This window comes from Pelomonas lactea, from assembly GCF_043555885.1.
Lineage (GTDB): Bacteria > Pseudomonadota > Gammaproteobacteria > Burkholderiales > Burkholderiaceae_C > Pelomonas > Pelomonas lactea.
Genome location: NZ_JBIGHX010000009.1, coordinates 224,587 through 279,748, shown reverse-complemented (window position 1 = coordinate 279,748; position 55,162 = coordinate 224,587). Strand labels below are relative to the sequence as shown.

51 protein-coding genes and 1 tRNA gene (2 of these 52 running past the window's edge) are annotated in these 55,162 nt (G+C 70.7%); 19 read left to right on the top strand and 33 right to left on the bottom strand.

The annotated features are described in order from the left end of the window. Both ACG04Q_RS22345 and ACG04Q_RS22340 read right to left on the bottom strand, forming a co-directional pair. On the bottom strand, positions 1-16 hold the 5' end (the start) of the coding sequence (locus tag ACG04Q_RS22345) for a GGDEF domain-containing protein (protein ID WP_394513697.1). It extends 1,142 nt beyond the left edge of the window; the window shows 16 of its 1,158 coding nt (coding positions 1-16); it begins with the start codon at positions 14-16; its stop codon lies beyond the left edge, outside the window. Then, positions 13-1,200, bottom strand: coding sequence for a GGDEF domain-containing protein (locus ACG04Q_RS22340; RefSeq protein ID WP_394513695.1), 1,188 nt, complete (start codon positions 1,198-1,200; stop codon positions 13-15). Before ACG04Q_RS22340 ends, ACG04Q_RS22345 begins: the two co-directional genes overlap by 4 nt. Positions 1,201-1,254: 54 nt before the next feature. Here ACG04Q_RS22340 and ACG04Q_RS22335 point away from each other — a divergent pair, with 54 nt between their 5' ends. Next, positions 1,255-1,995, top strand: a complete 741-nt coding sequence (locus ACG04Q_RS22335; protein ID WP_394513694.1) for an SDR family oxidoreductase — start codon at positions 1,255-1,257, stop codon at positions 1,993-1,995. Between the two features lie 6 nt (positions 1,996-2,001). On the opposite strand, the gene ACG04Q_RS22330 is transcribed toward ACG04Q_RS22335, so the two are convergent. Continuing rightward, positions 2,002-2,904 (bottom strand): septal ring lytic transglycosylase RlpA family protein, encoded by a 903-nt coding sequence (locus tag ACG04Q_RS22330; RefSeq protein WP_394513693.1) that lies wholly within the window; start codon positions 2,902-2,904, stop codon positions 2,002-2,004. On the opposite strand from ACG04Q_RS22330, the gene ACG04Q_RS22325 reads away from it, so the two are divergent. Together ACG04Q_RS22325 and nadC are read left to right on the top strand one after the other, a co-directional pair. After that, positions 2,903-3,601 (top strand): fumarylacetoacetate hydrolase family protein, encoded by a 699-nt coding sequence (locus ACG04Q_RS22325; RefSeq protein WP_394513692.1) that lies wholly within the window; start codon positions 2,903-2,905, stop codon positions 3,599-3,601. The genes ACG04Q_RS22330 and ACG04Q_RS22325 overlap by 2 nt on opposite strands. Then, the gene (gene nadC, locus ACG04Q_RS22320) at positions 3,601-4,464 is read left to right on the top strand and encodes a carboxylating nicotinate-nucleotide diphosphorylase (RefSeq protein ID WP_394513691.1); all 864 of its coding nucleotides are present in this window, start codon (positions 3,601-3,603) and stop codon (positions 4,462-4,464) included. The genes ACG04Q_RS22325 and nadC overlap by 1 nt, the downstream gene beginning before the upstream one ends. Before the next feature lie 146 nt (positions 4,465-4,610). On the opposite strand, the gene ACG04Q_RS22315 is transcribed toward nadC, so the two are convergent. Beyond that, on the bottom strand, positions 4,611-5,354 hold the full coding sequence (locus tag ACG04Q_RS22315) for a proteasome-type protease (RefSeq protein WP_394513690.1): 744 nt from the start codon (positions 5,352-5,354) through the stop codon (positions 4,611-4,613). A gap of 138 nt (positions 5,355-5,492) precedes the next feature. On the opposite strand from ACG04Q_RS22315, the gene ACG04Q_RS22310 reads away from it, so the two are divergent. Continuing rightward, positions 5,493-6,041, top strand: coding sequence for a pyridoxamine 5'-phosphate oxidase family protein (locus tag ACG04Q_RS22310; RefSeq protein WP_394513689.1), 549 nt, complete (start codon positions 5,493-5,495; stop codon positions 6,039-6,041). Positions 6,042-6,083: 42 nt separating this feature from the next. On the opposite strand, the gene ACG04Q_RS22305 is transcribed toward ACG04Q_RS22310, so the two are convergent. Continuing rightward, positions 6,084-7,817 (bottom strand): IlvD/Edd family dehydratase, encoded by a 1,734-nt coding sequence (locus ACG04Q_RS22305; protein ID WP_394513736.1) that lies wholly within the window; start codon positions 7,815-7,817, stop codon positions 6,084-6,086. 43 nt (positions 7,818-7,860) lie between these two features. After that, positions 7,861-8,868, bottom strand: a complete 1,008-nt coding sequence (locus ACG04Q_RS22300) for an NAD-dependent epimerase/dehydratase family protein (RefSeq protein ID WP_394513688.1) — start codon at positions 8,866-8,868, stop codon at positions 7,861-7,863. 90 nt (positions 8,869-8,958) lie between these two features. Between ACG04Q_RS22300 and ACG04Q_RS22295 the strand changes: the two genes are divergently transcribed. Continuing rightward, entirely contained in the window at positions 8,959-9,846 is an 888-nt protein-coding gene (locus ACG04Q_RS22295; RefSeq protein WP_394513687.1) for a LysR family transcriptional regulator, read from the top strand. A 10-nt stretch (positions 9,847-9,856) separates the two neighbouring features. Here the strand turns inward: ACG04Q_RS22295 and ACG04Q_RS22290 are convergent, their stop codons facing one another. The 5 genes from ACG04Q_RS22290 to ACG04Q_RS22270 are packed head-to-tail and all read right to left on the bottom strand — an operon-like array spanning position 9,857 to position 15,036. Further along, the gene (locus tag ACG04Q_RS22290; protein WP_394513686.1) at positions 9,857-10,663 is read right to left on the bottom strand and encodes a DeoR/GlpR family DNA-binding transcription regulator; all 807 of its coding nucleotides are present in this window, start codon (positions 10,661-10,663) and stop codon (positions 9,857-9,859) included. Positions 10,664-10,716: 53 nt separating this feature from the next. Next, positions 10,717-11,673: an N-acetylglucosamine kinase gene (locus ACG04Q_RS22285; protein WP_394513684.1), complete on the bottom strand. Its 957-nt coding sequence runs from the start codon at positions 11,671-11,673 to the stop codon at positions 10,717-10,719. A gap of 2 nt (positions 11,674-11,675) precedes the next feature. Continuing rightward, complete coding sequence (locus ACG04Q_RS22280; RefSeq protein WP_394513682.1) at positions 11,676-12,842, bottom strand: SIS domain-containing protein; 1,167 nt, start codon at positions 12,840-12,842, stop codon at positions 11,676-11,678. Between the two features lie 2 nt (positions 12,843-12,844). Next, entirely contained in the window at positions 12,845-14,128 is a 1,284-nt protein-coding gene (locus ACG04Q_RS22275) for a D-tagatose-bisphosphate aldolase, class II, non-catalytic subunit (protein WP_394513681.1), read from the bottom strand. Continuing rightward, complete coding sequence (locus ACG04Q_RS22270) at positions 14,125-15,036, bottom strand: EamA family transporter (protein WP_394513680.1); 912 nt, start codon at positions 15,034-15,036, stop codon at positions 14,125-14,127. Before ACG04Q_RS22270 ends, ACG04Q_RS22275 begins: the two co-directional genes overlap by 4 nt. 388 nt (positions 15,037-15,424) lie before the next feature. Between ACG04Q_RS22270 and ACG04Q_RS22265 the strand changes: the two genes are divergently transcribed. From ACG04Q_RS22265 to ACG04Q_RS22240, 6 genes are all read left to right on the top strand, one after another. Then, positions 15,425-18,289: a TonB-dependent receptor gene (locus ACG04Q_RS22265; RefSeq protein ID WP_394513679.1), complete on the top strand. Its 2,865-nt coding sequence runs from the start codon at positions 15,425-15,427 to the stop codon at positions 18,287-18,289. A gap of 259 nt (positions 18,290-18,548) precedes the next feature. After that, positions 18,549-19,559, top strand: a complete 1,011-nt coding sequence (locus ACG04Q_RS22260; RefSeq protein ID WP_394513678.1) for an amidohydrolase family protein — start codon at positions 18,549-18,551, stop codon at positions 19,557-19,559. Next, positions 19,556-22,240, top strand: a complete 2,685-nt coding sequence (locus ACG04Q_RS22255; RefSeq protein WP_394513677.1) for an alpha-galactosidase — start codon at positions 19,556-19,558, stop codon at positions 22,238-22,240. The genes ACG04Q_RS22260 and ACG04Q_RS22255 overlap by 4 nt, the downstream gene beginning before the upstream one ends. After that, a complete protein-coding gene (locus ACG04Q_RS22250) occupies positions 22,237-24,123 on the top strand; it encodes an NPCBM/NEW2 domain-containing protein (protein WP_394513675.1) in 1,887 nt (628 codons plus the stop codon). Before ACG04Q_RS22255 ends, ACG04Q_RS22250 begins: the two co-directional genes overlap by 4 nt. A 420-nt stretch (positions 24,124-24,543) precedes the next feature. Next, on the top strand, positions 24,544-26,394 hold the full coding sequence (locus ACG04Q_RS22245) for a DUF4832 domain-containing protein (protein WP_394513674.1): 1,851 nt from the start codon (positions 24,544-24,546) through the stop codon (positions 26,392-26,394). Between the two features lie 29 nt (positions 26,395-26,423). Then, on the top strand, positions 26,424-27,290 hold the full coding sequence (locus ACG04Q_RS22240) for a spherulation-specific family 4 protein (protein ID WP_394513673.1): 867 nt from the start codon (positions 26,424-26,426) through the stop codon (positions 27,288-27,290). Positions 27,291-27,355: 65 nt separating this feature from the next. Here ACG04Q_RS22240 and ACG04Q_RS22235 read toward each other — a convergent pair whose 3' ends face one another. The 6 genes from ACG04Q_RS22235 to ACG04Q_RS22210 all read right to left on the bottom strand — a co-directional run bounded on the left by ACG04Q_RS22235 (position 27,356) and on the right by ACG04Q_RS22210 (position 35,443). After that, a complete protein-coding gene (locus tag ACG04Q_RS22235; protein ID WP_394513672.1) occupies positions 27,356-27,679 on the bottom strand; it encodes a hypothetical protein in 324 nt (107 codons plus the stop codon). A gap of 105 nt (positions 27,680-27,784) precedes the next feature. Beyond that, complete coding sequence (locus tag ACG04Q_RS22230; RefSeq protein WP_394513671.1) at positions 27,785-28,591, bottom strand: oxidoreductase; 807 nt, start codon at positions 28,589-28,591, stop codon at positions 27,785-27,787. A 145-nt stretch (positions 28,592-28,736) separates the two neighbouring features. Beyond that, on the bottom strand, positions 28,737-29,630 hold the full coding sequence (locus ACG04Q_RS22225; RefSeq protein WP_394513735.1) for an NAD(P)/FAD-dependent oxidoreductase: 894 nt from the start codon (positions 29,628-29,630) through the stop codon (positions 28,737-28,739). 70 nt (positions 29,631-29,700) lie between these two features. Continuing rightward, complete coding sequence (locus ACG04Q_RS22220) at positions 29,701-32,835, bottom strand: efflux RND transporter permease subunit (RefSeq protein WP_394513670.1); 3,135 nt, start codon at positions 32,833-32,835, stop codon at positions 29,701-29,703. Further along, complete coding sequence (locus tag ACG04Q_RS22215) at positions 32,832-33,965, bottom strand: efflux RND transporter periplasmic adaptor subunit (RefSeq protein WP_394513669.1); 1,134 nt, start codon at positions 33,963-33,965, stop codon at positions 32,832-32,834. Before ACG04Q_RS22215 ends, ACG04Q_RS22220 begins: the two co-directional genes overlap by 4 nt. Then, complete coding sequence (locus tag ACG04Q_RS22210) at positions 33,962-35,443, bottom strand: efflux transporter outer membrane subunit (protein ID WP_394513668.1); 1,482 nt, start codon at positions 35,441-35,443, stop codon at positions 33,962-33,964. The genes ACG04Q_RS22215 and ACG04Q_RS22210 overlap by 4 nt, the downstream gene beginning before the upstream one ends. A 78-nt stretch (positions 35,444-35,521) precedes the next feature. Here ACG04Q_RS22210 and ACG04Q_RS22205 point away from each other — a divergent pair, with 78 nt between their 5' ends. Beyond that, positions 35,522-36,163, top strand: coding sequence for a TetR/AcrR family transcriptional regulator (locus tag ACG04Q_RS22205; protein ID WP_394513667.1), 642 nt, complete (start codon positions 35,522-35,524; stop codon positions 36,161-36,163). Between the two features lie 354 nt (positions 36,164-36,517). Here ACG04Q_RS22205 and ACG04Q_RS22200 read toward each other — a convergent pair. Beyond that, positions 36,518-36,593 (bottom strand) — tRNA-Arg (locus ACG04Q_RS22200). A 136-nt stretch (positions 36,594-36,729) separates the two neighbouring features. Here ACG04Q_RS22200 and ACG04Q_RS22195 point away from each other — a divergent pair. After that, the gene (locus ACG04Q_RS22195; protein WP_394513666.1) at positions 36,730-37,269 is read left to right on the top strand and encodes a c-type cytochrome; all 540 of its coding nucleotides are present in this window, start codon (positions 36,730-36,732) and stop codon (positions 37,267-37,269) included. 49 nt (positions 37,270-37,318) lie between these two features. Here ACG04Q_RS22195 and ACG04Q_RS22190 read toward each other — a convergent pair whose 3' ends face one another. From ACG04Q_RS22190 to ACG04Q_RS22170, 5 genes are all read right to left on the bottom strand, one after another. Then, positions 37,319-37,834: a DUF2946 family protein gene (locus ACG04Q_RS22190; RefSeq protein ID WP_394513665.1), complete on the bottom strand. Its 516-nt coding sequence runs from the start codon at positions 37,832-37,834 to the stop codon at positions 37,319-37,321. Positions 37,835-37,845: 11 nt separating this feature from the next. Beyond that, entirely contained in the window at positions 37,846-38,811 is a 966-nt protein-coding gene (locus ACG04Q_RS22185; protein WP_394513664.1) for a YheT family hydrolase, read from the bottom strand. Beyond that, positions 38,811-39,266 carry a YybH family protein gene (locus ACG04Q_RS22180; RefSeq protein ID WP_394513663.1) on the bottom strand — a complete coding sequence of 152 codons (456 nt, stop codon included), beginning with the start codon at positions 39,264-39,266 and terminating at the stop codon, positions 38,811-38,813. Before ACG04Q_RS22180 ends, ACG04Q_RS22185 begins: the two co-directional genes overlap by 1 nt. An 82-nt stretch (positions 39,267-39,348) precedes the next feature. Continuing rightward, the gene (locus tag ACG04Q_RS22175) at positions 39,349-39,564 is read right to left on the bottom strand and encodes a zinc-finger domain-containing protein (protein WP_394513661.1); all 216 of its coding nucleotides are present in this window, start codon (positions 39,562-39,564) and stop codon (positions 39,349-39,351) included. A 22-nt stretch (positions 39,565-39,586) separates the two neighbouring features. Further along, positions 39,587-40,519, bottom strand: coding sequence for a branched-chain amino acid transaminase (locus ACG04Q_RS22170; RefSeq protein ID WP_394513660.1), 933 nt, complete (start codon positions 40,517-40,519; stop codon positions 39,587-39,589). Positions 40,520-40,833: 314 nt separating this feature from the next. On the opposite strand from ACG04Q_RS22170, the gene ACG04Q_RS22165 reads away from it, so the two are divergent. Beyond that, positions 40,834-41,541 (top strand): PEP-CTERM sorting domain-containing protein, encoded by a 708-nt coding sequence (locus tag ACG04Q_RS22165; protein WP_394513659.1) that lies wholly within the window; start codon positions 40,834-40,836, stop codon positions 41,539-41,541. 21 nt (positions 41,542-41,562) lie between these two features. On the opposite strand, the gene ACG04Q_RS22160 is transcribed toward ACG04Q_RS22165, so the two are convergent. The 5 genes from ACG04Q_RS22160 to ACG04Q_RS22140 form a co-directional block, all read right to left on the bottom strand. Further along, positions 41,563-41,961 carry a hypothetical protein gene (locus ACG04Q_RS22160; protein ID WP_394513658.1) on the bottom strand — a complete coding sequence of 133 codons (399 nt, stop codon included), beginning with the start codon at positions 41,959-41,961 and terminating at the stop codon, positions 41,563-41,565. Continuing rightward, on the bottom strand, positions 41,958-42,329 hold the full coding sequence (locus ACG04Q_RS22155; RefSeq protein WP_394513657.1) for an antibiotic biosynthesis monooxygenase family protein: 372 nt from the start codon (positions 42,327-42,329) through the stop codon (positions 41,958-41,960). The genes ACG04Q_RS22160 and ACG04Q_RS22155 overlap by 4 nt, the downstream gene beginning before the upstream one ends. 25 nt (positions 42,330-42,354) lie before the next feature. Then, positions 42,355-42,786 carry a hypothetical protein gene (locus tag ACG04Q_RS22150; protein WP_394513656.1) on the bottom strand — a complete coding sequence of 144 codons (432 nt, stop codon included), beginning with the start codon at positions 42,784-42,786 and terminating at the stop codon, positions 42,355-42,357. 99 nt (positions 42,787-42,885) lie between these two features. Then, the gene (gene radA, locus ACG04Q_RS22145; RefSeq protein ID WP_394513655.1) at positions 42,886-44,250 is read right to left on the bottom strand and encodes a DNA repair protein RadA; all 1,365 of its coding nucleotides are present in this window, start codon (positions 44,248-44,250) and stop codon (positions 42,886-42,888) included. A gap of 13 nt (positions 44,251-44,263) precedes the next feature. Next, complete coding sequence (locus ACG04Q_RS22140; RefSeq protein WP_394513653.1) at positions 44,264-44,965, bottom strand: hypothetical protein; 702 nt, start codon at positions 44,963-44,965, stop codon at positions 44,264-44,266. 96 nt (positions 44,966-45,061) lie between these two features. Between ACG04Q_RS22140 and ACG04Q_RS22135 the strand changes: the two genes are divergently transcribed. The 3 genes from ACG04Q_RS22135 (at position 45,062) to ACG04Q_RS22125 (ending at position 48,183) form a co-directional block, all read left to right on the top strand. Next, the gene (locus ACG04Q_RS22135; protein WP_394513652.1) at positions 45,062-45,691 is read left to right on the top strand and encodes a LysE family transporter; all 630 of its coding nucleotides are present in this window, start codon (positions 45,062-45,064) and stop codon (positions 45,689-45,691) included. Positions 45,692-45,856: 165 nt separating this feature from the next. After that, positions 45,857-46,744 carry a DMT family transporter gene (locus tag ACG04Q_RS22130; RefSeq protein ID WP_394513651.1) on the top strand — a complete coding sequence of 296 codons (888 nt, stop codon included), beginning with the start codon at positions 45,857-45,859 and terminating at the stop codon, positions 46,742-46,744. A gap of 113 nt (positions 46,745-46,857) precedes the next feature. Further along, positions 46,858-48,183, top strand: coding sequence for a TolB family protein (locus ACG04Q_RS22125; protein WP_394513649.1), 1,326 nt, complete (start codon positions 46,858-46,860; stop codon positions 48,181-48,183). A 1-nt stretch (position 48,184) separates the two neighbouring features. Here the strand turns inward: ACG04Q_RS22125 and arfB are convergent, their stop codons facing one another. Continuing rightward, a complete protein-coding gene (gene arfB, locus ACG04Q_RS22120) occupies positions 48,185-48,592 on the bottom strand; it encodes an alternative ribosome rescue aminoacyl-tRNA hydrolase ArfB (protein ID WP_394513648.1) in 408 nt (135 codons plus the stop codon). Continuing rightward, positions 48,585-49,685 (bottom strand): alanine racemase, encoded by a 1,101-nt coding sequence (alr, locus tag ACG04Q_RS22115; RefSeq protein ID WP_394513647.1) that lies wholly within the window; start codon positions 49,683-49,685, stop codon positions 48,585-48,587. The genes arfB and alr overlap by 8 nt, the downstream gene beginning before the upstream one ends. Positions 49,686-49,894: 209 nt before the next feature. Between alr and lplT the strand changes: the two genes are divergently transcribed. Further along, on the top strand, positions 49,895-51,187 hold the full coding sequence (lplT, locus tag ACG04Q_RS22110) for a lysophospholipid transporter LplT (protein ID WP_394513646.1): 1,293 nt from the start codon (positions 49,895-49,897) through the stop codon (positions 51,185-51,187). A gap of 26 nt (positions 51,188-51,213) precedes the next feature. On the opposite strand, the gene ACG04Q_RS22105 is transcribed toward lplT, so the two are convergent. Beyond that, positions 51,214-52,173: a hypothetical protein gene (locus ACG04Q_RS22105; RefSeq protein ID WP_394513644.1), complete on the bottom strand. Its 960-nt coding sequence runs from the start codon at positions 52,171-52,173 to the stop codon at positions 51,214-51,216. Positions 52,174-52,327: 154 nt separating this feature from the next. Here ACG04Q_RS22105 and ACG04Q_RS22100 point away from each other — a divergent pair, with 154 nt between their 5' ends. Then, complete coding sequence (locus ACG04Q_RS22100) at positions 52,328-52,816, top strand: glutathione peroxidase (protein ID WP_394513643.1); 489 nt, start codon at positions 52,328-52,330, stop codon at positions 52,814-52,816. 69 nt (positions 52,817-52,885) lie between these two features. On the opposite strand, the gene ACG04Q_RS22095 is transcribed toward ACG04Q_RS22100, so the two are convergent. Both ACG04Q_RS22095 and ACG04Q_RS22090 read right to left on the bottom strand, forming a co-directional pair. Beyond that, complete coding sequence (locus ACG04Q_RS22095; RefSeq protein ID WP_394513641.1) at positions 52,886-54,673, bottom strand: carbohydrate-binding protein; 1,788 nt, start codon at positions 54,671-54,673, stop codon at positions 52,886-52,888. Positions 54,674-55,038: 365 nt separating this feature from the next. After that, positions 55,039-55,162 carry the end of a Crp/Fnr family transcriptional regulator gene (locus ACG04Q_RS22090; protein ID WP_394513640.1) on the bottom strand. Its footprint extends 545 nt past the window's final position, so 124 of the gene's 669 nt are visible here — the last part of the coding sequence; its start codon lies off the right edge, out of view; its stop codon occupies positions 55,039-55,041.

The following is a 55,162-nucleotide window of genomic DNA, read 5'->3' as shown; positions in this document are numbered from 1 at the left end:
GGGCCGGCGTGATCATGGCGAGCCCTGCAGGTGCGTCGCGACGCAGACGCGGTTGCGGCCCTCGGCCTTGGCGCGGTAGAGCTCGGCGTCGGCGCGCGCCAGGCCGATCTCACCCGCGGCGTCGCCCGGCACGGGCAATGCCACGCCGAAACTGGCCGACAGCGGCAGCTCGCACCCGCCCCACTGCAGCGGCTGGGCCGCGAGGCTGGCGCGCAGCCGCTCGGCCACGGCCGCCGCGCTGGCGAGGTCGCCGGCGGGTTGCAGCGGCAGCAGCGCGCAGAACTCCTCGCCGCCCAGCCGGCCCAGCCGGTCCACCTCGCGCAGGCCGGCCTGCCAGATGCGCACGCAGTGCTGCAGCGCCGCGTCGCCGGCGGGGTGGCCGTGCTCGTCGTTGATGCGCTTGAAGTGGTCGATGTCGATCATGGCCAGCGCAAAGCCGTGGCCGCGCTGCAGCTGCGCCTGCGCGTCGGCCAGGGCCTGCTCGAAGGCGCGGCGGTTGAGCGCGCCGGTCAGCGGGTCGCGGTAGGTCAGGTGCTGGATGCGCATGACCACGCGCCAGATCATCAGCGCGATGAGGCTGAGCGTGATGGCCACCGTGACGACGAACCACAGCACCGCGCGTGCCGGCGATGGCAGTTCGCCGTGCAGCAGGTGGCCGTGCAGGCCGGGCTCCAGCAGCAGCTCGGCGCCGTGGCCCAGGCTCATCAGCGCCAGCAGCGCGAAGGGCATCGTCGTGGCGACGGCGACGGCGCGTGACAGCTGGTCTCCCACGCCTTGCATCACCTCGCGCACGGACAGCAGCGCCAGCGCCGTGACGGCGGCCGTGCCGGCCAGCTCGGGCAGCAGCGCCGAGCCAGCGGCCAGGCCGGCCGCGATGGCCAGCGCACCGAGCCCGGCGATCCACGCGATGTCCCGCGGCCGCCGGCGGCTGCGCAGCATGCGGCGCAGCGCCAGCAGCAGCAGCACCATGCCGCCCAGCAGGCCGTACTCCGGCACGGCCTGGCGCAGCAGGTCGGGCCAGCCGGCCAGATGGTTGCCGTAGTCCTGCGTCGCCAGCCGCAGCAGGTGCGCGGCCGCCATCAGCCGACCCGCGCGCGGCGCGATGCGGAAGGCCTGGGCCAGCGTCAGCCAGGCGAGTGCCGCCATCAGGTTGAAGAGGGCGCTGACCTTGAGGACCGTCGGGACGTCGAGGAAATCCATGCAGCTCGCGATTCGGGGGGCGGCGCTGTCACCGTCAAGTCCACAATGCCGGCCATGGCGGATTGGGTCTTGATCACCGGGGGATCGCGCGGCATCGGCGCAGCCACGGCCTGGCGCTGCGCCGAGGCCGGCTGGGACGTGGCCATCAACTACGCGCAGGATAGCGCCGCCGCCGAGGCCTTGGCGGCCAGATTGCACGGGCTGGGCCGGCGTGCGGTGACGCTGCAGGCCGACGTCGCCGACGAGGCCCAGGTCGCCCGCATGTTCGAGCGCCTGGACGACGCCGGCGGCCGGCTGGCGGGGCTGGTCAACAACGCCGGCATCGTCGCGCCGCAGGCGCGGCTGCAAGACATGACCCCCGCGCGCTGGCGCCGGCTGTTCGACGTCAACGTGGTGGGCACGCTGCTGTGCTGCCAGCAGGCCGCGCGGCGCATGAGCACGGCGCGCGGCGGCGCGGGCGGCGCCATCGTCAACCTGAGTTCACGCGCGGCGGAGTTCGGCTCGGCCGGCATCTACGTGGATTACGCCGCCACCAAGGGGGCGGTCGACACGCTGACCCGGGGCCTGGCCCGCGAGCTGATCGCCGAGGGCATCCGCGTCAACGGCGTGCGGCCCGGCGTCATCGAGACGGACATCCATGCCAACAGCGGCATGGACGCCTCCGGCGTGGCGCTGACCATCCCCATCCAGCGCCTGGGCCGGCCGGACGAGATCGCCGAGGCGATCGTGTGGCTGCTGTCCGACGCGGCCAGCTACACGGTAGGCGCGCTGCTGGACGTGGCGGGTGGGCGTTGACCCCCCCTAGCGCTTCTCGACCAGCGTGGACTCCACGCCGCCCTCGTCGCGCAGCCGCGCGGCCGACGCGCGGGCCTCGTCGACGCTCGGGAACGGGCCGGCGCGCAGCCGGTGCAGGCCGGCCTCGCGCACGATGGTCAGCAGCGGCAGCAGGCTGAGGTCGGCCTCGGCGACCTTCTGGCGCAGCGCCTCTGCGCCGTCCAGCCGGGAGAAGGCGCCGAACTGCAGCCAGATGCCGCTGCCGGCGGCGGCCAGCGTGGCCGTGGTGTCGCGCTGCGGCGCGCCGGGCGTCGGTTCGGGCACGAAGACGGGGGGCGGCTCGCTGGCGGGCTTGCCCCAGCTGCCGGCGCGGATCTCGGCGTAGGTGATGCGCCGCACCTCCACCGGCGCCACGCCGCGCAGCAGGTCCAGCTTCAGCGCGGCGGTGTAGCTCAGGTCGATGACGCGGCCCTTGTGGAAGGGCCCGCGGTCGTTGACGCGCACGATGACCTCGCGGCCGTTGGCCGGGTTGCGCACGCGGGCATAGCTCGGGATGGGCAGCGTCGGATGCGCCGCCGTCATCGCGTACATGTTGTAGACCTCGCCGCTGGCCGTGGGCCGGCCGTGGAACTTGCGGCCGTACCAGGAGGCCAGGCCGCGGTCCAGGTAGGGGTCGTCGCCGGTCAGCGGCAGGTAGCGCTCGCCTAGCACCTCGTAGGGCTTGTTGGGGCCGCCCACGCGGATGGGCTCCACGCGCGGCACGGCGTCGGGCACCTTGGCCAGCTCGGCCGGCGGGTTGGGCTGGGGGCCGTCGCGGTCGGCGGGCGCGGGCGTGCGGGTGGCGCAGCCGGCCAGCAGCGCGAGCAGCAGCAGCGCCAGGGCCGGCCCAGTATGCTTTGCCCCCTCATTTCCTCGTCGATGCCATGCCATGAGCAACTTCGTCTTCCCTCCGGCCGAGATTCCCAGCGCCGCCGTGCGCGGCAGCGACGCCCGTTACGCGGTCAGCCGCATCTTCTGCGTGGGCCGCAACTATGCCGATCATGCCCGTGAGATGGGCGCCGACCCGACGCGCGAGCCACCGTTCTATTTCACCAAACCCGCCAGTGCGCTGACCCCGTCGGGCGCCACGGTGCCGTATCCGACTGAAACCAAGAACTACCACTACGAGATGGAGCTGGTCATCGCCATCGGCGCGCCGGTGTTCAAGGTCACGCCCGAGGCCGCCAAGGCCGCCATCTGGGGCTATGCCGCGGGCCTGGACATGACGCGCCGCGACCTGCAGGCCACGGCCAAGGCCGGCGGCAAGCCGTGGGACACCGCCAAGGGCTTCGACCAGTCGGCCATCCTGTCCGACATCGCCCGCGTGGCCGACGTGGGCCTGCTGGAGCAGGGCGCCATCACGCTGGCCGTGAACGGCGTTGAGAAGCAGCGCGGCGACCTGGCCGACATGATCTGGAGCCAGGCCGAGATCGTGTCCAACCTGTCGCACCTGTACCACCTGCACCCCGGCGACCTGATCTACACGGGCACGCCGGCCGGCGTCGGCGCCGTGGTGCCGGGCGATGTCATCACGGGGCACATCGAGGGCCTGGGCGACATCACGCTGACCGTGGGGCAGCCCGAGTGATGTTCACCGAAGAGACGCTGGAACTGGCCCGCGCGCGCAACATCCGCGACGCGCTGGCCGAGGACATCGGCCGCTGCGACTGGACGGCCCAGCTGGTGCCCGCGGGCCGGCGCGTGGCCGCGCAGGTGCGCGTGCGCGAGGCGGCCGTGCTGTGCGGGCGCGACTGGTTCGACGGCGTGTTCGCCGCGCTGGACGCCAGCAGCCGCATCGACTGGCTGTACGACGAAGGCGCCGCCATGACGGCGGACAGCATCGTCTGCCGCATCGAGGCCGATGGCCGCCTGCTGCTCAGCGCCGAGCGGCCGGCGCTGAACTTCCTGCAGCTGCTGTCCGGAACGGCGACGATCACGCGCGCCCACGTGGACGCCGTGGCCGGTGCCAGCCCCAACGCCAACGGCTGCGCGATCCTGGACACGCGCAAGACCCTGCCGGGCCTGCGCCTGGCGCAGAAGTACGCGGTGCGCGTGGGCGGCGGGCAGAACCAGCGGCTGGCGCTGTATGCCGGCATCCTCATCAAGGAGAACCACATCGCCGCGGCCGGCGGCGTGGCGCTGGCGCTGCGCGCGGCGCAGGCCTTGAACGCGGGCGTGGACATCCAGATCGAGGTCGAGAACATCGCCCAGCTGCACGAGGCGCTGGACGCCGGCGCCGTCAGCGTGCTGCTGGACAACTTCACCGAGACGCAGATGCGCGAGGCCGTCGCGGTGAACGCGGGCCGTGCCTTGCTGGAGGTGTCGGGCGGCGTCGCGCTGGATCAGCTGCGCTGGATCGCCGCCACCGGCGTGGACCGCATCTCCATCGGCCGGCTGACGAAGGACGTCAGGGCCGTCGACTATTCGATGCGGGTGCTCGGGCCCGTCTGAAGGCTGTCGGCTCGCCGCGACAGGACGCTCTGCGGCCGTCGTGCCTGTTTCGGGCCGAGCGCCGGGCCGCCCCGCGAGCATCGCCGTCCCCTCGGGGGCCCGACCGGGCTGGCCCGCGTCCAGCGGCGCAAGACCGGGCGAGGGGCTCAAGCATCAAACCACGGCTCGTTGGGTAGTTCGTCGAACACCTTGCGCAGGCCGGCGCTCCAGCCCTTGCGCAGCGCCAGGAAGTAGGGGTCGTCGCGCTCGATGCGGTGCGGCGGCTGCATGGCCTGCTCGAACTGGTTGGCGCGCAGCATCACCATGTCGATGGGCAGGCCCACCGACAGGTTGGACTGGATGGTGGAGTCGAAGCTGACCAGCGTGCATTTGGCCGCCTCGTCCAGCGCCGTGGTGTCGTATCGGATGACGCGGTCGATGATGGGCTTGCCGTACTTGCTCTCGCCGATCTGGAAGTAGGGCGTGTCCTCGGTCGCCTCGATGAAGTTGCCCTGCGGGTAGACGTGGAACAGCCGCGGGCCCTCGCCCTGGATCTGGCCGCCCAGCAGGAAGTTGGCGCCGAAGTCCACGCCCTGGCTGCGCTGGCCGTCGCCGGTGTCGCGCCCCACCACTTCCTTCAGCGTGCGGCCCAGCAGCACGGCGGCATCGTAGAGCGTGGGCACGTTGAGCAGGTGCTCGCCGTCGCCGTGCAGGCGCTGGTTCATCAGCGACATGACGGACTGCGTCGTCGCCAGGTTGCCCGCGGCCAGCACGACGATCTCGCGCTGGTGCGGAATCTGGAACTGGTACATCTTGCGGAAGCTGGCGATGTGGTCGACGCCGGCGTTGGTGCGGGTGTCGGACGCGAACAGCAGGCCGGCGCGCAGACGCATCGCGACGCAGTAGGTCATGGAGAAGTCCTGGCGAGTGAGCTGGGCGGGATGTTACGGCCGCGTTGTCCGACAGCTGTCCGTCCTGCCGGCCGACGCGTTGGCGGCGGCGCGCTGCCTACGCTGGCAGCCTTCATTGACGACACCCGGAGCCTTCCTGTGGACGACCAACGCTTGGATGCATCCCGCGACGACGAGCTCGGCACGGAAGAGAACCTCAGCGGCGCCGCCGCCGCGAAGAAGATCGCGGAGATGGTGAACGCCGGCAACAGCTGCTTCTTCTGCACGCTGGGGCTGAACTCGCAGCTGCATGCCCGGCCCATGACGGTCACGGAAGTGGAGGAGGGCAGCGGCGCGCTGTGGTTCTTCACCGAGGTCGACAGCCTGAAGAACGTCGAGCTGGACCGCGATCCGCGCGTGACGCTGTTCTTCAAGGAGGGCGACAACGCCGGCCACCTGAAGCTGGACGGCGAGGCCACGCAGGTCACCGACCCCGCCACCATCCACCGGCTGTGGAGCCCCAAGATGCGGGCCTGGTTCACCGAGGGCGAGAGCGATCCGCGCATCTGCCTGCTGCGGGTGGACCCCGTCAGCGGCGAGTACTGGGACAACCGTCACGGCACGGTGATCGCGGGCATCAAGATGCTGTTCGGCGCCGTCGTCGGCAAGCGCGTGGACGAGGGCGTGCACGGGCAGCTGACGCTCTGATCGTCTGCTGGCGGCGCGCGGGCCCGGCGGGCGCCTGGCGGGTCAGTGGGAATCGCGCTCCACGACCGAGCCTGACGCGCCGACGAGCAGGTCCAGGTCCGCGCCGAGGTGAGCCTGCTGCACGTGGTCCACGTAGAGCTTCACGTAGCCCCGCGTCGCCAGCGGCGCGGGCGGCACCCAGGCGGCGCGGCGGCGCGCCAGTTCCTCGTCGCCGACCAGCAGCTGCAGCCGGCGCGCCGGCACGTCCAGCTCGATGAGGTCGCCGTCGCGCACCAGCGCCAGCGTGCCGCCGGCGGCCGACTCGGGTGCCACGTGCAGCACGACGGTGCCGTAGGCCGTGCCGCTCATGCGGCCGTCTGAGATGCGCACCATGTCCGTCACGCCAGCCTCCACGAGCTTGCGCGGCAGGTCCACGTTGCCGACCTCGGGCATGCCGGGGTAGCCGCGCGGGCCCACGCCCTGCAGCACGATGACGCTGTCGGCGCTGATGGGCAGCGCCGGGTCGTCGATGCGGGCGTGGTAGTCCTCCATGCTCGTGAAGACGACGGCCGGGCCGCGGTGCCGCAGCAGCGCCGGCGTGGCGGCCGAGGGCTTGATGACGGCGCCCTGCTCGCACAGGTTGCCGTGCAGCACGGCGATGCCGGCGGCGGGCTGCAGCGGCTGGTCCAGCGGGCGGATGACGGCGGGGTCCCAGCAGCGGGCCTCGCGGTAGTTGTCGTCCAGCGTGCGGCCGTTGACCGTCAGCGCGCCGCGGTGCAGCAGCGCTCCCAGTTCCTTCATGACGACGGACAGGCCGCCGGCGTAGAAGAAGTCCTCCATCAGCCGTTCACCCGATGGCTTCAGGTTGACCAGCAGCGGCACCTGGCTGCCGTGGCGGTCGAAGTCGTCCAGCGTGAGCGGCACGCCGATGCGCCCGGCGATGGCCAGCAGGTGCAGGATGAGGTTGGTGGAGCCACCCACGGCGGCGTTGACGACGATGGCGTTCTCGAACGCGGCGCGCGTCAGCACCTGGGCCGGCGTCAGGTCTTGCTGGACCATCTCGACGATACGCCGCCCGCTCAGCTGCGCCATCAGCTTCTTGCGCGAGTCGGCGGCGGGGATGGACGCCATGCCGGGCAGCGTCATGCCCAGCGCTTCCGACATGACGGCCATCGTCGACGCCGTGCCCATGGTGTTGCAGTGGCCGGCGCTGCGCGCGCCGCAGACCTCGGCCTCGGTCAGGTCGGCCGCTGTGAACTCGCCGCTGTCGATGCGGGCCTTGACCTGCCAGTTGAACGTGCCCGAGCCGATCTCGCCGCCGCGGAACTTGCCGTTCAGCATCGGCCCGCCGGGCACCACCAGCGTGGGCAGGCCCACGCTGCAGGCGCCCATCAGCAGCGACGGCGTGGTCTTGTCGCAGCCCGTCATCAGCACGACGCCGTCCAGCGGGTTGGCGCGGATGGATTCCTCGACGTCCATGCTCGCGAGGTTGCGGAACAGCATGGTTGTCGGCTTCATGATCGTCTCGCCCAGCGACATGACCGGGAACTCCAGCGGCACGCCGCCGGCCTCCAGCACGCCGCGCTTGACCGACTCGGCCAGCTCGCGCAGGTGACCGTTGCACGGCGTCAGCTCGCTCCAGGTGTTGCAGATGCCGATGACGGGCTTGCCGCCGAAGTAGTCGTCCGGGTAGCCCTGGTTGCGCAGCCAGGCGCGGTGCACGAAGCCCATCTTGTCGCGCCCGCCGAACCAGCCCTGGCTGCGCAGCCGGGAGGCCTTCTTGCCGTCTTCTGCCACCGTCGTCTCCTCGAAAGAAGGCAAATGGTAGCGCTATCCTGAGCTATCCGTTCGCGGCGGCCATGCCGGCGGCGGGGTGCGCGGGCAGGCAGCCCAGGCCGCGCAGCGCGGTCTCGACGGCCTCGTCCAGCGGCGTGTGCGGCTCGTGGCCCAGCGTGGCGACGAGGCGGGCGTTGTCCATGCGCACCGGCTGCCGCCACAGGTAGCGCATCTCGCGCATCTCGCGGAAGGTGGTGACGAACAGCCCGGCCACGTTCAGCAGCCACCAGGGCAGGGCGGCGATGCGCGGCGCGGCGCCGTGGCGGGCGGCCACGCGCTGGATGGCTTCGGCCATCTGGCGGCCGGTGGCGTCCCAGTGGCCGGCCATGTGGAAGCTGGCGAACGCGGGCAGCGTGTCGCGCCGCGCCAGCAGCGCCACCATCGTGCGGGCCACGTCGGGCAGGTAGGCCCACTGGTGGCCCACGCCCGGCGCGGCGGGGTTGCTGATGGTGGTGACGGGCTGGCCCGGCTTGACGAGGCCCTGCGAGAACCAGTTGTTGCCGGCCCGCGGGCCGAAGAAGTCGCCGGCGCGGACGATGACGACGCGCGCGCCGTGCTCGCTGGCCGCGCGCAACTGCGCCTCCATCTGCACGCGGATGGCGCCCTTGCGCGTGACGGGGTGCTGCGGCGCGTCCTCGCGCAGCGGCGCGTGGAAGGCGTCGGGCCCGAAGTTGTAGACCGTGCCGGGCAGCACCAGCGTGGCGCCCTCCGTCTGCGCGGCGGCGATGCTGTTGCCCAGCATCGGCAGCACGAGGCGGTCCCAGTCGCGGTAGCCGGGCGGGTTGACGGCGTGCACGATGACGCCGCAGCCGCATGCCGCCTCGGCCACGTCGGCGGCGTTCAGCGCGTCGCCGCGCAGCCAGAGCAGGCCGTCGCGCCGCTCGTGTGCCGCCGCCAGGCCGCGCTGGAGCGCCTTCACCGTCCAGCCCGCATCGCGCAGCTGGCGCGCCACTTCGCCGCCAATGCCGCCGCTGGCGCCGAGCACCAGCGCGGTCCTGTCCTTGCCGTTCATCACCTGCTCCAAGAGTTGATGCCGGCATTCTGGAAAGCGGCCACCTGTTTGGAAATTGCTGAAGTTGGCGGTGCGGCTATACATTTATGCATGACTTCAACGCTGCCCTGGGAGCTGCTGCACACGCTGCTGGGCGTGTTGCGCGAGGGTTCGCTGTCCGGCGCGGCGCGCCAGCTGGGCCTCACGCAGCCCACGGTTGGCCGGCATATCGCGGCGCTGGAGGCCGCGCTGGGCCAGGTGCTGTTCACACGTTCACCCGCGGGGCTGCTGCCCACCGAGGCGGCGCTGGCGCTGCGGGGCCATGCCGAGCAGATGGAGACGGCCGCGGCCGCGCTGCAGCGCGCCGCCACGCGCGGCGCCGAGCCGGCGGGCACCGTGCGCGTGACGGCCAGCGAGGTCATCGGCGTGGAGGTGCTGCCGCCGCTCATCGCGGCGCTGCGCGAGCGCCACCCCGGGCTGGTGGTGGAGCTGGCCCTGAGCAACCGCCTGCAGGACCTGCTGCGCCGCGAGGCCGACATCGCCGTGCGCATGACGCCGCCGGAGCAGGGCCAGCTCATCGCGCGCCACATCGGCAACATCACGCTGGGCCTGCATGCCCACCCGTCGTATCTGGACCGTTGCGGCCGGCCGGCCTCGCTGGCGGATCTGGGCGGCCACACGCTGATCGGGTTCGACACCGTCACGCCGTTCATCCGCGCCGGCGCGCAGCGGCTGGGCGGCATCCGCCGCGAGAGCTTCTCGCTGCGCAGCGATTCCGACCTGGCCCAGATGGCGCTGGTGCGCGCGGGCGCCGGCATCGGTGTGTGCCAGCTCGCGCTGGCGCGCCGCGAGCCCCGGCTGGAGCGCGTGCTGCCCGAACAGTTCAGCTGGCCGCTGGACACCTGGGTCGCGATGCACGAGGACCTGCGCCAGAACGCCGCCTGCCGCGTCGTGTTCGACGCGCTGGTGGACGGGCTGGCGGGCTACGTGGCGGGCTGACCGGGCGGCTTCAGGCCAGCACCACCTCGATGCCCCGCCCGCGCAGCTGGTCGACGATGGCCGGGTCGGCGTTGTTGTCGGTGATCAGCATGTCCAGCTGCTCCACGGGCCCGATGACGGACAGGTTGCGCTTCATCAGCTTGGAGGCGTCCGCCACGGCGATGACCTGGCGGCTGATCTTCATCATCTGCGCGTTGAGCTGCGCTTCGAGCAGGTGCGGCGTCATCAGGCCGATGTCGGGGTCCAGGCTGTCGACGCCGAGGAACAGGCGGTCGGCATGCAGGCCCTGCAGCGCGGCCACGGCCTGGGGGCCGGACAGCGAGTAGGAGTTGGGCCGCAGCTGGCCGCCGGGCATGATGAGGTTGATGTGCGGCACGGTGGCCAGCAGCGCGGCGATGTTCAGCGCGTTGGTGATGACGTTCAGCGACGTCAGCCGCAGGCCGCGGATCTGCTTGGCGATCTCCTCGGTCGTCGAGCCCGAGTCCAGCAGGATGGTTTCGCCGTCGCGGATCATCCGGGCGGCCTCGACGGCGATGCGCACCTTCTGCTCGTGGCGCAGCTTCTGCTTCACGCCGATGGGCACTTCCTCGGTGTCGCGCTGGGCCAGCGCGCCGCCATGCGTGCGCAGCACGGCGCCGGTGGCGGCCAGCGCGTTGAGGTCGCTGCGGATGGTGACGACCGAGGTGTGGAACCGCTCGGCCAGCTCGTCCACCGTGACGCGGCCCTGCGTCTGCACCAGCTCGCGGATCAGCCGGCGCCGCTCGTCGATGAGCAGCGGGCTTTCGTTTTTTGCCGGCAACGAGGCAGAGGTGGGCATGAGCGGGCGAAAGTCGCGGGTGACTTTCGAATGATATCGACCGGTTTCGCGCGTCACGCCTGCAGCCGGGCCAGCGCGTCGTCGGACAGCACCCGGCCGGCCAGCCGCGTGGCGTACAGCGCCGCGCCCAGCTCGGGGCCGAAGCGCGGGCGCACCAGCGTGGCACCGGGCAGGCGGCGGGCCAGCGCCGCCTGCAGCGGCCCCAGCACCAGCTCGCCGGCCGCGAACACGCCGCCGCTGTAGGACACCGGCACGGCCGTGCCGGCCGGCAGCGCGAGGTTGCGGGCGATGCCGGCGGCCAGCAGCGCCAGTTCGTCGCCGGCGCGCACGAGCAGCTGGCGGGCCTGGGTGTCGCCGGCGCTGGCGGCGGCGGTCGTCAGCCGGGCGATCTGGGCCAGCTCGCTGCGCGCGGCGTTGCCGTTGATGGCGGCGCACAGGTCCAGGTCGACCGCCAGGCCGAAGTGCTGGCGCACCAGGCCCAGCAGCGGGCCGGGTTCGGCGCGGCCGTCGGCCATGCGGGAGAACAGCGCCAGCGTCTCGCGCGCCAGCCAGTGGGCCGAGCCCTCGTCGCTGAAGATCTCGCCCCAGCCGCCGCAGCGCGCGCCGCGGCCCTGCCATTCGCCGTAGGCGATGGAGCCGGTGCCGGCCACGAGGCTGATGCCGTCGGCGCCGGCCAGCGAGCCGGCCCAGCTGCAGACCATGTCGTTGCCGACGCGGCTGCGCGGCAGCACGCCGGCCAGCAGCGCGTCGAACGCCGCCAGCCGCGTGCTGTCCTCGCCATGCGCGGGCAGGCCGGCGAAGGCATAGGCGATGTCGCCCGCGGTCGCGCCGCCGGCGTGCAGCACGGCCTGTACGCCGCGGTGCAGCAGCGCGCGCAGCGCGTCGAAGCCGATCTCCAGGTAGTAGCTGGTCGGCTCGTCGTGCCGGGCCAGGCGGCGGCCGTCGCCGTCGATGACGACGAACGAGGTCTTGGTGCCGCCGCCGTCGATGCCGAGATACAGGGCGCTCATCCTCAGGCCTGGTGGGGGTGCAGGGGGTGGATGGTGACACCGCTGACGACGCGGGTCACGGTGCCCGAGGCGCTGGGCGTGTCGGGCGTGATGCCGCGCTGCAGCGACGCGAGCAGCGCCAGGCATTGCGCGAACACCAGCGCGACGGGTGCCAGCGCCAGGTCGGGCGCCTGTGCGGGCAGCGCGAGGTGCACGTCGTCGGCGTGTAGCGCCTCGGGGCCGAAGGTGCCCACGGCCAGCACGCGGGCCGGGCCCTGGCGGCGCAGTTCGCGCAGCAGGTCCAGGTCGTACTGGCGGGTGTAGGGGTCGTTGGACACGAAGACGATGGCCAGCGTCCGGTGGTTCAGGATGGTCTTGGGGCCGTGGCGGAAGCCCAGCGGCGAGTCCGCCAGCGCCACGAGCCGGCCGTCGGTCAGCTCCAGCAGCTTGAGCGCGGCCTCGCGGGCCAGGCCCAGCAGGGCGTTGCTGCCGAGGTAGACGACGCGCTCGAACGGCTGTTCGGCCAGCGCGTGCAGGCGGTCGGTCTCGGCGGCCGTCAGCGCTGCCGCGGCGGTCGCCAGCGTTGTCACGGGCTGCAGCGGCAGGCCGAAGGCCCAGGCGGCCGCCAGCAGCATGCCGGTGAAGCTGGAGGTCATCGCGAACGCGCGGTCGTGCGTCTCGTCGGGCAGCAGCAGCACGTGCGAGCCCGGCCGGCCGGCGAGGCGGCGGTTCAGCACGCCCTCGGCGGCACAGGTCACGGCGAGGTGGTGGCAGCGGTGGACGAGCCGGTCGGCCAGCTCCACGGCAGCCAGGCTCTCGGGGCTGTTGCCGCTGCGGGCGAAGGAGACGAGCAGCGTCGGCACCTCGGGCTGCAGGCATTGCTCGGGGCTGGAGACGATGTCGGTCGTGGCCACGGCCTCGACGCGGATGCCGGGGCGCTGGCCCAGCAGCTTCAGCAGCGCCGGCGCCAGGCACTGGCCGATGAAGGCGGAGCTGCCGGCGCCGGTCAGCACGATGCGCAGGTCGGGCAGCGCGAGCAGCGGCTGCAGGAAGGCGTCCAGTGACGGGCGCTCCGCCTGCAGTTGGGCGTAGACCGTCTGCCAGACGGCGGGCTGGTGGGCGATCTCGCGGGCGGTGTGCGTCGCGCCGCGTTGCGTGAGGTCGGAGGGGGCGAGATGGAGCAGGGTCATGTTCAGGCGGCGCAGGCGTGCAGGTAGGGGCGCAGGGCTTGGACGGTGCCGTCGCGGAGCAGGGCGTCGGTGCGCGTGTCGATGCGGCCGTCGCGCACGGCCTCGTACTGGCGCGGCAGGTACTGGCTCAGCAGCGTCAGCGGCGGCGGTGCGGCGTCGAGGCGGGCGAGCATGGTCCGGCAGGCCTCGCGCACGGCGGGGTGGGCCCAGTAGTAGCGGATGCGGTCGCTCAAGGAGTAGGCCAGGTCGACATGCAGGCGCGCCGGGTCCTGGTAGTAGCCGCGCCAGTGCTCGGGCTCGGCACGCATGACGCCCAGCACCGTGTCCACCAGGCCGTCGCCGTGGCCCACCCACTCGCGCTCGACGGCGGCCAGCGCCCACAGCGTCTCGCGCAGCGCGAAGGTCACGCCGGGGCCCACCTTCAGGATGGCGAAGTGGTCGCGCGCCAGCTGCGCCAGGCGCTCTGGGGTCTGGTAGTCGGTGGAGTGGGCTTCGAAAACGAGGCCGGGCTGGCGTTCGATGAAGGCGCTCAAGCTGCGCGCCTTCTCGGGGCGGTAGTCGATGACCTTGTGGTGGTCGAACTCGACGCCGGGCTGCACGACCATCGCGATGACGCGGGCCCAGGCGGCCTCCAGGCCGGCGCGCGCGAAGGCGTGGCGGTGCAGTTCCAGCGTGGAGGAGGCCGCTTCCGGCGACGTGACGGCGAGGTCGGTCAGGTCTTCGTGCGCGCCGCCGGGCACGGGCACTTCGGTGCCGATGACGTAGACCGGCGGCTCGCCGCGGTCAGGCGCGTCGCGCCAGGCTTGTTCGGCCGCCAGGCACAGGCGCACCGCGCGGGCGGCGATCTCGGGTTCGGGCAGCGGCACGGGGTCGCCGGCGCAGCTCATGGAGCAGTCGAGGTGGATCTTGCGGAAGCCCGCGGCCACGTACTGCGCCACCATGACCTCGGCCTTGGCCATGGCGGCTGCCGCCGGCAGCTTGCGCCAGGCGTTGGGGCCCAGGTGGTCGCCGCCCAGCACCAGCAGCTCGGGCGCCAGGCCCTCGGCGGCGGCCATGTCCTGCACGTAGCGGCGGAAGTCCAGCGGCGTCATGCCGGTGTAGCCGCCGTCCTGGTTGACCTGGTTGGACGTGGCTTCGATGAGAGCCGGCCGGCCCTGCGCCGCGCATTCGCGCAGCGTGGCGGCGATGACGACGGGGTGGGCGGAACAGACCGACGGGATGCCGATGGCGGCGTGGCCGGGGGCGGCCTGCTTGTGGCGGCGCACGAGGTCGAGCATGAGCTTCATGCGGCGTCTCCTTGAACGGGTTGGGAAGCGGGGGAGGAAGGGGTTTCGGGCTGCAGCGCCAGCAGCAGCGCGGCCAGCAGCGCCAGCGCCACGCCCAGCAACTTGGCTCCGCCGGGGGTGGTGCCGCTGAGCGCCATGGACAGCACGGCCGTCAGCAGCGGCGCGCCGGCATTGACCAGCGGCGACACCACCATGGCCTTGCCGTGGCGGAAGGCGTAGACCAGCGTCAGGGCGCCCACGGCGTTGAGGATCTGCGTGACTGCAGCCAGCCCGGGGCCCTGCCAGCCCCAGGGGATGGGCTGGGAGAAGTCCGTCATCGCCAGTGCCACCGGCACGCAGGCCAGCGCGCCCAGGGCCATGTAGAAGAAGATGCTTTCGGCGCTGGTGCCGGCGGTGGCCAGCTTGATGAAGTAGGCCTGCAGGCCCCAGGCGGCCAGCACGAACAGCGCCAGCACGAACCACACGCCCAGGCCCTGGGCGCCCTGGCCGAGCTGCAGGTCGAACAGCGGCAGCGAGCACAGCGCCAGCGCGATGCCGGCCATGCCCAGCCTGCCGGTGCGTTCGCCCAGCAGGCCGAACGACAGCGCGATGGTCAGCGCCGGCGACAGCGACACGATGGGGAAGATCAGGTAGGCCGGCCCCGACTGCACCGCGCGGAACAGCAGCATCTGGCCGCCGGCGCCCAGCAGGCCGACGGCCAGGCCCAGCACGACGGAGCGGCGGTCGCGGTCAATGCGCCAGCCGGCGCGCGCCAGCACGACGACGGCGGGCGGGATCATGGTCAGCGCCCACACGACGTAGATCAGCGTGTCGGGAAAGCCGTGTTCCGACGGCAGGCCGGTGAAGGCGCCCCACAGGCCCCACAGCAGGGTCGTGATCAGCGCGTAGGTGAGCCAGGTGCTCTGCATGGATTCAATCTTTCGTGAGGTCTGGAAAGCGTCGTTGGCAACTTTCGAGCGAAAGAATAAGCGAACGAAAACGAAAACACAACGACTTGACGGCTTTCGTATGCAAATTTCCGTGGGTGTCAGGCGAATCCCGATATAGCTCGGAGAGTTCCCTCGATGTCAGCGCGCTGGAAGGCTTTCGTGGCATCATTCATCGAAAGCATTCGGCATCGGTGAAAACCATATACGAAATTAAACGAAAGAATTCGTAGACTTGCGTCAAGCCGTTCCGAGGGTCTCCGACGAGCTGGCGCACCGCACCGGGGGAGAGCTGCCCCGGCATCCACAGCAGATGACATCGCGCTGCCCTGACGGCAGCCCCGACACACAAGATCAAAGGAACTGTTCGATGAGTCCTCGCCTGCAACCCCCGGTGCACGCCCGCACCCGCTTCGCGCTGCACCCCCTGACGCTGGCCGGCCTGGTGGCACTGGCCGCTGCCGGTGCCGCCGCCCCGGCCCTGGCTCAGCAGGCCGCCCAGGACGCGCCTGCCAAGACCGACAAGGACGTTGCCGAGCTGGACCGGGTGGAAGTGACAGGCACCCGCGCCAGCCTGCAGAAGTCGCTCTCGCTCAAGCGCAACGCCGCCGGCGTGCAGGACAGCATCAGCGCGACCGAGCTGGGCCGCTTCCCCGACAACAACGTGGCCGATTCGCTGAGCCACATCACCGGCGTGTCCATCAGCCGCACGGCCGGCGGCGAAGGCCAGAAGGTCAGCATCCGCGGCCTGGGGCCCGAGTACACGATCACCACCTTCAACAGCCGCCTGCTGGGCACCGACAGCGCGGGCCGCTACTTCGCCTACGACGTGCTGCCCGCCGACGTCATCAGCGGTGCCGACGTCGTCAAGTCCACGCAGGCCTCGCTGATGGAAGGCGCCATCGGCGGCCTGGTGAACCTGCGCTCCGCCAGCCCGTTCGACCAGAAGGGCCAGCGCGGCTTGCTGCGCCTGGAGGCGGACCGCAACCAGATGAGCGAGCTGAACGGCAAGAAGCTGTCGGCCACGTACAGCAACACCTTCGGCGACCAGCTGGGCGTGCTGCTGGGCCTGGTGTACGCCAAGCGCGACGTGCGCACCGACACGGCCGGCAACGACGGCGGCTGGAGCCGCAACCCCATCCCCAGCGACCCCAGCCAGTTCTGGCAGTGGGGCAACACCTGGGGCGGCGCCATCGACCCCAACGGCAACGGCCAGCTGGACGCCAACGAGGAAGGGCTGATCGGCCCCGGCCAGTTCCGCTTCGGCTCCATCATGGAGAACAAGAAGCGCCTGGCGCTGTCGGGCAAGGTGGAGTGGCGGCCCAGCAGCGACGTGAAGGTCGTCGTGGACGGCTTCAAGACGCGGCTGAACTCGCCGCAGGTGGGTTACCAGCTGTCGTTCTACCCGCTGTACGCGCCGGGCCGCTGGTCCAACATGAAGATCACCAACGGCGTGGTGACCGACCTGACGCTGAGCAGCACCGACCCCGAGATGCGGCTCAACCCCGAACTGCTGAACAAGACGGAGTACCGCGTCGTCGACACCGCGATGTACGGCGCCAACGCCGAGTGGAAGCTGTCGCCGACGCTGAAGCTGGTGGGCGACCTGTACGAGTCCACGTCCAGGCGCCATTCGGGCGGCAACGACAGCTATGTCGTGCTGCGCATGAACCAGCCCAACGTCACGCGCATCCAGCTCACCGGCTCGGCCGTGCCCGACGTGAAGACCACCTTCGCCGACGGCCGCGACCTGCAGACCGGCCTGGCCCAGGGCCTGTTCAAGGCCAGCGACTTCAACACCCACTACTACAGCCGTGCCGGCGACAACATCGACGACCGGATCAACGGCGCCAAGGTGGACGCCGAGTGGACGCTGGACCGCTTCAACATCGACAAGCTGAAGTTCGGCCTGAACCAGACCAACCGCAAGAAGTCGCGCGACCTGATCAACAACTCGCTCAACGGCGGCGCCGATCACTACTCCGGCGCCAGCGCGATCAACGTCGGCGCGCTGGGCGGCAACGTCATCAACCAGACGCTGAACCCGTCGGGCTTCCTCAGTGGCGTCAGCGGCAACTTCCCGCGCAGCTTCCTGGGCTTCGACGTCGCGAACTACGCCGAGGCGCTGAAGTCCTGGGACGGCAAGCCGCGCCCCGGCGGCGGTGTCTACAGCTCCACACTGTCGGCGCCGACGTGGAACCCGCTGGAGAGCTACCGCGTCACCGAGAAGACGACGACCGCCTTCGTGCAGGCCGACCTGTCCGGTGAAAGCTGGAACGCGGACGTCGGCGTGCGCTTCGTGCGCACCAAGACCACCGCCCAGGCCTGGGACGCGAAGATCCTCGACATCGTCGAGAACGGCGCCTTCAACTACACGGCCGTCTACGCCGCGCCGTCCGTCGTACAGCAGCAGGCCACCTACAGCTTCGCGCTGCCGTCGGCCAACTTCACCTGGCTGTTCACGCCCGACCTGCAGCTGCGCCTGGGCGCGGCCAAGACGATGGCGCGCCCGGCGGTGGACAAGCTCGCGCCGACCAACACGACGGCCAGCATCTCCTGGGGCGACTTCACGCAGATCTTCGGCGGCAACGCCGAGCTCAAGCCGTACAGCGCCCGCCAGGTCGACGCGTCGCTGGAGTGGTACTACGCCAAGGACTCGGCGCTGACCTTTGCCGTCTACCAGAAGAACATCAAGAACCAGATCACCAACCTGTGGCTGTCGGGCCAGGACATCGGCGCGCCGGGCGGCCGGCTGTTCAATGTGCAGCGCCCCATCAACGGCGACAAGGCCACCGCGCGCGGCTTCGAGGTCGGCTTCCAGCACCTGTTCGACAACGGCTTCGGCGTGCGTGCGCAGTACACGCGCAACAAGTCGCGCAGCTGGGTGGCCGACGTGGAGCGGCCGCTTGAAGGCATCGCGCCGGCCACCGCGTCGTTCGGTGTGCTGTACGAGAAGGGCCCGTGGAGCATGAGCGCGACGGCCGACCACACCGACGCCTTCGTCACCGCCACCAACGTCATCGGCGCCAACTTCAACGAGACCGCCAACGCCACGACCTGGGTGACCGCGCAAGTGGCCTACGAGGTGAACCAGTGGCTGCGCATCAGCCTGGAAGGCAACAACCTGACCGATGCGGTGCAGGCGCCCAAGCTGGGCAACGGGAATGTCAGCCTGCCCAATGGCTACTACCGGTACGGGCGTGCCTTCACCCTGGGCGCCTCGATCAAGTTCTGATGCAGAACGTGAGCCCCTCGTCTGGACCCGCACCGCTGAACGCGGGCGGGTCCAGCCGGTCCCCCGAGGGGACGGCGATGCTCGCGGCATAGAGCCGCGAGCACATCGCCAGCACGGGCCGGCTTGGGAGCGGCCCGGCGCTCGGCCCGCAAGACATGATTGATTGACTGATATGCGACTTGTTGTCTCCTCCGTTGCCGCCCTGCTTGCCGGGGCGGCTTTTTTCTCCGCACACGCAGCAGATGCGCCCAGCTACACGATGGCTGACTACGCGCGGGTGCCCAAGATCGACGCCCACCTGCACCTGCACAACGCCGCGCCGGCGTTCATGCAGGCGGCCCGGCGCCAGAGCTTCAAGGTGCTGACGATCAACGTCGATTACCCCGACTTCCCGCCGCTGGACGACCAGCAGCGCGTGGCCGTCGAGCTGCGCAAGCAGTTCCCGCGCGACGTCGCCTGGGCTGCCAGCTTCCCGGTGGACGGCTCCGACCAGCCCGCCTGGCTGCCCGCCACGCGCCAGCGCATCGCCGCGGCCCTGCAGGCCGGCGCCGTGGGCGTGAAGGTGTGGAAGAACATCGGCATGAGCCTGCGTGGCGCCGACGAGAAGCTGGTGATGATCGACGACGCCCGCTTCGCGCCGTTGTTCGACGACTTCGCCCGCCAGGGCATCCCGCTGCTGGGCCACCAGGGCGAGCCGCACAACTGCTGGCTGCCACTGGAGAAGATGACGGTCAACAATGACCGCGCCTACTTCAAGGCCCACCCGCAGTACCACATGCACCTGCACCCCGAGATGCCCAGCTGGGAGGCGCAGATGGCCGCGCGTGACCGCATGGTGGCGGCCCACCCCGGGCTGCGCTTCGTCGGCATGCACCTCGCGTCGCTGGAGCGCGACGTGAACGAGCTGGCCACCTTCCTGGACCGCTTCCCCACCGCCGTCGTCGACGTGGCCGCCCGCATCGGCCAGCTGCAGCACCAGAGCCAGCAGGACCGCGAGCGCGTGCGCCGCTTCTTCATCCAGTACCAGGACCGCATCCTCTACGGCAGCGACATGGCGCAGGCGCCCGACCAGGACGGCGCCGCGCTGGCCCGCGAAGCCGAGGGCGTGTGGCGCATGCACTGGCGCTACTTCAACACGACGGATCGCTTCAAGGTGGCCGACCTCGACCAGCCGGTGCAAGGGCTGGGGCTGCCGAAGACCGTGGTCGACAAGCTCTACCGCCGCAACGCCGAGCGGACCTTCCCGGCCGCGTGGGGAGCGAAGCGATGACCGCGCGCCGAGCCTTTCTGCAGTGGCTGGGCGCCGCGCCGCTGGCCACGCAGCTGCCGCTGGCGCAGGCCGCCGAGGGCCGTGGCCATGTGCGCGTGCAGGACAGCGCCGTGTCGCTGCAGTTCGACGACCAGATGCGCTGCCGCCTCGTCAGCCTGGCCGGCCCTCGGCCCGTCACGCTGACCGGCTTCGACGCCAGCGAACACGTCGTCGTCAAGGGCCGCGAGGTCGGGCGCTTCGCGCTGCAGCGTGCCGAGCCGTCGCGCGCCGACACCGTGTTCGGCGCTGGCCAGCGCCTGCAGCTGTCCGGCCGCGCCGCCGAGGGCCTGGAGAAGCGCGTCACCGTGACGCTGTTGGACGAGCACCCCGGCGTGGCGCTGCTGGACGTCAGCTACGCCAACACCGGCGACCAGCCCATCGTCATCGACGCCTGGGCCAGCGCCGCCCACCGCCTGGCCGCCGCGCCGCGCCATGCTGGCGGCTGGTGGACCTACTCCGGTGCCAGCCACGCCGACCGGCGCGACTGGATCCAGCCTGTGAAGCGCGGCTTCGAGCAGCGCAACTTCATGGGCATGAACGCGTCCGACTACGGCGGCGGCACGCCGGTGGTGGATGTGTGGCGGCGTGACGTGGGCGTCGCCGTCGGCCACCTCGCGCTTCAACCGCAGCTCGTCGCGCTGCCCGTGAAGGCCGTGGGGGAGGCCGTCGAGCTCTCGTTGCGCGGCGATGCGCCGCAGACGCTGGCGCCGGGCCAGGTGCTGGCCACCCCGCCCGCCTTCATCGCCGTGCACCGCGGCGACTTCTTCGTGCCGCTGGACCGCTACCGCCGCCTGATGGCCGCGCAGGGCCTGGCCGCGCCCGAGGCGCCCGCCAGCGCCTACGAGCCGCAGTGGTGCGCCTGGGGCTACGAGCGCGACTTCTCGCTGGACTACGTGCGCGCCACGCTGCCCAAGGTGCAGGAGCTGGGCTTCAAGTGGGCGGTGCTGGACGACGGCTGGCAGGTCAGGACCGGTGACTGGACGCCCGACCTGGCCAAGTTCCCGCGCGGCGCCGACGACATGAAGGCGCTGGTGGCCGACATCCACGCCCGCGGCATGAAGGCGCGGCTGTGGATCGCGCCGCTGGCCGTGGCGCCCGGCAGCGACGAGCTGCACGACCACACCGACCTGCTGCTGCTGGACAAGGACGGCGCGGTGCAGAACGTGACGTGGTGGAACAGCTTCTACCTGTGCCCCGCCTACGACAAGACGCAGGCGCGCCTGGCCGCGACGATCCAGATGATCATCGGCGACTGGGGCTTCGACGGCCTCAAGGTCGACGGCCAGCACCTCAACGGCGTGGCGCCCTGCTTCAACCCCAGGCACAAGCACGCGCGGCCCGAGGCATCGGTGGAAGCCGTGTCCACCTTCTACAAGGTCATGCACGACGTGGCCCACGCGGCCAACCCGGAGGCGGTGGTGGAGGTGTGCCCCTGCGGCACCAGCTATGCCTTCCACAACATGCCGTTCATGGACCAGGCGCCCGCGTCGGACCCGCTGTCCAGCTGGCAGGTGCGCCACAAGGGCAAGACGCTGAAGGCGCTGATGGGCCCGTGGTCCGCCTACGCCGGCGACCACGTGGAGCTGAGCACCGGCGGGCAGGACTTCGCCTCCAGCGTCGGCATCGGTGCCGTCGTGGCCACCAAGTTCACGTGGCCGGTGGACCCCAAGCCCAAGGACAGCTTCCTGCTGACGCCCGAGCGCGAGCAGCACTGGCGCCGCTGGGTGGACCTGTACGGCCGGCTGCGCCTGGCCGAGGGCCGCTACCGCGGCGAGCTGTACGACCTGGGGTTCGACAAGCCCGAGACCCACGTCGTCGAGCAGGGCGGCGCGCTGCACTACGCGTTCTATGCCGACACCTGGGACGGCCCGGTCACGCTGCGCGGCCTGGGCGCCGGGCGCTGGCGGCTGCGCGACTCGTTGCAGGGCAAGGCGCTCGGCGTGGTGAGTGCCGACAAGCCCACGCTGCCCGTGCGCTTCACGCACAGCCTGCTGATCGAGGCGCATCCCGAGGCGCCCGACACGCTGCCCGTCGCCTTCGCCGGCCGCGTGGCGCAGGTGGGCGCCGACGGCTTCCCGCTCGCGTCGCAGTGGGCCGATGCGCCCACCAGCTTCTTCCGCCACGACTGGCAGGGCCGGGTGCTCGCCGGCCCGCAGTCCACGCGCGTGCAGCTGCTGCGCGGCGCGGGCACGCTGTTCCTGCGCTTCATCTGCAGGTACGAGGCGTTGAGCGTCCACGAGCAGGCAGCGTCGGCCACCGACATCTGGCCGCTGTGGGAGCGCGATGTCGTCGAGGTCTTCCTGCAGCCTCCGGGCCGTGCGGGGCTGAAGAGCTACCGCGAGGTGCAGGTGGCGCCCAACGGGTTGCTGCTGGAGATCGCCGTCGAGGCGTCGGGCAAGAAGCGCATCGTCGGCGACAGCCGCGCCCGGACGCACGTCGATGCGCCGGGCAAGGTCTGGACCGCCGAGCTGGCCGTGCCCATGACCCGTGCAGCGGGCGCCGACGACGGCTGGCGCCTGAACCTGTTCCGCGTCGAAGGGCAGGGCGCGGGCCGCGTGTACTCCGCGTGGAGCCCGACGCACACCGCCACGCCCGACTTCCACGTCCCGGCCGTTTTCGGCCGACTGCAGACCGCCGCATGAAACTGCTCGCCCTCTCCCTGCTCGTCGCGTTCTCGGCCCAGGCCCACGCCCAGCCGACGCTGGAGGCCACCGGCCGCTGGCAGCACCAGCCCGTCGGCACGGCGCCCACGCCGCCGATGGGCTGGTCCAGCTGGAACGCCTTCCGCGTCGACATCACCGAGCAGAAGGTGCTGGACTCGGCCCGCGTCATCGTCGACTCGGGCCTGGCCGCCGCCGGCTACCGCAGCATCAACGTGGACGACGGCTGGTGGCTCAAGCGCCGCACGGCCGACGGCCGGCTGCAGGTGCGCACGGGGCTGTTCCCCAGCGCGGCCACGGGCGCCGACACCTCGCTGCGGCCCTTCACCGACCGCATCCACGCGATGGGCCTGAAGGCGGGCCTGTACACCGACATCGGCCGCAACGCCTGCTCGCAGGCCTACGACGCCGACAGCCCCAACCTGCCCGAGGGCACGGCCGCCGAGCGCGAGGTGGGGCTGATGGGCTTCATGCGCCAGGACGTGGCGCTGTTCTTTGGCGAGTGGAATTTCGACTACCTGAAGGTGGATGGCTGCGGCCTGTCCTCCTACGGCCGCGACCGGCCGCACGTCGCCTCGGGCCAGTACCGCGAATACAAGCCCACCATCGTCGAAGGCAACATCAACCAGTCCGACGTCGACGGCACCAGGAAGCTCTACGCCGGCCTGCGCGATGCGCTGCGCGAGGTGCGGCCGCGTGGCGACTACGTGCTGTCGGTGTGCCTGTGGGGCACCGTCAACGTCCGCTCCTGGGGGCAGGACCACGGCACGATGTGGCGCACCAGCCGCGACATCGCCAACAGCTTCTCGCAGATGGTGCACAACTTCGACACCGTCGCCACGCGCGAGTTCTACGCCGGCCCGGGACGTTGGAACGACCCCGACATGCTGGAGATCGGCAACGGCGAGTTCGACGGCAGCCACCTTCTGGAGGCGCGCACCCACCTGGGCTTGTGGGCCATCGCCGCGGCGCCGCTGATGATCGGCACCGACCTGTCCAAGGCCTCGCCCGCGCTGATCGACATGCTGAAGGCGCCCGAGGTCATTGCCATCAACCAGGACCCCGCCGGCCACCAGGGCGTCATTGCCTACGCCGACAGCGACCGGCAGATCCTCGTGAAGACGCTGGCCGATGGACGCAAGGCGGTGCTGCTGTTCAACCGCACCGGCGTGACCGCCAAGTTCACGCTGACCGCCGAGCACCTGAAGATGGACGCCGCCGCGCCCATCGCGCTGCGCGACGCCTGGGCGCGCGCCGATGCGGGCACGTTCACCGGCAGCAAGGAGTTCGAGCTGCAGCCGCGCGAGGCGCTGCTGTTCACCGCCACCGGCCGGCACCTGCTGCCGCGCGGCTACTTCGTGTCCGAGCGGCCCGGCAACGTCTACGTGGCGCGCGACGGTATCCGCGCGCTGGAGCAGGACCCGATTGGCTACCGCGCACTGGCGTCGTGGTCCACCACCGACAACGGCGGCACCCGCCCGGCCTACGCCGGCTGGGGCGGCCCGCGCGCCGACTCGACGCCCTACGACCAGGCCCTCAGCGTGCAGCGCCAGGTGTTTCGCCACGGCGTCGGCGTGCTGGCCGACTCGCGGCTGCAGGTGCAGGTGGCGCCCGGTTCGCAGCGCTTCACGGCCCGCGTCGGCGTGGACGACTCGACGCGCGGCAAGACCGCCGCGGTCAGCTTCGAAGTCTGGGGCGACGGCCGCCGGCTCGCGGCCACGCCGCCGATGAAGTTCAACCAGCCGGCGCGCGAACTCGGCGCCGACCTGCGCGGCGTGAGGCTGATCGAGCTGATCGCGCGCCAGCACGGGGCCGAACCCGCCGGGCCCGTCGTCGTGACCTGGGGCGAGGCCCGCATCGAGTAGGGCCTGTGAACACCACGGGAGCAGGCCGCGTTGAGGCCAAAAAGCCCGCGAGCAAGGCGCAAACCGCAGCCGGGTCCGATACCCGGCGAGGATTTGCAACGCCGCGCGCGGGTTTTTTGGCCTCAACCCGAAGGGAAGGCCCGCCGCCAGGGGCCACTCTGCGTTGCACCGCTTGCCCGCATATCAATGCGGGCCGCACGCTGCGCCTTGATTGGCCCCTGGCGGCGGGCCTTCGCGGCCTACTCCCGTGGTGTTCACAGGCCCTAACCGCCCGGCCCCGTCCTCCGTCTCACTGCCCATGGCACCGGTCGCGCCGGTGCCCCGGTCGCGCTCGCGCTGGCGCGGCCCGGTTCACCCTGTCCCAGCGCGCCGTGTGCCATCCCCATCGGGCCTGACGCCCGATTCCTTGAGGAGAACCTGATGCCCTCCATGCGTCCCTGCCCCCTGCCACGCACTCTTGCCGGCGCCGCCGGTTCGGCGTTGCTGGCCGTGCTGCCCACCATCGCGACCGCTGTGCCGGTGGTGTCCAACCCGTCGAACGCCTGCCTGGAGGCCAAGGTGGACACCTGGGACGTCCGCCTGGCGACCTGCGCCGCCGGTGCCGCGCTGCAGGACTTCACCTTCACGCCCGTGGCCACGGGCAGCCCTCTCAACACCCTCCGCAACGCGCAGGCCAACCTGTGCGTCGTCGCGACGGGCACCAGCTCGGGCTCGTTTGTCGAGCTGGGCACCTGCCAGGCCAGCCAGACCCGCCAGCGCTTCGAGACCGTGCCGCTGTCGGGTGGCACCACGTCGCAGCTGAAGCTGGCGTCGACCAACCTCTGCCTGACCGCACCCGCCGCGGTGGGCCAGGTGGGCTTCTCGGTCGCCACCTGCAGTGCCAGCAACGCGAACCAGGCCTGGCGCTTCACGGCGACCACCCCGCCGCCCCCGCCGCCGCCCGCCGGGCCGGCGCCGGTGGAGACCAGCTTCACCGTCAGCACCGCCGAGATCGCCAACCCCGAGCGCGGCATGTACACCTGGGCTGCCGACAACCTGCTGCTGTGGACGCAGGCCCAGGCCGACGCACAGTTCCAGGCCGGCTACCGCGTCGTCTACGCCGCCGTGCGGCTGGACGCCTATGCCAACACCGCGCTGCCCGCCAGCCTGCTCACGCAGATCGCCGACGGCTTCGCCAAGGCGCGCAGCGCCGGCCTCAAGGTCGTGCCGCGCTTCCTCTACAACTACCCGGCCAACGAGACCGAGTACCAGAACGTGAAGGACGCGCCGCTGGCGCGCGTGCTGGGCCACATCGACCAGCTCAAGCCCGTGCTGACGGCCAATGCCGACGTCATCGCTTTCCTGCAGGCCGGCTTCATCGGCGCCTGGGGCGAGTGGCACACCTCGTCCAACAACCTCACCGACGCCAGCCCGCGCACGCAGATCCGCGATGCGCTGCTGAACGCGCTGCCGGCCGAGCGCTTCCTGCAGCTGCGCTACCCGCCCTACCTGATGCAGTGGGCGGCCCAGGTGCCGGGCTGGCGCGACGGTTCGGCCGCCTCCCGCATCGGCGTGCACAACGACTGCTTCCTGGCCTCGGCCACCGACGTCGGCACCTACAGCGAGGACGCGGCCACCCGCCAGGCCCAGCGCGACTACACCGCCTCGCTGTCGCGCGTGGCGCCCTTCGGCGGCGAGACCTGCAACCCCGCCGACGAGGCCGGCGCGGTGCCGCGCACCGCCTGCGCCGACATCCTCAACGAGGGCCGGCAGTTCAACCTGACCTACCTGAACAACGACTACTACCGCGACGTGTTCCACACCCGGTGGGAGACGCAAGGCTGCATGGCCGAAGTCAGGCGCAATCTGGGCTACCGCTTCGAGCTCGCCACGCTGCGGCACAGCGCGGAAGTGGCGGCCGGGCAGTCGGGCGACCTGCTGCTGACGGTGCGCAACAGCGGCTGGGCGCGCGCCTACAACCCGCGGGCCGCGGTGCTGGTGCTGCGCCACAAGACCAGCGGCGCTGTCGTGCGCATCACGCTGTCGGCGGTGGACCCGCGCACCTGGCTGCCCAACGCCACCAGCACCGTGTCGACGGCCTTCACCATCCCCGCCGGCACGCCGACGGGCGCCTACGACGTGCTGCTGGCGCTGCCGGACGGCGCGGCCACGCTGCGCAACGACGTGCGCTACAGCGTGCGCCCCGCCAATGCGGACAACGCCGCCCGGGCGCAGTCCTGGAATGCGACGCTGGGCGCCTTCGCCGCCGGCACCACGCTGACCGTGCGCTGAAGCGCGCCAATCCACCGGAACCTCTGACCATGAAACGCCTCAAGACCACCCTCGCCGCGCTGGCCCTGGCCGCCGCGTCGCCCTTCGCTGCGGCCATCGAGATCATCGTGCCGGCCTACTTCTACCCGTCCTGGATGCCGTCGCAGAACGAGTGGAAGGACATGACCGCCGTGGCCGGGCAGGGCGTGCAGATCACGGCCATCATGAACCCGGGCAACGGCCCCGGCACCGCGTCCAACAGCGACTACGTCAGCGCGGTGAACGCCTTCCGCGCCGCCGGTGGCAAGGTGCTGGGCTACGTCTACACCTGCTACGGCGTCAGCCACTGCACGCCGGAGGTGCCGCCCACGCGGTCGACGGCCGACGTGCTCGCGGACGCGCAGCGCTACGCCGCCTGGTACGGCGTCGACGGCGTGTTCCTCGACGAGATGGCCTCGCAGGCCGGCACGCTGCCGTTCTACAAGACCGTCAGCGACGGCTTGCGCGCCGCGCATCCCGGCTGGCAGATCGTCGGCAACCCGGGCGTGACGCCCGCCGCGGGCTATGCCGCCGTCACCAGCAGGCTGATGAGCTTCGAAGGCTCGTTCAGCGACTTCGTCAACGGCCCGTTCCTCGGCCAGCTCACCGATGCCGCCACGACCGGTGCCATCGTCCACGGTGTGGCCGGCGTCGCCCAGATGCAGCAGGTGATGTCGCTGGCCAGGCAGGCCGGGCTGGGCGCCATCTACATCACGGACGGCACGCTGGCCAGCGGCAACCCGTACCTGCATCTGCCGAGCTACTGGCAGGCCGAGGTGCTGGCCGCCGCCGTGCCCGAGCCCGCGCAGGCGGTGCTGCTGGCGGCCGGGCTGGCGCTGCTGGCCGGCGCGGCCGCCCGGCGACGCGCGCGGGGCTGAACGCGCGGCCGGCTTCAACGCGCCTGAGCGCCCCTGCGCGACCTTTTGCATGCGCGCCGGGGGGGCTACTTGGCGTTCGCCGGGGCCACACCCGGCTTGGGCGCCGGCTCGCACATCGGCCGATAGACAGCAGGCGGCGTCGAGCTGATGTGGTAGTCCATTTCGCCCTCCGCCCGCGCGCGGATCATCTCCGCGATGACGATCTCGCGCGTGAGAGGAGCACCCGAGCGGATCTCGGCACTGATGTTGCGACAGCTGCCCTGCGCGGCCGGTGCGGCCACGGGCTTGTCATCTCGCTTCCTGCTCTCCTGGGCAGGTGGCTGAGCGATGCACAGCGGCGCTGAAAGGGCGAGAACGACAGCCGCGGAGTAGGGAGTCTTGGGATACATGGATGCCTCACATGGATGTTGCTGACGTGGATGCCAGCACGGTTGGCCCCGCGCGGGGCGTAGCTCGGCAATGGCTTGCCGAACGAAATGCGCGGCGGCCCGGGCTCAGCCCAGGCCGAGCTGCTTGCGCAGGCTCTTGTCGACGGGACCGGCGGGCATGAAGCGGCGCAGCTTGCTCAGCAGCGAGGCCTGGCCAGGCGAGGGGCGGCGCATGCGCCAGGTGCCGAGCGCCGCGTCGACGATGGTGTTGGCCACGGTTGCCGGGTCATCGCCGCCATCGACATGGGCAGCGAACGACCGCGAGACCCGTTGGCGCTCCTCGTCGTAGGCCTTGAGCAACGTGGCCGCCTGGGGCGAGTTGGCGTCGAGACGGGTCTTTGTGTAGGAGGGTTGGACCAGGGTCACGCGGATGCCGAACTGGCGCACCTCGTGGTCCAACGATTCGGACAACCCTTCGACGGCGTGCTTGGAGGCGGCATAGACGCCCATGTAGGGGGCCGGCAGGAAACCCAGCACGGAGCTGACGTTGATGATCCTGCCCTGCCGCTGCGCCCGCATGTGCGGCAGCACCGCCTGCGAGACCCTGAGCACGCCCAGTACGTTGGTGTCGAACAGGGCGGCCGCTTCGGCAGGCTGGGTCTCCTCCACCGCGCCCACCATGTTCACGCCGGCGTTGTTGACGAGGACATCGACATGCCCGGCGCGGTTCACCACTGCGCGCACCCCGGCGGCCACGGAGGCGTCGCTGCGCACGTCCATCTCGACCAGCTCGACACCGGCGATCGCGGCGGCATCCGCGAGGTTGCGGACCGTGCCGAACACGCGGCTGCCGCGCGCGACAAACGTCTTGGCCGCCGCGAGCCCGATGCCGGAGGAAACGCCTGTGATCAGGACGACAGCTTGCTTGGTCATGGAGATCTCTCGTTGGGTGAGGTGGATGAGGCAGATAGATGAGGGCATGGCGCTGCCCCACGCGTGCCCCGGCACGCGTGACGCGTCGTCATGTGGGATCGCGCTTCTGCGGCGGACGGCGCCCACCGCTGAAGGGGCGGTGGACTCAGGTCAGCATCGACTGCTGGGCGAAGATGCCCGCCATGGCCCCCTGCCACGTTGCCTGGGTGACGGAGGGCAGGAAGGGTGTGGCGAGGTCGCCGGCGGCGTAGATGCCCGGCATGCTGGTCTGGCGGCGTTCGTCGACCTTGAGGACGATGCCGGTGGGCGTGTCCACCGCCGCGAGGCCAAGGGACTCATGCAGGCCGGCGGACGGCCTGATGCGTGGATGGGCGAACACGACGTCCACCGCAACATGCCGACCGGACTCGAGATTGACGGTGGCGATGCGGCCCTGGCGATGCGCGATCTCGATGATGCGGCCATCGACGACGGCGATCTTGCGGCGCGCCAGGTCCGCCTGGACATCGGGGGCGATGTCGTGACCATCGGCGAAGACCGTCAATTGGTCGGTCCAGTCGAGGAAAAGCCTGGCGGACTGGTGCGACTGCGGGCCCGACCAGATGAGACCCCAATGCCGGCCGGCGAACTCGAATCCGTCGCAGTAGGGGCAGGGCACGATGGACGTGCCCCAGCTTTCGGCGAAGCCCGGCACCTGGGGCAGCTGGTCGGCGACGCCGTAGCTCAGGATCACGCGGCGCGCCGCCAGGCTCTGGCCATCACCAGTGACGACGGTGAAGTTGTCGATGGCGCCGAAGACCCGGTCCGCCCGGGCATTGACCTGTGTGATCGCGGGATAGCGCATCAACTGTCGCCGTGCCTCGGCCAGGATGTCTGCCGGCGGCTTGTGATCGTGGCCGAGCACGCCATGCGAGTGGCCGGCGAAGCGGTTGCGCGGCATGCCGGTGTCGAGGACCGTGACCTTGCGGCCTGTCCGGCCGAGCTGCAGCGCGGCCGCAAGGCCTGCGAAGCTGCCGCCGATGATGATGACGTCATCCATGGTGATGGGCTCCGTGTGGTGGGTGGAGGGGTGGGCGGGAAAGGCTGCGGCGGGCGCGGCGTCGGGGCGGTCAGGCATGGGCCCCTCCGCCTGCCAGTCGTGCGTCCGGTGCCGGCTGTGCCGTGGAGGGCGCCGTCGCCGCGCTGTCGCGCCGGATGCGGAACCAGGCGGCGTACAGCGCCGGCACGAAGACGAGGGTCAGCGCGGTGGCCACCACCAGCCCGCCCATGATTGCGATGGCCATCGGCCCCCAGAACACGCTGTGCGAGAGCGGGATCATGGCCAGCACCGCTGCTGCGGCGGTCAGCACCACCGGGCGCGAGCGCCGCACCGTGGCGTCGACGATGGCGGCCCAGGGCGCGACGCCGCGCGCGATGTCCTGGTCGATCTGGTCGACCAGGATGATGGCGTTGCGCATGATCATGCCGCTGAGCGCAATCACGCCCAGCAGCGCGACGAAGCCGAACGGCGCGTTGAACAGCAACAGCGCCGGCACCACGCCGATCAGCGCCAGCGGCGCCGTCATGAACACCATGAACAGCCGCGAGAAGCTCTGCAGCTGGATCATCAGCAGCGTCAGCATCACCGCGAACATCGCCGGGAACACCGCAAACAGCGCCACGTTGGCCTTGTCGCTTTCCTCGATCGCGCCGCCTTCCTCGATGCGGTAGCCCGCCGGCAGGCTGTCGATGATGGGCCGTAGCGACGGCCGGATCTTGGCGGTGGCGTCCGGACCCTGGACACCGTCGACGACGTCGCTGCGCACGGTGAGTGCCATGTCGCGGTTGCGCCGCCACAGCACCGGCTCCTCGAACCCGGGCTCGACGCGGGCCAGCTGCGACAGCGGCACGGTGGCGCCGCTGCGCGTGAAGAGCTGCAGGTCGCCCAGCTGGCCGATGCGCTTGCGCTCCTCGGGCGCCGCCCGCACCACCACGTCGATGAGCTCCTCGCCGCGGCGGATCTGCGTCACCGGCGCACCGTCCAGCGCGGTCTGCACCAGGCCCTGGACGTCCGCCGTGGACAGGCCCAGCAGCCGCGCCTTGTCCTGGTCGACATGAACCTGCATGGCGCGCACCTGCTCGTTCCAGTCCAGCTGCGTATCGCGCACCAGCGGGCTCTGGCGCACCGCGTCGCGCACGCGGTAGGCGATCTCGCGCACCTGCGCCTTGTCCGGACCGATCACGCGGAACTGCACCGGGAAGCCCACCGGCGGGCCGAACTCCAGGCGCTGCACGCGCGCCCTGACGTCAGGGAAGGACTCGTCCTTGTCGAACAGCGCCATCAGGCGGGCGCGCACGCGCTCGCGCTGTTCGGTGCCTGCCGTCTTGATGACGAACTGGGCGAAACCCGGGTTGGGCAGCTCCGGCTGGATCGACAGGTAGAAGCGCGGTGTGCCCGCGCCGGTGTAGGCCGTGAAGAACTCGATGTCCGGGTCCTTGGCCAGCCTGGCTTCGAGCAGCTCCACCTGATGCGCAGTGGCGGCGAAGGAGGCACCTTCGCGCAGCCGCAGGTCAACCAGCAACTCCGGCCGCGACGCCGTCGGGAAGAACTGCTGCTGCACCTTCAGCATGCCGGCGCCGGCGATGCCGAAGGCCAGCACCGTGATGACGAGCACCCAGGCGCGGCGATGCACGGCCCAGTCGATGATGCTGCGCAGCCGGCGGTAGACCGGCCGGTCATAGGGGTCGTGATGGGCGCTGTGCGCGTGCCGTGAGGCCAGGTTCTTCGGCAGCAGCAACACGCCGAGGTAGGGCGTGAAGATCACGGCCACCAGCCACGACAGGATCAGCGCCGTCCCCACCACCCAGAAGATGCCGCCCGCGTACTGGCCGGCGATGGACTTGGCGAACCCCACCGGCATGAACCCCGCGGCCGTGACCAGCGTGCCGGTCAGCATCGGGAACGCGGTGGACGTGTAGGCGTAGGTCGCTGCGCGCAGGCGGTCCCAGCCTTCCTCCAGCTTCACCACCATCATCTCGACGGCGATGATCGCGTCGTCCACCAGCAGGCCCAGCGCGATGATCAGCGCGCCCAGCGAGATCCGGTCGAGGTTCCAGCCGGCGGCATGCATGACGGCTGCGACCAGCGCGAGCACCAGGGGCACCGATGCGGCGACCACGATGCCGGTGCGCCAGCCGAGGAACAGGAAGGACACCGCCAGCACGATGGCCAGTGCTTCCAGGAACGAGCGCTCGAATTCCCAGACCGACTCGGCCACCACGCGCGGCTGGTCGGCGTACTGCTGGATCTCCACCCCGGCGGGGATCTCCTGCCTGATCTGGGCCAGCCGCTGCGCCAGCGCCTTGCCGAAGTCCAGCACGTTGCCGTTGGCCTGCATGGTCACGCCGATGGCCAGCACCGGCACGCCGTTGTGACGGATGCTGAAGCTGGGCGGGTCCTCGTAGCCGGCGCGCACGGTCGCGATGTCTGCCAGCCGCAGCAACTGGCCGCCGACTTCCAGCGTCACGTCGGCGACGTCCGCGGCGTTCTTGAGGCCGCCGTCCACGCGCACCTGTACACGGTCGTGCGTGGCGTCCGCCGAGCCGGCGGGCGTCACCAGGTTCTGGCGTGCCAGCGCGTCGAACACCGCCGTCGGCGCGATGCCGAGCGACGCCAGGCGGCGGGTCGACAACTCGACGTACACACGTTCGGCCTGCTTGCCCAGCACGTCCACCTTGCCGGCGCCGGGCACGCTTTGGAGTCGGCGCTTCACGTCCTCGGTCAGCGTCAGCAGTTCGGCCATCGACAGCTCCGGCGCGCTCAGCGCGTACAGCACGCTGTAGCGGTCGTTGTACTCGTCGTTGAAGAACGGCCCGCGCACGCCCTCCGGGAACTCCTGGCGCATGTCGCCGATCTTCTTGCGCGCCTGGTACCAGGCGTTGTCCAGCTCCGCCTTGCTGCTGCCGCCTTTCATCCACAGCGTGATGCCGCCGTAGCCCTGGCGCGAGAAGCTGCGCACGTACTCGAAGTGGTCCAGCTCCTGCAGGCGGCGCTCGATGCGGTTGAGCACCTGGTCCTGCACGTCCTGCGCGGTGGCGCCGGGCCACACCACGATGGCCGTCATCTGCGGCACGTCAAAGTTCGGGTCCTCCAGCCGGCCCAGCCGGCTGAACGAAATGCTGCCGACGATGAGCGTCAGGATGATCAGGAACAGCACCATCGGCCGGTGCGTGACGGCCCACTCGGATAGGTTGAAGCGCTTCATGAACTGCTCTTGACGACGGTGGCGGTTGCGGCGTCGGGCGCGCGCTCGATGGCGCGCACGGCCATGCCCGCATCAAGCTTCTGGGCGCCCGCGATGACGACTCTGCTGCCCGCGGCCAGACCCGTGACCTGAACCGTGGCGTCATCGTTGGCGACCACCTGGACCGGTGTGAGCGCGAGGCCGGAGCCCTTGGCGTTCACCGTCCATACGCCAGCGGAGCCGCTGCCCTTGACCAGCGCAGTCACCGGCAGCACGGCGGTCGCGGGGCCCGCTTGCGGTGCCGAGAGCGTTAGTTGCATCGTGCTGCCCAGCGGCAGCGCGGCCACGGATTCGCGTGAACCGGGTGCGGGGGCATAGCGCGCGCGGTAGGTCCGGCCCGGCGCGCTGGCCTGCGGCGCGAGCTCGCGCAGCACGAGACGGACCTGCGCCTTGGGGTCGCTCCAGGGGGCTGCCGTGGCCGAGAGGCTGCGCGCGCGGCCGACCCAGTCCTCAGGCAGTTCGGCAACGATCTCGCGTTCGCCATCACGGGCCAGCGACAGCACCGGCTGGCCTTCCGCCACCACCTGGCCCCGCTCCAGACGCAGGGCCGTGACGACGCCCGCATAGGGGGCGACCAGCGCCGCGTAGCCCTCGCGATTGCGTGCGAGCTCAAGCTGGCGATGCGCCTGATCCACGCGAGCTGCTGCAGCGTCGGCGCGTGCCTTCTGGCGCTCGTGGTCTGCGGCGCCCACCGATCCGTCCGCCAGCAGCCGCCGAAGGCGCGCCTCGTCCGAGGCGGCCTGCTGCGCGTCCACGGTCGCGGCCTGGACCTGATCGGCGGCCGCTTTCACGGCCAGCTGGTAGTCGGCTGCGTCCAGGCGGGCCAGAACCTGGCCGGCCCTGACGCTGTCGCCAACTTCGACGAGCCGCTCGACCACCTTGCCACCGGTGCGGAAGGCCAGCTCCGTTTCTACGCGGGCGCGGATGGTCGACGTGAAGCTGCGGCTCAGAGCGGCATGGGCCGGTGCAACGGTCATGACGAGGACTGGCTTGGCGACAGCGGCCGGCTGGGGCCGTTCGCTGCAGGCGGCCAGCATCAGGCTTGCGATCGCGATGCCCGAGAAGGAGACGGTGGGAAAGAACCTGTTCACTGGGGCGTTCCTGCGGCAAGTGAAGTCATGTGGGTGCTGGGCTGCGTCGTGGGAAATCCGCCGCCGAGAGCCTTGTAGAGCTGCACGTCGGCCAGCGCCTGCTGCAGGCGGCTCTCCGACAAGGTCAGCTCACTGGCCAGCACGGAGCGCTGCACATCCAGCAGGGCCAGCAGGTCGATCTGCCCTTCGCGTTGCAGCGACTCGGCACGCTGCAGCGAGCGGCGACGGTGCTGGGCGGTCAGCGCGAGAGCCGCGTTGCGCTCGGCCTCCTGCGCGCGCACGAGCAGGCTGTCCTCGACTTCCTGTACCGCCACCAGCACTGACTTCTGCCAGGCGAGCAGCGCCTCGTCGGCGCGCGCGGACTGCACGCGAACGCCGGCGTCGATGCGCCCGGCATTGAAGACCGGCATTGCAAAGGCCAGCGCGATGTTGGAGAAGTGAGCCGGCGCAAGGTCGAGCGCGTTGAGCCGCATGTCCTGGCGGCCCACCAAGGCGCTCAGGAACAACTTGGGCCACCACTGGGCGCGGGCTTCGGCGCTGCGCAGCGCCTCGGCAGCGACACGGGCCTCGGCGGCAACGAGATCGGGGCGGCGTTTCAGCAGCTCGCTCGGCTGGCCCGTTGCGATGTCTCGCGCTGCCGGCCAGGCGAAGCCCGGGTCGGCGTCGAAGACGCGCGCCGACGGACTGCGGCCGAGCAGCACGGCCAGCCGGGTCTGCGTGGTGCCGGCCAGCATCCGCAGTGCCGGCACCTGGGCATCCAGCGCGTCCGCTTCGGCGCGCGCGCGGTCGTGGTCGAAGGCACTGGCCTGGCCTTCGCGCAGCCGGCTTGCCACGCGTGCGGCGGTCTGGCGCTGAGCGTCGGCCAGGGCCAGCACGATGCGCAGCCGCTCCTGTGCGCTGCGCAACACGAAGTACTGGCGCGCCACCTCGCTGGTGACCAGCAGCCGCGCGCCGTGCACGCCCGCGGCGGCGGCCGCGCTGTCGGCCCGCGCTGCATCGTGCGCAGCGCGCACGCCGCCTGCCAGGTCGATCTCCCAGGCGACATCGACGCCGGCGCGCAGCACGCGCGCGTCCGGCATCCCCTGTTTCACCGGCGCGGGCAGGCCGCTGTCGCTGCGCGATGCGGAGGCCTGCACGCCCACCGCCGGCCACAGGCGGGAGGCCTGGGCATCCGCGCCCGCGCGTGCCTGGGTGACCCGCTGGAGCGCGATGGCGATGTCCTGGTTGGCGCCCAGCGCCTCCTCGATCAGCGCGGTGAGGGTGGGGTCGCCCCAGGCGGCCCACCACGCAGCGCCTGCGGCTGCGTCTTGGGGCCGAGCGTCATGGGCGTGAGCAAACGTGGCCGCGAGTGGCACTGAGGGAGCAGCAGGCCGCACGACAGGTGCCGAGCACGCGGCCAGCGCGACCGCGGCCGCGAGCGGGAGAAGGCGGTTTGCAGCAGGGGCCGATCTGCGGCGTCGCCGTGGGGATGAAGCCATGGGCCTGTTTGTTACTGGACTCATTGGTACAGTAATGTGAGGCAGATATAGTGAACTGTCAAGTACACTAAATTGACCATGTCCGACCACCCCGTTCCTGCTCCCAAGCCCCAGCGCGGGCGGCCCCGCGATCCCGAGCGGTGTCGGCGCATCCTTGAGGCGGCGCGAATGCACTTCAACGAGCATGGCCTGGAGCGCGCCAGCGTGGACGCCATCGCCGCGGACGCCGGGGTCTCCAAGATGACCGTCTACAGCAACTTCGGCTCCAAGGAGAAGCTGTTCCAGGCGGTCGTGCACGAGAAGACGGCGACCACGGTCACTGGCGCCGAGGGCGCCGGATCGCTGGATCCGGATCAGCCGGAAAAGGCGTTGCTGGCGATCGGCGCGCGGTTCCTCGCATTGACCCGGGGCGACGACGCCCTGGGCACGTTGCGCTCTGTGTACGGCGTTGCCGGTGCGCAGCCCGAGGTCTGCCGGGAGTTCTACAAGGATGGTCCCGAGCGCTTCAACAGCGAGCTGGCTGCGTACCTGCGCCGTGCACACACAGCGGGCAGGCTGAAGGTGCGCAACCCACTGCAGGCTGCGGACCTGTTCCTGTCGATGTTCCTGGGCGCGGGACACTTCCGCGGGCTGCTGAAGCTCGAGAAGCCTGAGCCTCGGGAAGACAGCGCCCTTCTGCGCGAAGCCGTGCGCGTCTTCATGGCGGCCTACGGCGCGTAGGGTTTGCGCCGAGCGTTGGCGCTAGGCCTGTGGTTGCGAGCGCTGGAGATGACGTGCCGACTTTGGCTTCGGGATGGGGTGCTGAACCGCCGGAGTTCTGCTTTGCGAACCGACATCGGCGAACGTCGGCCATCGACGGCCTGGGTCCTGACGGGCTGATGGCCTGGCTGTATCGCTGGCTGCAAAAAGACGCCAGCTGAACGGCTCGCAGGCGCCCGGCCGGCGCTTTGGCGGCCCGCCTTGCTCCGCAAAAGCTCCCCTCGCGCGTGTGCCATCTGCATCCCGCTTTGGCCTACTTTTGGCCTACCGGAAACGAAAACGCCACCCGAAGGTGGCGTAAGTCGTTGATGCATCTGGCGCGCCCGGTTGGGATCGAACCAACAACCCCTGCCTTCGGAGGGCAGTACTCTATCCATTGAGCTACGGGCGCGAAGCCGTGCATTCTAACAGCGGGCTTTCACCGTCCAGAGAGCCGTGGACGTGCTGCCATAATTCGCCGGCTTTATGCGCCGCGCGCCGCTACGGCGTGCCAGAAGAACACCGACGAGGATAGTCAAGAGGAATCCATGAGCGCCAGCCACGATCACGACCACGACGACGCCCACACCGGCCCCATCAAGACCCCCAAGCAACTGGCCTGGGCTGTGTTCTTCTCGTTCGTCGTGCCCATCATCGTGATCATCCTGCTGGCCAACTACGTCAGCACGTCCACCAAGCCCGCTGCCGGTACCGGCGCGCTGGCCGGTGAGGCGGTTGCCGCGCGCATCGCGCCGTTGGGCCATGTCGAGGTCAAGGACGCCAACGACACCGCGTCGTTGAAGACCGGCGAGCAGGTGTTCCAGGCGCAGTGCTCGGCCTGCCATGCGACCGGCGCGGCCGGTGCGCCCAAGCTGGGCGACGCTGCGGCCTGGGGCCCGCGCATCAAGACCGGTGTCGAGGCGCTGCTGAATTCGGCGCTCAAGGGCAAGGGTGCCATGGGCGCCCAGGGCGGCGGCGACTTCAGTGATTTCGAGATTCACCGCGCGGTGGTCTACATGGCCAACCAGGGCGGCGCCAAGTTCGACGAGCCCAAGGCGCCTGCCGCCGCCGCGTCGGCCGCGAACTGAGCCAACCTCTGCCACCCCGGAAGCCCGCCGCGTGCGGGCTTCTTGCATTTCAGGGGTGGGGCCGGCGCTGGTAGCGGTGTGTGGCGGGCAGCTTGGCGGCGATGCAGTCCTGCGGCGTCCAGCGCCGCTGCTCGACGGCCTCGGCGGCCAGCACCATGTCCTGCGAGTGCACGAGGCCGAAGCCGAGGTCGGTGTCCAGGTACAGATGGCCCATCTCGTCCAGCCAGGCGGCCTCGACACGCGCGTCCCGCCCGGTGTGGCTGAGCACGCGGCCATCCGGTTGCAGGCGCCAGACCCAGGGCGTGCTCTCCAGCTCGACGTACACGCGCTGCGGTCCGTTCTGGAAGAACCAGGCGCCGCGCTCGTCGACGTCGTAGTTGCGGCCGATGAAGGCCAGCAGCTTTTCATGCTCGATGCGGCTGCCCTTCACGCGCGGGAAGGGGCCGGCCTGCTGGATGCGGTCGTCGCGCATGTACCAGTCGCCGCGCGCGTCGAGCGCCAGCCAGCCGTAGCAGTGGGGGACGTTGGGCCACTTCTTGAGCGCGGCCTGAACGATGTCGTCCATCGAGGCATCCTTCAGCGGTGCTTGCACAACCAGTCGCAGACCTGCTCGGGCATGGTCAGCAGGTGGCCGGGCATGGGGCCGGCTGCAAAGCCGACATGGCCGCCGTGGCCGGGCTGCCAGAGTGTCACATAAGCGCCCACTTCAGCGGCATGCGGCAGGCTGTGGCCAGGCACGAAGGGGTCGTTGCGTGCGTTGAGCACCAGCGCCGGGATGCGGATGCGGTGCAGGTGCGGCTTGGCGGCGGCGCGGGCCCAGTAGTCCTCGGTGTTGCGGAAGCCGTGCAGCGGCGCGGTGAAGAGGTTGTCGAACTCGTAGATGGTGGAGGCGCGCTTGAGTCGCTCGCCGTCGAACAGGCCGGGGTGCTGCTGCAGCTTGCGCAGCGCCTTGGGGATCATCGTGCGCAGGAAACGGCGCGCGTAGACCTGCTTGTTGAAGCCGCGGTCGATGGCCGCGCCGGCGGCGGCGAGGTCGATGGGCGAGCAGATGGAGCAGACGGCCTGTGCGACGTGGCCGGCGGCATGGCCGGCTTCTTCGGCCCAGCGCATCAACGCATTGCCGCCCAGTGACACGCCGGCCACGAGCAGCGGCGCGCCGTGGCGCTCGCGCAGGCGCTGCAGGATCCAGCCGACTTCTTCGTAGTCGCCCGAGTGGTAGGCGCGCGGCGCGCGGTTGAGCTCGCCCGAGCAGCCGCGGAAATGCGGCAGCGCCATGGCCCAGCCGCGTGCGCGTGCGGCGCTGGCGAAGGCGACGCTGGAGTGGCTGGTGCGGTCGCCCTCCAGGCCGTGGAAGAGGACGAACAGCGGGGCGCCGGCCGGCGCATCCGCGAGGAAGTCGACGTCGATGAAGTCGCCGTCGGGCGTGTCCCAGCGCTCGCGCGTCCAGGCGGGTGGCGGGCCGTTGTGCTGGCGGCTGAACAGCGCCGGCCAGATGGTTTGCAGGTGCCCGCCGGGCAGCCAGCGGGGCGCGCGGTACTGCATCAGTGCAGCGTGCCGGCGTCCGCCACCAGTTCCTGCACGTCACCGGCGCTGCCGGGGCTGGCATGGTGCAGCACCAGGCGCCAGCCCAGCGCCGTCTTCAGGTAGACGTTGGTTGCGATGACCCAGGCAGTCGGCGCCGCCTGGCCGGCTTCGCTGTGCAGCTGCACGCGTTCCAGCACGTGGTGGATGGCGCAGTCGCCGCTGTGCAGCCGGCGCACGCGCTCGGGATGCACGCGCACGGCGCCGCGCTCGAACACCGCCGCGAACGCCGCGCGGATGGCGGGCAGGCCGACGATGCGCGGGCCGCCCGGGTGCACGCAGGCGACGTCCTCGTCGTCGGCCCACAAGGCCATCAGGTGCTCGAGGTCGGCGTGCTGCAGGGCCTCGTAGAACTGGGCTTCGGTGTCGTCGGGCGAGGCCTGCAGGGCGGCTTGTTGGGCGGCGGAGCGGGGCATCAGTGGCCGCCCGGTCGCCGCAAAGGCATTTGTGCCCCCTCGGGGGGCGGCGATCGGAGCGCGCGTGGGGGTGTCATGTGAGTCAGTGGTGGCTGCCCACGACCTCGCCGGCCTTCAGCTTGTAGGCCGTGCCGCAGTACGGGCACTGGCCCTGGCCGTCGTGGGTGAGGTCGATGAAGACCTTGGGATGGTTGCTCCACAGCGCCATCTTGGGGTTGGGGCAGAAGACGGTGCCGTTGTCGTTGCAGTCCTTGGCGGTGACTTCGACGGTGGCGGCGGGCGTGGTGTTGGTGCTCATGTTGTTTGCTCTCGGACGGCGTTTAGACCGCGGTCAGCCATTCGGCGTACTTGGGGTTGCGGCCGTTGACGATGTCGAAGAAGGCCGACTGGATCTTTTCGGTGATGGGGCCACGCGAGCCGCTGCCGATCTCGATGCGGTCCAGCTCGCGGATGGGGGTCACTTCCGCGGCGGTGCCGGTGAAGAAGGCCTCGTCGCAGATGTAGACCTCGTCGCGGGTGATGCGCTTCTCGACCAGCTTCAGGCCCAGGTCCTGGCAGATCGAGAAGATGGTGTTGCGGGTGATGCCGTTGAGCGCGCCGGCCGACAGATCGGGCGTGTAGACGACGCCGTTCTTGATGACGAACAGGTTCTCGCCCGCGCCCTCCGACACAAAGCCGGACGCGTCCAGCAGCAGCGCCTCGTCGTAGCCGTCGTCGGTGGCTTCCATGTTGGCCAGGATGGAGTTGGTGTAGTTGGACACCGTCTTGGCCTGCGTCATCGTGATGTTGACGTGGTGGCGGGTGTAGGAACTGGTCTTCACGCGGATGCCGCGCTTCAGGCCCTCCTCGCCCAGGTAGGCGCCCCAGCTCCACGCGGCCACCATCAGGTGCACCTGGTTGCCCTTGGGGCTGACGCCCAGCTTCTCGGAGCCGATCCAGATCAGCGGGCGGATGTAGGCGCTCTTGAGATTGTTGGCCTTGACGACGGCGCGCTGGGCCTCGTTGATCTCTTCGGCCGAGAACGGCACCTTCATGCGCAGGATCTTGCCGCTGTTGAGCAGGCGCTGCGTGTGCTCCTGCAGCCGGAAGATGGCCGTGCCGTTGACGGTGTCGTAGGCGCGCACGCCCTCGAAGGCGCCGCAGCCATAGTGCAGCGTGTGCGTCAGCACGTGGATCTTGGCGTCGCGCCAGTCGACGAGCTCGCCGTCCATCCAGATCTTGCCGTCGCGGTCGTGCAGGGGGGCGGGAACCATCGGGTACTCCAGGCTGAAGAAGGAAAAACGGCGATTTTACGAAGAGCCCGGCACTTCGCCCGCTTGGACCAGCCGCCATTCGGTGAGCCCGACTTTCTTTGGCGCGGCATCGACGTCGTTGCCGCAACGCGCAGCCGGCGGGCGCGGCCTTGAGGATGTCTCGAGTCGGCCGTGACGCGCTTGCTGTCCGCCCGCGGTGTGGGGTGTGGTTGTGCAGGCCTTGTTGGCGTCCGGCTGCGTTTTTGATGTGAGGAGGTTCACGTGTTGCGCCGCGACGAGGCCATGGGATCGTCCATGTGAGGGGGCGTGTGCGCTTGCTCCAGTTGGTGCATGAAGGAACAATATTTGCGTGGCGTTTGAATATTCGCCAAATCCGTCAATCCCTAGTTTCAAGAGTGTTTCCCATGCTGCGACTCTGCTTCCCCACCAAGTTGAATTCCGCAGTCTGCGCATTGCTGCTGGCTGGTGCTGCCGTGGGCGCGCATGCTGCCAACGGCCGTGGCAACGGCAATGGAAATGGCAACGGAAACGGAAACGGCACGGGCGGCAGCACCTCGCAGGCCTGCAGCTTTTCGGACCTGAGCGTCGGCGGCGCCTGCGCCGGCCTCTACAGCGGCAACCTGCTCAACACCGCGGATGCGAGCAAGGTCGCTGGAATCCTGAACACGCTGACCAACAGCACGTCGTGGACTTCTGCGACGGTGGCGACTGCCACCAGCGCGGCCAAGCTCGAACTGAACGGTGGCAGCACCGTCAACTTTGCCGGCCTGTTGTACGGGATGACGCTGGTGGGCATCCACAAGGGCGCTGCGGGAGGCGCCAACGGCACCGCCTTCTACTACTTCGATGCGGGTTCGGCGGGCCTGGACAGCTTCAGCTTCAATCTGGGCGGGTCCTCGGGTGCGGTGCTCTACAGCACCGGTGTCGCCGCCGTCGTGCCGGAACCCCAAAGCTACGTGCTGCTGGCCGCCGGCCTGGGTGTGCTGGCTTTCCTGGCGCGTCGCCGGTCGCGCCGCGACTGATCGCTTCGGCGGCCGACCGTTTCAGTCGGCCGCCGCCTCACTCGCTTGCTCGGGCCGAATCAACGTCCAGCGCGAGACCTTCCCGCCCTCCAGCACCACCTCGACGCTCACATCGCCAGGATCCGTCCAGCGGTAGCGCTTGGGCGCATCGCCGAGTTTCTGGCCCAGGCTCCCGGTCAGCGTCAGCAGGTCGACCAGCGTCATGCCCTCGTGCAGCTGGCTGTTCAGCATCACGGCACTGCCGACGGAGCCCATCGGCGCTTTGCCGGCCTTTTGCATCAGCCGCATCAGCCGGCTCATCTGCAGCAGCAGCCAGAAGATGATGCCCGTCGTCGCGAAGATGACGCCCTGCCAGCCCAGCAGCACGCCGCCCAGCACCAGCGCCGCCAGCGCCAGGCCCACGCCCAGCCACGGGTTCATGCCCGCTCCTCGTTCGACGTGAGTGCCGCCGGGTCCTGCAGGCCATCCGCGCGCTGCCAGGCGTAGGCACGTTCGACCCGGGCGACGCGCAGCGTGTAGTGTTGATACCAGTCGCTGCGGCCGGTGTCGCGTGCGACGCGGTGTTCGGCGTGGCGGCGCCACGCGGCGATGTCTTCTTCGCTGCGCCAGTAGGACACCGTGATGCCCAGCCCGTCGGCGTCGCGCGCACTGTCGGCGCCGAGGTAGCCCGGCTGCGCGGCGGCCAGCGCCACCATGCGGTCGGCGGTGTCGGCGTAGCCGCTGTCGACGGCGGTGCGCTGGCTGGTGAAGATGACGGCGTAGTAGGGCGGTGGGGGCAGGGCGCTCATGATGGCGCGCATCCTGCCATGAAGGTCAGCCAGTCACCTTCAACAGCACGCAGCGCACCCACTGGCCACTCTCTAGCGCCTCGTGGTGGCCGTTCAGGAACTGCTCGGCCGTGGAATTGCGCGCCGTGAAGCACATGCCGTGCAGGATGCCCATGCGCGGCACGGGGCGCGACCACTTGCGCTCGACGACGCCGTTGAACCACGACACCTGCTCGTCGTCGCTGTCCATGTCGGAGCGGCCCAGCAGCAGCACCACCTCGTACTTGTCGTCCGTCAACGGCTCCGTGGCACTGGTCAGCACCTGCAGACCGCCGTCGCTCATGTTCAGCACCAGGCCGGCCGGGCCCTGGCTGAACTGCACGGGTTTGAAGACCCAGCCGGGCAGGGAGTCGGCGTCGTGCTGGGCAGCGAGAAAGTCGGTGCGGACATGCTGCCGGAGGTTGGCGGGATCGGACATGAAATGGCTCCTGCGTCGATGGCCCGATCCTAAGCAGACTTTGCGACGTGCAGAACAAAGGCAATCCCGCGGCCGCTCAGCGCTCTCCCGACGACAGCGTCAGAGCAGGCCCCGCAGCACGTCGATGGCCTGCTCCACCCGCTCGACGGCGTGGATGGTCAGCCCGTCGATGGGCTTCTTGGGCGCGTTGGCCTTGGGCACGATGGCGACGCTGAAGCCCAGCTTGGCGGCCTCCTTGAGCCGCTCCTGGCCGCGCGGCGCGGGGCGCACCTCGCCGGCCAGGCCCACCTCGCCGAACGCGATGAAGCCGCGCGGCAGCGGCTTGCCGCGCAGGCTGCTCTGGATGGCCAGCAGCACGGCCAGGTCGGCCGCCGGCTCGCTGATGCGCACGCCGCCCACCGCGTTGACGAACACGTCCTGGTCGCCCGTGGCCACGCCCGCGTGGCGGTGCAGCACGGCCAGCAGCATGGCTAGGCGGTCGCGGTCCAGGCCGACGGACAGGCGCCGCGGGCTGACGCCGCCGCTGTCCACCAGCGCCTGCAGCTCCACCAGCAGCGGCCGCGTGCCTTCCAGCGTGACGAGCACGCAGCTGCCCGGCACCGGCTCGGTGTGCGTGCTCAGGAAGATCGCACTCGGGTTGGCCACGCCCTTCAGGCCCTTCTCGGTCATCGCGAACACGCCGATCTCGTTGACGGCGCCGAAGCGGTTCTTGATGGCCCGCACGAGGCGGAAGCTGCTGTGCGTGTCGCCCTCGAAATACAGCACCGTGTCGACGATGTGCTCCAGCACGCGCGGGCCGGCGAGCGCGCCTTCCTTGGTGACGTGGCCCACCAGCACCATCGCGCAGCCGCGTGCCTTGGCGGTGCGGGTGAGTTGCGCCGCGCATTCACGCACCTGCGCCACCGAGCCGGGCGCCGACGACAGCTGCTCGGAGTACAGCGTCTGGATGGAGTCGATGACGCAGAAGTCGGGTTCCTCCGCCTCGATGGTGGCGAGGATCTTCTCCAGCCCGATTTCGGCCAGCACGCGCACCTTGTCGCCCGCCAGGCCCAGCCGGCGCGAGCGCATGGCGACCTGGGCACCGCTTTCCTCACCCGTCACGTACAAGACCTTGACGGTCTGGCTCAGCGACTCCACCGCCTGCAGCAGCAGCGTGGACTTGCCGATGCCCGGGTCGCCGCCGATCAGCACGACGCCGCCGGCCACGATGCCGCCGCCCAGCACGCGGTCCAGCTCCTCCTGGCCGGTGGGCGTGCGTTCGTAGTCGCTGGCCTCGATCTCGCTGAGCGTGGCCACCGGCTGGCTCTTGGCCAGCGCCTGGTAGCGGTTCTTGGCGCCGCCCTGGGCTTCAGCGGCGGTCTCGGTCAGGGTGTTCCAGGCGCCGCAGTGCGGGCATTTGCCCAGCCATTTGGCGTTGGTGCCGCCGCACTCGGTGCAGGTGTAGATGCTTTTGCTCGTGGCCATGCGGCCATTGTCGTCAGTGCATGCGCCACAGCCTGACAGCATGCGGCAGCGACTGCGCCTCGGGCATCCAGCGGTCCAGCGCCGCCCCGAGGCTCACGCCCGCGACGAGAAAGGCCAGCGCGCCGGCCCGGGTGTGCCGCAGCGCGCAGCGCAGCCAGCCGCCACGGTCGAACTGGCGCTGGTGCCGCCAGGCCAGCCCGGCCGCGAACGCCGCCAGCGCCACTTCCACCGACACCGCCATCAGCACCTCCACGCCGAACAGCAGCGTGACGCCGGTGCCCAGCAGCGCCGCGAGCGCCAGCACCATCGCGATGACGGCGGCGAGGGGCAGCAGCAACAGCGCGCCCTCGTCGGTGTCAGAGGCCAGCTCCAGCGCGTCGAGCGCGTGGCCGCCGGTGCTGGAGCCGGCATCGGCCACGTCCCAGGCGATCTCCGCGGCATCGGTGATGTCCGCGTCCTCGCGGCTCAGCAGGTAGGCCGCCCACAGCCGCAGCAGGCCCAGGTAGGCGGCGTAGCTGACCGCCAGGCTCAGCCCGAAGCGCAGCGACAGCGCGTCCACGCCGGCGTGGCGCAGCAGTGCGCCGCTCAGCCACAGGCAGCCCAGGCAGCACAGCGCGATCAGACCCACGTGCAGGCGCAGCCAGCGGTGCGCCTGCAGCCAGCGGCGGGTGTGGAGGACCTGGCGCTGCACGGAGGGTTGGGCGTCGCGTCGCATCCCGTCATTCTGGCGTGAGGCCTTGGCATGACGACCGGCGCGCGCCGCCGGGCTGGGGCACACTGGCCCGCCTTGTCGTATGCGCCGGAGCCGCTCATGGAATTCGCCACCTGGTTGACCCTCTTCGCCGCCTGCTGGGCGATCAGCCTGTCGCCCGGCGCCGGCGCCGTGGCGGCCATGAGCGCCGGGCTGAGCCACGGCTTCAGGCGCGGCTACTTCATGACCTTCGGGCTCATCCTGGGCATCCTGACCCAGGTGCTGTTCGTGAGCGCCGGCCTGGGGGCGCTGATCGCCGCGTCCGAGACCGCGTTCGCCGTCATCAAGTGGGCGGGCGTGGCCTACCTCATCTGGCTGGGCGTGCAGCAGTGGCGTGCGCCGGCCCGGCCGCTGGTGGCGTCGGACGATGGCGCCGTGCAGGTCACGCGCCGCCAGCTGGTGCTGCGCGGCTGGGGCATCAACGCCGTCAACCCCAAGGGCACCGTGTTCCTGCTGGCGGTGGTGCCGCAGTTCCTGGACCTGCATGCGCCGCTGGCGCCGCAGTACCTCGTCATCGGCGCCACGCTGTCGTTCACCGACCTGGTCGTCATGGGTGGCTACACCGCGCTGGCCGCCCGCGTGCTGGCCGCGCTGAAGAGTGCACACCACATCAAGGTCATGAACCGCGTGTTCGGCTCGCTGTTCGTCGTGGCCGGCGTGTTGCTGGCCAGCTTCAAGCGGCACACCTGAAGCCCCCGCCCGTCTCGGCTCCGGCTGAACGCCGGCCGTTCCGGTCGCCCCCCGAGGGGGCGGCGATGCTGGGCGGGTCGACCGCCCAGCACATCGCCGGGGCGGGCCGGCTTGGGAGCGGCCCGGCGCTCGGCCCGCATGAATCGCTGTTTTCTTCGGTTACCCATGTCCACCACATCGCCCGGCCGCTGGCTGTTCTGGGGCCCCACGCTGATCTGGGCCAGCACCTGGCACGTCATCCTGTACCAGCTCGACTCCGGCGTGCCGGTCTTCAACTCGGTGGCCTGGCGATTCGGGCTGGCCGCGCTGCTGCTGGCCGCGCTGGCGCGTTGGCAGGGCCAGTCGCTGCGGCTGCCGCGCAGCGCCCACCTGCTGATGGCAGCCACCGGCATCGTGCAGTACAGCGGCAACTACCTGTCCGTCTACCAGGCGGAGCGCCACATCCCGTCGGGCCTGGTGGCGGTGCTGTTCTGCCTGATGGTCTACGGCAACGCGCTGTCGGGCCGCGTGTTCTTCGGCCAGCCGGTCACGCGGCGCTTCCTGGCCTCGGCCAGCGGCGGCGTGCTGGGCGTGGTGCTGATCTTCTGGCCCGAGATCGCCGCCACCGGCGCCCGGCCCACCGCCGCATTGGGCCTGGGGCTGGGCCTGTTCGCGGTGCTGGTGGCCTGCATCGGCAACGTGCTGACGCTGACGCTCACCAAGCGCGGCCTGCCGCTGGTGCCGGTGCTGGCGTGGAGCATGGGCTACGGCGCGGTGTTCCTGCTCGGCGTGTCGGTCGTCAGCGGCCAGGGCCTGCATTTCGACCTGCGCCTGCCCTACGTGCTGAGCCTGCTGTACCTGGCGGTGGCGGGTTCGGTCATCGCCTTCGTGCTGTATTTCAAGCTGGCCCAGGCGCGCGGGCCGGCGCATGCGGCGCTGACGGGCGTGGTGATTCCCGTCATCGCGCTGGTGATCTCGGCCGTGTTCGAGGGCTGGCGGGCCACGCCGCTGGCCGTGGGCGGCATGGCGCTGTGCCTGGTCAGTCTGTGGGTGGCCACGCGGCCGGCGCGCTAGCCGCGCGCCCGTCCGCGTGCCGGCCGGTTTCGTCGGCGTGGCGGCGGCTTCGTCGCGGTGGGGCCCACTGCGGCTCGGGTCTGCCTACCATGCCGGCGCAAGGAGGGCAGGGCATGCGTGGAGCGGCAGCCGGGTTGGGGTTGGCGGTGTGCGCCTGGGCGTGCGCGGCGTCGGCCGCCGGCCTGGGCGTGGAGTGGGTGGACTTGGGTGCCGGCCCGGGCGAGCAGGTCTACAACCTGCAGGAACAGGGCGATCTGCGCGTGTTCGCCCGCTCGGCGGCGGGCTTCCAGCAGGCGCGGATCTTCCTGCAGCGCCGCTTGGGCGGCGCATGGCAGGCGGCTGAGCCGCTGCCGTTCAGCGAGGCACGCTGGCGTGACTCCGACCCCCACCTCAGCGCCGACGGCCGGGTGCTGACCTTCATTGCCAGCCGGCCGGCGCCGGACGGTGCCGTGCCCGCGCATCCGGACCTCTATGAATCGCGCTGGCAGGACGGCCGCTGGAGCGAGCCGCAGCGCCTGCCCGAGCGCTGGCAGAGTGCGGCCTATGAACTGGGCCCCGAGCGTTATGGCGACACGCTCTACTTCGCCTCTGCCCGCCCGGGCGGGCCGGGGCGCCTGTCGGTCTACCGTGTCGGCGCGCCCGACGCGACGCCCGAGCCGCTGCCTGCGCCCATCAACGACGGCGCGCAGAACAGCGACTTCACGCTGACGCCCGACGGCCGCTTCGCGCTGTGGTGGAGCGACCGTGGCGGCGCCGACGGCGGTGGCGGCGACCTCTACCTGGCCGAGCGCGTGGGCGAGGGGGTCGGCCCGCCGATCCGCCTGCCCGCGCCGGTCAACGGCCCGGGCTTCGAGTTCACCCCCTCGGTCAGCGCCGACGGACGCTGGTTGTATTTCGCCTCCACGCGGGACGACGCGCAGGGCCTGGCGGCGGTGTACCGCGTGTCCTGGCCCGGGCTGCTGGCCGCGCTGGGCCCGGCGGCCACCGCACACAGCCAAGCCGCGCTGGACCGGGCGGTGAGCCGGCTGTGGCAGGCCATCGGCCATGCGCCGGGGCAGGGTTCCGACGTGGCCGCCCTGCAGCAGTTGTTGCATCCCGAGGGACGGGTGTTCGGCCAGCGGCTCAAGGCCAGCAGCGTGCAGGTGGGCATCTGGCCGGTGGCGCAGTTCCTGGCCGACATGGCCCAGCCCTCGCCGCGCGGTCTGCACGAGTGCGAGGTGGAGCGGCAGCAGCGCCGCTTCGGCGGCCACGTCCAGGTCTACAGCGTGGTGCAGACCCGCCACGACCCGGCCCAGGCCGCTCCCGCCTACACCGGCGTGAACAGCATGCAGTGGCAGCTGGGCCCGCAGGGCTGGCAGCTGCTGAGCCTGCACTATGCGCTGGAGGCGCCGGGCCTGGGCCTGCCCGTCGCCGAGGCCCCGGTGGCCTGCCGGGGTTGATTCAGTCCAGCACCCGGCCGCGACCAGCCTTCACGCTGCTGCGCTTGGACTTGCCCTCCAGCCGGCGCTGCTGCGAACCGTAGGTGGGCCGGGTGGCGCGCCGCGCCTTGGGCACGTGCGCGGCGGCCTGGACCAGCTCGATCAGCCGGGCCACGGCGTCGGCGCGGTTGCGTTCCAGGCTGCGCGAGTCCTGCGCCTTGATGACGACGATGCCATCCGCCGTGATGCGCTGGTCGGCCCAGCCCAGCAGCCGCGCCTTCACCGCCTCGGGCAGGCTGGACGCGCGGATGTCGAAGCGCAGGTGGACGGCGTTGCTGACCTTGTTGACGTTCTGCCCGCCCGGGCCGCTGGCGCGGATGGCGTCGAACTGCAGCTCGTCCGGCCGCGGTGTCCAGGCGAGATCAGGCACTGCGGATAGGCACACGCGGGGCCACGGCGCACATCAGCTCGTAGCCGATGGTGCCCGCGGCCTGCGCGACCTCGTCAATGGGCAGGCGCGACTGGCGCGGGCCCTCGCCCCACAGCGTCACCTCGCTGCCCCAGCCGCTGGCGGGCAGCGCCGTCAGGTCCACGGCCAGCATGTCCATGGACACGCGGCCCAGCGTGCGCGTGCGGTGGCCGTCCACGAGGATGGGCGTGCCGGTGGGCGCGTGGCGCGGGTAGCCGTCGGCATAGCCGCAGGCCACGATGCCGATGCGCATCGGCTGCTCCGCCGTGAAGGCGCTGCCGTAGCCCACCGTGTCGCCGGCTTGCAGCTGCTGGACGCCGATGACCCGGGAGCGCAGCGTCATCGCCGGCCGCAGGTCCCAGTGGGCGGCGTCGTGCTCGGGAAAGTCGGGCACGCCGCCGTAGCTCATGATGCCGGCGCGCACCCAGTCGCTGGCCGTGCGGCCGGCATGGCGCAGCGTGGCGGCGCTGTTGGCGATGGTGCGCTCGCCGGCGAGGCCCTCCGTGGCGGCGCCGAACGCGGCCAGCTGGTGGGCGATGCCGTCGCGACCTTGCCGCAAGCTGTCGGCGTCGGAGAAATGCGTCATCAGCCCGATCTCGTCGACCTGCGGCAGCGCGTCCAGCCGCGCGTAGGCGGCACGGAACGCGGCCGGCGTGAAGCCCAGCCGGTTCATGCCCGAGTTCAGCTTGAGGAACACGCGGTGCGGCTCGTGCGTCTTGTGCATCGCCAGCCAGTCGATCTGCTGCTCGCAGTGCACCGCATGCCACAGCTTCAGGCGCGAGCACAGCTCCAGGTCGCGCGGCTCGAACACGCCTTCCAGCAGCAGGATGGGGCCGCGCCAGTCCAGCGCGCGCAGGCGCTGGGCTTCCTCCAGGTCCAGCAGCGCGAAGCCGTCGGCGGCGCGCAGGCCGTCGAAGGCGCGTTCGATGCCGTGGCCGTAGGCGTTGGCCTTCACGACCGCCCAGACCCGGGCGTTGGGCGCCTGCGCGCGGGCGCGGGCCAGGTTGTGGGCAAGGGCGTCGGTGTGGACGAGGGCTTCGATGGGGCGGGGCATATCAGTGCGCGTTCGGCGCCCTGCGCCACCGGGGTGCCTTCGTGGGGCAGGTCGGCTCGCAGCAGGGCGGGGGCATCATGGGAGCCGCCATTCTGCGCGCGAGAATGGTGCGGGAATGGGCCGCAGGCTGCGTGCTATAAACCCGCGCCGCCCGTTCTTCGTCGGCCTCTGCAGCTCACGACTCCCTTGTCAGGATCGAACTCCGGTCAATGAAACGCGGCTTCTACACCATCATGTCGGCGCAGTTCTTCAGCTCGCTGGCTGATAACGCGCTCTTCGTCGCCGCGGTCGAACTGCTGCGCTCGTCCGGCGCCGCCGAGTGGCAGCGCGCCGCGCTGGTGCCCATGTTTGCGCTGTTCTACGTGGTGCTGGCGCCCTTCGTCGGTGCGTTCGCCGACGCGGTGCCCAAGGGCAAGGTGATGTTCTATTCGAACAGCATCAAGGTGGTGGGCTGCCTGATGATGCTGTTCGGCACGCATCCGTTGATGGCCTACGCCATCGTGGGCCTGGGCGCGGCGGCCTATTCGCCCGCCAAGTACGGCATCCTGACCGAGCTGCTGCCGCCGTCGCAGCTGGTCAAGGCCAACGGCTGGATCGAGGGCCTGACCATCGCGTCCATCATCCTGGGCGTGCTGCTGGGCGGGCAGCTGATCGGCGACCGCATCTCCGGCATGCTGCTGGGCTTTGACCTGCCGCTGATCGACACCGGCATCGACACCGGCCCCGAGGCGGCCATCGCCAGCCTCGTGGGGCTGTACGTGCTGGCTGCGCTGTTCAACCTGCGCATCCCGCGCACCGACGCGCCGCTGCAACCGGTTGCCCACAGCCTCGTGGGCCTGGTGCGCGACTTCTCCAGCTGCAACAGCCGCCTGTGGCAGGACAAGCTGGGCCAGATCTCGCTGGCCACGACGACGCTGTTCTGGGGTGTCAGCGGCAACCTGCGCTACATCGTGCTGGCCTGGGCCGCCGCGGCGCTGGGCTATGGCACGCAGCAGGCGTCGTCGCTGGTGGGTGTCGTCGCCATCGGCACGGCCGTGGGCGCCGTCGTCGCGTCGCTGTACTGTCGGCTGGACCGCGCCACCACCGTCATCCCGCTGGGCATCGCGATGGGCCTGCTGGTCATCTTCATGAACCTGATCGGCAACGTCTGGGTGGCGGCGCCGTTCCTGATCCTGCTGGGCGGCATCGGCGGCTATCTGGTGGTGCCGATGAACGCGCTGCTGCAGCACCGCGGCCACAACCTGATGGGCGCCGGCCGCAGCATCGCGGTGCAGAACTTCAACGAGCAGGCCTGCATCCTGGGCCTGGGCGCGTTCTACACGGCCATGACGCGCTTCGGGCTGTCGGCCTTCGGCGCCATCACCATCTTCGGCATCGTCGTGGCCGGCACGATGTGGTGGATCCGCCGCTGGCACCAGCGCAACCTCGTCGAGCACAAGGAAGAGGTCGAGCACCTGCTGGACCTGGCGCGCTCCGACGACCTCAAGCCGGTTGACCGTTAGGCCGGCGCAGCGCGCCGGGAGCGGGTTTATTTCACGCGGCCCTTGCGGCCCGTGGGCACCGGCACCAGGTGCTTGCCCTCCAACACCATCTCGATGTGCTCGCTCCACGCGCGGGCGATCTTGAAGCAGCCGCTGTGGTTGAGGTGGATCTCGTTGTGCCAGTCGCCGCTGATGCCCGTCGAGCCGGGCGCGGCCAGCGCCAGCGGCACCGTGGTGGAGTCGAACACGAACAGGCCGGGGAAGCCTTCGCTGTCCGCCGCCATGCCCTTGAGGAGTTGCGCGAGGTGGAAGACCATCAACCGGCTCACCGCCGCCCAGTCGGCCGCGGGTACGCCGTAGGCCTTCATGGCCGGATACAGCCAGGGGCCGCTGGCGGCGCCGAGGTCGTCGTTGCTCTCGGCGCCGGCCGGGCGCGGCATGGGCACGGCATAGCAGTGCATGAAGACCGGCTTGCCCGCCGACGGGCCCTGGTCGCGCAGGCTCAGCAGGTGTTTGACGTTGGCGCGCAGGTACTCGGCATAGGTGGCCCAGCCGGGCTCGGAGAAGTAGCGCGCCACGCCGGCCGACGGCGGGCCCCACTCGGTCTGGCGGCGCATGAGGCGCAGCTCCAGCGGGATGGGGTTGCCGGCCGCATCATGGGCCGGCGTGCGCGCGGCGGCGATCAGGTCGTTGCCGCCGACTGACAGCAGCACGCCGTCCCACGCGGGAGCGTCGGGGCCGCTGAGCAGCCGCACGAAGTCGGCGCTGGATTCCAGGTCCACCATGTGCGAGAGCGCGTTGCCGGTGCCGGCGCAGTTCACGGCCGCGGTCTGACCCTTGAACACCAGCTCCTGCAGCAGGTTGGCGTGGGCGTTGAGCTTGTCGCGCGAGTTCGAGAACCAGGAATCGCCCTGAGCCAGCAGCCTCCAGCGGAACGCGCTCAGGTCGGGCGGGGTGCTGCCGGCCAGATCGGCGGGGGTGAAGCAAGCCAGGTGATCCATGAACATGCGCGGGTTCCGGGGGGCTAGTTGTGGGCCGGGCCAACCCAGAGGGCGGCTCCGAAGTTCGCGCGATTGGAAGGCCTGCCGCGCGGCGGGCGCCATGCTACAAACCCTCACGCCCGCCCGGCGGTAGCATGCGCGTTTCTTCTAGGGAGGCTCCATGACTGAAAGCGTCTTCGACTTCCAGGCCACCTCCATCCGCGGCGAGCCCGCGGCGCTGGCCTCCCAGCGCGGCAAGGTGCTGCTCATCGTCAACACGGCCAGCGAGTGCGGCTTCACGCCGCAGTTCAAGGGCCTGGAGCAGCTGTGGCAGGACTACGGCCCGAAGGGCCTGGTCATCATCGGTTTCCCGAGCAACGAGTTCGGCGGCCAGGACCCCGGCAGCAACGACCAGATCGCGAGCTTCTGTGAGCTCAATTACGGCGTCAGCTTTCCGATGATGGCCAAGATCAAGGTCAACGGCAGCGACGCCCATCCGCTGTGGAAGTTCCTGAAGAGCGAGAAGCCCGGCTTCCTGGGCACCGAGGCCATCAAGTGGAACTTCACGAAGTTCCTGGTCGGGCGCGACGGGCAGGTCATCAAGCGCTATGCGCCGAACGATGCGCCGGAGAAGCTGCGTGGCGACATCGAGGCGGCGCTGAAGGCCTGACAGCGGGAGGGCCTTTCTGGCGGGCGTGCCCGCGCCAGCCCCCACCGCTTTCGCCTGTACGCGGGCCCGTCAGGGCGTCTTGGTCACCCGCAACCAGTTCAAGTTCCAGCCGCCGTTGCGCACCGCGATGCCGAACTTGCGGTTGCCGGCGGGCAGCGTGACGGTGTGGGAGATGGTCGTCCAGTTCTGCCAGCCGCCGGTCGAGGGCACGTTCAGCGCGCCGTACACGACGCTGCCGCCGGCTTCTTCCAGCTGCAGGTTGCCGCCGCCGTTCAGGCTGGCCACGCGGTACTCGATCAGGTAGGTGCCGCCTGCGGTCAGGTTGATGGCGGGGTAGGACAGCCAGTCGCCGGCGTCCAGGTAGCCGACGTTGAGGCCGCCGCCCGTGTCGGTGGTGGCTTCGGTCTGCACGCCGGACTGCGCATCGAAGCTCTCGGCCTGGATGGTGACGCCACCGGGCGTGGGGCTGCCGGCGGGGCTCAGGTCGAGCCAGTTCACGTTGAAGCCGCCTGTCTTGGCCACGATGGCCACGGTCTGGGCGCCGGCGGGCAGGTTGACGGTGTGCTGCACCGTCGTCCAGTTCTGCCAGCCGCCGGTGGCGGGCACGTTCACGGTCCCGAACACGGTGCCGCCCCCGGCCCGCTCCAGCTGGATGACGCCGCCACCCGGTGCGCTGGCCACGCGGTACTTCACGACATGGCTGCCGGCCGTGGGCACGTTGATGTCGTAGGTCATCCAGTCGCCGGCATCGATGTAGCCGACGTTGCTGCCGCCGTCGACGTCGGTGGTGGCCTCGACCTGGATGCCGGCCATGTTGCAGTAGGCCTCGGCCTGCACGCGGGCGGGCAGCGTGGCGCGGCTGCAGCCCGGCGTGGGGGCGCCGCCCCAGCCGCTGATGATCTGTTTGGCCAGCGTGCCCGAGCGGGTCAGCTGCCCAGCGCTCCAGCCGCCCTGGGCCGAGGCACCGGGCACCAGGGCCGAGGCGCCCTCGGACTTGTCGTTCAGCGCCCAGTTGGCATGGCTGATGCCGCGGGTCTTCAGGAAATCCATCCAGGCCGCGGTCTCGCCCTCCGCCACGGCGCCATCGCCGCTGGCGCCGACCGAGCCCCATTCGGTGACGAACAGCGGGATGCCGTTGTTCAGCGCCGTCTGGGCCTTGTCGCGCAGGCCCTGGCCGTGCGTGCCGGCGTAGAAGTGCAGCGTGTAGGCGATGTTGGTGCCGCGGATGGGGTCGCGCGAGGCGACGTCCACGTCCTGCGACCAGTTGGGCGTGCCGACGATGATGAGGTTGTCGGGGTCGATGGCGCGGATGGCGTTGATGACGGCCTGCGCATAGGGCTTGATCGTGCCGCTCCAGGACACGCCCAGCGGCTCGTTGTAGACCTCGTAGATGACGTGGTTGCTGCGGCCGTAGGTGCGGGCCATCTCCTCGAAGAAGGCGACGGCCTGGGTGCGGTAGTCCTCGGCGTGGTGGCTGTGCCAGTCGATGATGACGTACAGGTCGTTGGCGATGGCGGCGTCCACCACGGCCTTGACGCGCGCCTTGTTGCCGGCCGGGTCCTGCAGGTAGCCGCCGCCTTCGTCCACGCCCATGGCCACGCGAACGATGCGGGACTTCCAGTCGTTCTTCAGCCAGGCCACGGCGCCGGCGTTGTAGTACTTCTCGCCGCCCCAGCCGGTGTTGCTCCAGAACAGGCTGTTGCCGGCGAAGCTGGCGGGCTGGCCGCCGGCCAGGATCTTGTTGCCGCTGACCGACAGCGGGCTCACGTCGGCCAGCGCGGCGTCGGCCTGGGCCAGCAGCAGGCCGCCCAACAGCGTGGCGACGGCCCGGCGGGCCTGGGTAGCAAAGGTGTGCATGGGGTGTCTCCTCGAGGTGTTGGCGGCAGCGTTCCGGGCTGCCTGGGCGCGAGTAGAGCCCCCGCGGTTGGCGCGTGTACAGCGTTGTCATTTCTCGTTGCATTCCCGTTTTGACGCTGCTGAACGTGCGCCAGGCGTTGCCAGGCCTGCAGGAGCAGGCCATGAAAGCGCTGTCAATCGGAGCTTGCGCGTCGTGCGAGGCGGCGACGACGGCTGGGCTGCGGCCTGCATGCGTGCTGACCTCCGGGCCCCGGGGGGCGCGCCGGACCCCGACGGTCACCCGCTTTGAACGACCGCGGCTGCGCCCGCCGGCGTTGCCGCGGCGATGCGGCCCGCGCCCCGGTCGGCCCGATGGCAACGCCGGCTCATGCCGTGTTCCGCCACCGCCAGCGGCCCCGCCCGCGCTGCACGCGGCCTGCGGCCTCGGCGGCCGCCAGCAGCTCGTTGGCCGTCTGCCGCGACACATGGGCCAGCTGGGCCAGCTCGGTC

Excerpts from the sequence above, each read along its gene's own strand:
- ACG04Q_RS22340 (WP_394513695.1), bottom strand. The coding sequence starts at position 1,200 with ATGGATTTCCTCGACGTCCCGACGGTCCTCAAGGTCAGCGCCCTCTTC.
- ACG04Q_RS22335 (WP_394513694.1), top strand. The coding sequence starts at position 1,255 with ATGGCGGATTGGGTCTTGATCACCGGGGGATCGCGCGGCATCGGCGCA.
- ACG04Q_RS22325 (WP_394513692.1), top strand. The coding sequence starts at position 2,903 with ATGAGCAACTTCGTCTTCCCTCCGGCCGAGATTCCCAGCGCCGCCGTG.
- ACG04Q_RS22330 (WP_394513693.1), bottom strand. The coding sequence starts at position 2,904 with ATGGCATGGCATCGACGAGGAAATGAGGGGGCAAAGCATACTGGGCCG.
- nadC (WP_394513691.1), top strand. The coding sequence starts at position 3,601 with ATGTTCACCGAAGAGACGCTGGAACTGGCCCGCGCGCGCAACATCCGC.
- ACG04Q_RS22315 (WP_394513690.1), bottom strand. The coding sequence starts at position 5,354 with ATGACCTACTGCGTCGCGATGCGTCTGCGCGCCGGCCTGCTGTTCGCG.
- ACG04Q_RS22300 (WP_394513688.1), bottom strand. The coding sequence starts at position 8,868 with ATGAACGGCAAGGACAGGACCGCGCTGGTGCTCGGCGCCAGCGGCGGC.
- ACG04Q_RS22295 (WP_394513687.1), top strand. The coding sequence starts at position 8,959 with ATGACTTCAACGCTGCCCTGGGAGCTGCTGCACACGCTGCTGGGCGTG.
- ACG04Q_RS22290 (WP_394513686.1), bottom strand. The coding sequence starts at position 10,663 with ATGCCCACCTCTGCCTCGTTGCCGGCAAAAAACGAAAGCCCGCTGCTC.
- ACG04Q_RS22285 (WP_394513684.1), bottom strand. The coding sequence starts at position 11,673 with ATGAGCGCCCTGTATCTCGGCATCGACGGCGGCGGCACCAAGACCTCG.
- ACG04Q_RS22280 (WP_394513682.1), bottom strand. The coding sequence starts at position 12,842 with ATGACCCTGCTCCATCTCGCCCCCTCCGACCTCACGCAACGCGGCGCG.
- ACG04Q_RS22275 (WP_394513681.1), bottom strand. The coding sequence starts at position 14,128 with ATGAAGCTCATGCTCGACCTCGTGCGCCGCCACAAGCAGGCCGCCCCC.
- ACG04Q_RS22270 (WP_394513680.1), bottom strand. The coding sequence starts at position 15,036 with ATGCAGAGCACCTGGCTCACCTACGCGCTGATCACGACCCTGCTGTGG.
- ACG04Q_RS22265 (WP_394513679.1), top strand. The coding sequence starts at position 15,425 with ATGAGTCCTCGCCTGCAACCCCCGGTGCACGCCCGCACCCGCTTCGCG.
- ACG04Q_RS22260 (WP_394513678.1), top strand. The coding sequence starts at position 18,549 with ATGGCTGACTACGCGCGGGTGCCCAAGATCGACGCCCACCTGCACCTG.
- ACG04Q_RS22255 (WP_394513677.1), top strand. The coding sequence starts at position 19,556 with ATGACCGCGCGCCGAGCCTTTCTGCAGTGGCTGGGCGCCGCGCCGCTG.
- ACG04Q_RS22250 (WP_394513675.1), top strand. The coding sequence starts at position 22,237 with ATGAAACTGCTCGCCCTCTCCCTGCTCGTCGCGTTCTCGGCCCAGGCC.
- ACG04Q_RS22245 (WP_394513674.1), top strand. The coding sequence starts at position 24,544 with ATGCCCTCCATGCGTCCCTGCCCCCTGCCACGCACTCTTGCCGGCGCC.
- ACG04Q_RS22240 (WP_394513673.1), top strand. The coding sequence starts at position 26,424 with ATGAAACGCCTCAAGACCACCCTCGCCGCGCTGGCCCTGGCCGCCGCG.
- ACG04Q_RS22235 (WP_394513672.1), bottom strand. The coding sequence starts at position 27,679 with ATGTATCCCAAGACTCCCTACTCCGCGGCTGTCGTTCTCGCCCTTTCA.
- ACG04Q_RS22230 (WP_394513671.1), bottom strand. The coding sequence starts at position 28,591 with ATGACCAAGCAAGCTGTCGTCCTGATCACAGGCGTTTCCTCCGGCATC.
- ACG04Q_RS22225 (WP_394513735.1), bottom strand. The coding sequence starts at position 29,630 with ATGGATGACGTCATCATCATCGGCGGCAGCTTCGCAGGCCTTGCGGCC.
- ACG04Q_RS22220 (WP_394513670.1), bottom strand. The coding sequence starts at position 32,835 with ATGAAGCGCTTCAACCTATCCGAGTGGGCCGTCACGCACCGGCCGATG.
- ACG04Q_RS22210 (WP_394513668.1), bottom strand. The coding sequence starts at position 35,443 with ATGGCTTCATCCCCACGGCGACGCCGCAGATCGGCCCCTGCTGCAAAC.
- ACG04Q_RS22205 (WP_394513667.1), top strand. The coding sequence starts at position 35,522 with ATGTCCGACCACCCCGTTCCTGCTCCCAAGCCCCAGCGCGGGCGGCCC.
- ACG04Q_RS22195 (WP_394513666.1), top strand. The coding sequence starts at position 36,730 with ATGAGCGCCAGCCACGATCACGACCACGACGACGCCCACACCGGCCCC.
- ACG04Q_RS22190 (WP_394513665.1), bottom strand. The coding sequence starts at position 37,834 with ATGGACGACATCGTTCAGGCCGCGCTCAAGAAGTGGCCCAACGTCCCC.
- ACG04Q_RS22185 (WP_394513664.1), bottom strand. The coding sequence starts at position 38,811 with ATGCAGTACCGCGCGCCCCGCTGGCTGCCCGGCGGGCACCTGCAAACC.
- ACG04Q_RS22180 (WP_394513663.1), bottom strand. The coding sequence starts at position 39,266 with ATGCCCCGCTCCGCCGCCCAACAAGCCGCCCTGCAGGCCTCGCCCGAC.
- ACG04Q_RS22175 (WP_394513661.1), bottom strand. The coding sequence starts at position 39,564 with ATGAGCACCAACACCACGCCCGCCGCCACCGTCGAAGTCACCGCCAAG.
- ACG04Q_RS22170 (WP_394513660.1), bottom strand. The coding sequence starts at position 40,519 with ATGGTTCCCGCCCCCCTGCACGACCGCGACGGCAAGATCTGGATGGAC.
- ACG04Q_RS22160 (WP_394513658.1), bottom strand. The coding sequence starts at position 41,961 with ATGAACCCGTGGCTGGGCGTGGGCCTGGCGCTGGCGGCGCTGGTGCTG.
- ACG04Q_RS22155 (WP_394513657.1), bottom strand. The coding sequence starts at position 42,329 with ATGAGCGCCCTGCCCCCACCGCCCTACTACGCCGTCATCTTCACCAGC.
- ACG04Q_RS22150 (WP_394513656.1), bottom strand. The coding sequence starts at position 42,786 with ATGTCCGATCCCGCCAACCTCCGGCAGCATGTCCGCACCGACTTTCTC.
- radA (WP_394513655.1), bottom strand. The coding sequence starts at position 44,250 with ATGGCCACGAGCAAAAGCATCTACACCTGCACCGAGTGCGGCGGCACC.
- ACG04Q_RS22140 (WP_394513653.1), bottom strand. The coding sequence starts at position 44,965 with ATGCGACGCGACGCCCAACCCTCCGTGCAGCGCCAGGTCCTCCACACC.
- ACG04Q_RS22135 (WP_394513652.1), top strand. The coding sequence starts at position 45,062 with ATGGAATTCGCCACCTGGTTGACCCTCTTCGCCGCCTGCTGGGCGATC.
- ACG04Q_RS22130 (WP_394513651.1), top strand. The coding sequence starts at position 45,857 with ATGTCCACCACATCGCCCGGCCGCTGGCTGTTCTGGGGCCCCACGCTG.
- ACG04Q_RS22125 (WP_394513649.1), top strand. The coding sequence starts at position 46,858 with ATGCGTGGAGCGGCAGCCGGGTTGGGGTTGGCGGTGTGCGCCTGGGCG.
- alr (WP_394513647.1), bottom strand. The coding sequence starts at position 49,685 with ATGCCCCGCCCCATCGAAGCCCTCGTCCACACCGACGCCCTTGCCCAC.
- lplT (WP_394513646.1), top strand. The coding sequence starts at position 49,895 with ATGAAACGCGGCTTCTACACCATCATGTCGGCGCAGTTCTTCAGCTCG.
- ACG04Q_RS22105 (WP_394513644.1), bottom strand. The coding sequence starts at position 52,173 with ATGTTCATGGATCACCTGGCTTGCTTCACCCCCGCCGATCTGGCCGGC.
- ACG04Q_RS22100 (WP_394513643.1), top strand. The coding sequence starts at position 52,328 with ATGACTGAAAGCGTCTTCGACTTCCAGGCCACCTCCATCCGCGGCGAG.
- ACG04Q_RS22095 (WP_394513641.1), bottom strand. The coding sequence starts at position 54,673 with ATGCACACCTTTGCTACCCAGGCCCGCCGGGCCGTCGCCACGCTGTTG.